Consider the following 57,671-nt stretch of genomic DNA (forward strand, 5'->3'; position numbering starts at 1 on the left):
AGTCGAACAAGCGCAACATGGGCGTCGTCGCCGGCAGCACGGCCAACGCGCCGGCCACGGCGCTCGCCGCCTCCGCCATCGCACAGCTGAAGGCCGTCGGCGAGAGCAACGGCAGCGTGACGGTCGTCGTCCCCTCCGGGACCCCTCAGGTGATGGGTACCACGGTGCTCGGATCGACGGCTCAGGATGCGGTGGTCTGCCAGAGCGACCAGCGCAACAAGCTCACACAGATCACCTCGTACATCAACGGCCTCACGGCGACGTCCCCCCAGGTCGACTTCCTCGGCGCGATCGACAGGGCGGCCGCCAACCTGGGCGCCGACCCCATGGGCGTGCTCGTCATGGGCAGCGGCCTGCAGACCACGGACCCTCTCGACTTCGCGACCAGCGGCGTGCTCTACGCCGATCCCACCCAGGTGGTGAGCGACCTCCGGTCACGCGGCCTGCTGCCGACCGACCTCACGGGCGTCACGGTCTACTGGTCAGGGATGGGGGACGTCGCGGGCTCGCAGCCTGCCCTCACGATCCCCGCTCGGAGCAACCTCGTGGCGATCTGGACAGCGATCGTCAAAGCGGCCGGCGGCACGCTGTCACTGCTGCCGGAGCCGTCGTCGGGTACGGCGACCTCGGGGTTGCCCGCGGTCTCGGTCGTGCCGGTCGAGGCAGTGCAGACCAAGACGGACTGGACGCATCCGATCGTGATCCGCAACAGCGACCTGCTGTTCACGAAGGACACAGCGACGTTCACCGACCCGGCGAAGGCCTCGGCCGTGCTGGCGGAACTGGTTCCCTCGATCGAGCAGAACGGCCAGACCGTGACGATCACGGGGACGGCGTCGAAGGATCAGGCGACGGACAACACGGCCGATACAGCGCTCTCGCTGAAGCGCGCAGCAGCCGTGAAGGAGGCGCTCGTCGGGCTCGGAGTGCAGGGCTCGCTGCTTCAAACGGCTGGAGTCGGCTACGAGTGGTGCGGCTGGAAGAGCGAGACGGATGCGGGCGGCGCGTACTCGGACGCACTCGCCGAGCAGAACCGGTCCGTCATCCTGACTTCGGCCGGAGTCGGGCTGTGCGGGTGACTCGTCGTTCGTCCCCTCAGCTGTAGTCCGCCGTGACCGTGCGCGCTCGGCCGTCGAGCCGGAGGCGTCCGCCGTACGGAATGATCCACTGCGGGCGCGTGTGGCCGAAGGGGACGCCGACGCAGACGACTGCCTCGGCGTTGTAGCGCGCCACCTCGGTGACGACCGCATCGCGTTGAGCGGCGCGGAGGCGTGCGCGCTCGTCCGCGGGCGGCACCTCTTCGAAGCCGCTCACGGGAGGTCGCGCGACCAGCACCCCGCGAACGGCGGCGAGAATCCCGCGCTCGCCGAGGGCCCGGACCCACCGCTGCACCAGCACGGCGGGCGGCAGTTCTTCACTGGACTCGAGGATCAGGATCGTGCCCTCGAGGTCCGCCAGCGACGGCAGCCGGTCCGCAAGGGCCAGCTGGTCGACGACCTCGAAGCATCCGCCCCACGTGCGACCGGCGACCTCGCGTTCCGGTCCGGCCCAGGTCCACGGCTCCGTCGGCTCTCGCTCACCGAACTCGACCAGTGCTCGCGGGGTCAGCCAGTCGTGCCCGAAGTCCTCCGACTCTCCCGGATCCGTGAGCTGCAGCTCGCCACCCGTGAACAGGGCGGCCCGAAGTGAATCGAGCTGAACGTCGTCGATCCGCGGGCCGGGCCCGAGGTGCACCTGAGTCGATCCGCCGTAGTATCCGGCGATCCCGAGCGACCAGAGCCAGGCGAGAAGGTTGGTGTTGTCGCTGTAGCCGAGGAAGATCTTGGGGTCCGCGGTGGCGAGCTCGGCGTTCAGGTGAGGGATGACCGTGATCTGATCGTCCCCGCCGATGGTCGCGAGGATCGCCCGGATCGACCGGTCGCCGAAGGCCGCATTGAGGTCGGCGGCGCGATCCTCAGCGGTCGCGTCGAGTCTGCGCGTCGTCGGGTACTCCACCGGCACGAGTCCGGTCGCCGCGATGAGCCGACGCATCGCTTGTTCGTGGACGGCCGGCGCGAATCCGGGGGCCGCGAACGATGGCGAGAGCACAGCGACGCGGTCGCCCGGCACGAGTTTGGGCGGAGACGACAAAGCACGAGACATCGCACCATTCAACCAGCCACGAGTCCCGGAACGGCCGCCCGATGCACGGTGATTCAGGACTCGTCGAGCTCCCGGGGAACCGTGATCGCGTCGACGAGGGCACCGTTGCGCCAGACGGTGATCTCGATGGGTTTGTCGATCGCATCCTCGACCATGAGCTGCTGCACGGCGGTGGCCGTCACGACCTGCTTGCCGGCGAGTTCGACGACGATGTCGCCGCGCCTGAGTCCGGCCTCCGCGGCCGGGCTGCCTGCCGAGACGCCGGCCACCTGCAGGCCTGTCGGTGAGCCGATGCGGGCGGCGAGTTCCGGCGAGAGCGGCACCTGAGCGCCGGCGATGCCGAGCCAGGCCCGGCGCACGCGGCCCGTGGTCATGAGCGCGCTGATGATCTCCCGGGTCGTCGCGTTGATCGGGACCGCGAGGCCGACTCCGATGCCCGCGACCGCCGTGTTGACGCCGATCATCCGGCCGGAGCTGTCGGACAGCACTCCCCCGCTGTTGCCCGGGTTGAGTGCGGCGTCAGTCTGGATCACCTCGTCGATCACACGGCCGGACGGGGTGGGCAGCGAGCGGCCCAGGGCGGAGACGATTCCGGCGGTGACGCTCCCGGCGAGCCCGAGCGGATTGCCCAGCGCGACGACGACCTGGCCGACGTGCAATTGCGACGCATCCCCGAACTCGACCGGATGCGGTACCGGGCCGCGCGCGTGCAGCACGGCGAGGTCGGAGAGGGTGTCCCGGCCGACCACGTCGGCCGTGGTGGTCGTGCCGTCGGCGAACGCGGCTTCGGCGCTGTTCGCACCGGCGACGACGTGCGCACTGGTCAGGAGGAAGCCGTCGGGCGTGATGACGCTGGCGCTGCCCGCACCCGACCCCCGGATGCTGCGCACCGTGACGCTCGCAACGCTCGGCAGCACGCGGGCTGCGACGGCCATGACCGTTCGCGAGTACGCGTCGAGCAGCCCGTCGTCATCCATCGCCGGCAGTTCGTCCATGGCACCAGAGCGTACGTCCGGCTGCGACCGCCGTGGCCGCCGTTCGCTGGCAGCACACCGGAGCCGGGGCGCCGCCGCTCAGGGCGCCGCCGGCGTTCACGTCGCCGACGGTGCCTCGGCTCGCGCGAAGCGGCGCAGCCGCAGACTGTTCGTCACCACGAACACCGACGAGAACGCCATCGCCGCGGCCGCGAGCAACGGGTTCAGCAGGCCGAGCATGGCGAGCGGGATCGCGGCGACGTTGTATGCGAACGCCCAGAACAGGTTGCCCTTGATGACGGCGAGCGTTCTGCGGGAGAGGCGGATCGCATCCGCGACCACGAGCAGGTCGCCGCTCACGACAGTGATGTCGCTCGCCGCGATCGCGGCGTCGGTTCCCCCGCCCATCGCGATTCCGAGGTCCGCGGCGGCGAGGGCCGCTGCGTCGTTCACGCCGTCGCCCACCATCGCGACGAAGCGGCCCTCCTCATGGAACGACCGGATGAGAGCGAGCTTGCCCCGAGGCGTGACGCCGGCATGGACGTCGTCGATTCCCACCTCGGCTGCTGCAGCGCGCGCGGCGCCCGCGTTGTCGCCCGTCAGGAGCACGGGGCGCAGGCCGAGAGCGCGAAAGCGGCGGATCGCCTCCGCGCTCGACGGCTTCACACGGTCGCCGATGGTCACCAGACCGCGGAGTTCGCCATCCCAGGCCACGGCGATCACGGTGCTGCCGGCCGATTCCGCCGCGACGATCGCGTCGCGTGCCGTGGTCGGCACGGCGATCGACCACGATTCCGCGATCCAGGATGCGCGCCCGACCACCGCGAGACGGCCGCCGACCAGCGCCTGCACACCCTGACCGGCGTGCGCCGTGAATTCGTCCACGAGCTCGACGCCGACGCCGTGAGCGCGTGCGTGCTCGACGACGGCCCGGGCGATCGGATGCTCGGAGCCGTGCTCGACGGCGGCCGCGATCGCAAGCACCTCCGCGTCGGTGGTCGCCGCGAACGCGGAAACCCCGGTGACCGTCATCGCGCCGGTCGTCACGGTGCCGGTCTTGTCGAGCACGATCGTGTCGATGGTCCGCGTCTGTTCGAGCACCTGAGGTCCGCGGATCACGATGCCGAGCTGGGAGCCACGACCGGTCCCGACGAGCAGGGCGGTCGGCGTCGCCAAGCCGAGCGCGCAGGGGCAGGCGATGATCAGAGTGGTGACTGCCGCGGTGAACGCCAGCTCGACGGGAGCGCCTGAGACCAGCCAGAGGGCGAACGCCACGAGGGACAGAGCGATCACGACGGGAACGAAGACAGCGCTGACCCGGTCGGCCAGGCGCTGGACCGCGGCCTTGCCGGTCTGCGCCTCTTCGACGAGACGGCCCATCCGAGCCAGCTCCGTGTCGACGCCGACGCCGCTGATCTCGACGACGAGACGCCCGCCCACGTTGACCGTGGCGCCGACGACCCTCTCACCGGGGGCGACCTCGACCGGCACGGATTCGCCGGTCAGCATGCTGAGGTCGACCGCCGACGACCCGTCCACGACGAGTCCGTCGCTGGCGATCTTCTCTCCGGGCCGAACGACGATCCGGTCGCCGACGGCCAACGCGACCACGGGCACGCGCACCTCGACGCCGTCTCGCAGCACCGACGCATCCTTCGCCCCCAGCTCCAGCAGAGCACGTAGAGCCGCGCCTGACTGCTTCTTGGCGCGCGCCTCCAGGTACCGGCCTCCGAGGATGAAGACGGTGACCGCCGAGGCGACCTCGAGGTAGAGCTCGCTCGCACCCCGCTCGGGTGCGCCGACGAGCGTGAAGGTCATGTGCATCCCCGGTTCGCCGGCCGAGCCGAAGAAGAGGGCGTAGAGCGACCAGCCGAACGCCGCGAGCACGCCGAGACTGATCAGGGTGTCCATCGTGGCCGCACCGTGGCGAGCGTTGATCGCTGCCGCGCGGTGGAAGGGCCAAGCGCCCCAGACCGCGACGGGCGCCGCGAGGGCGAGTGAGAGCCATTGCCAGTCGGTGAACTGCAGAGCCGGGATCATCGACATCAGCACGACCGGGACGGTCAGGACTGCGCTGATCAGCAATCGCTGACGCAGCAGCAGGCTCTCGTCGTGGTCGGGCGCTTCCGAACCGTCGACGGCGTCACGCGGCGGCGGCAGCTCGGCCTTGTAGCCGGCGGCCTCCACTGTTGCGATCAGCTCCGCCGGATCCGTTCCCTCAGGTGCCTGCACACGCGCCTTCTCGGTCGCGTAGTTCACGCTGGCCTCCACGCCGGGCAGCTTGTTCAGCTTGCGTTCGATGCGCGTGGCACAGGATGCGCAGGTCATGCCGCCGATGTCGAGCTCGACGTCGACGAGGCTCACGCGTCGACCAGTGCGTATCCCGCTTCTTCGACGGCGGCGCGAACGACGTCGTCGTCGAGCGGGCCGTCGGATGCGACGGTCACGGACGACGTGCCGCCTGCGTCGAGGTCGACGGCGACCGACTCCACGGAGCCGAGCGCGGTGAGCTCTTCGGTGACACTCATGACGCAGTGCGAGCAGGTCATCCCGCTCACGAGGTAGGTGGTGGCAACGCTCATGGGAGGGTCCTCTCGGTGGATCGGCGCATCGAGGGCAGATACCCCAGGCCGGTATCAAACTATACCCCCACCTGGTACAGGTCAACCATTCGGCGAGAGGTTGACAGGATACCCCATAGGGGTATACCTTGGCCGGCATGAGCGAGGACCAGCAGCACGATCATGAGGGCCACTCCGGGCACGAAGGCCACGCCGACCACGTCGGCCAGTTCCGGCGCCTCTTCTGGATCATGCTGGTCGTGGCCGTTCCGGTGGTCGGATTCAGCCAGATGTTCGCGATGATCCTCGGCTACCAGCTCCCTGATGCGGCCTGGGTCTCCTGGATCTCGCCGGTGCTGGGCACGGTGATGTTCTTCTGGGGCGGGCGCCCGTTCCTGACCGGGGCCGTCTCCGAGCTCCGCGCGCGCAAGCCCGGGATGATGCTCCTCATCGCGCTCGCCATCACCGTCGCATTCATCGCATCGTGGGGAGCGAGTGTCGGCCTCCTCGACGAACAGCTCGACTTCTGGTGGGAGCTCGCCCTGCTCATCGTGATCATGCTGCTCGGTCACTGGATCGAGATGCGCTCGCTCGCGCAGACGTCCTCGGCGCTCGAATCACTGGCCGCACTCCTTCCGGATCAGGCGGAGCGCGTCACTGGCGACGAGGTCGAGCTGGTCTCTCCCGGCGATCTCAGGATCGGAGACGTCGTCGTCGTCCGCCCCGGCGGCCGGGTGCCCGCCGACGGTGACGTCACCGTGGGCACGGCCGACGTGGACGAGTCGATGATCACCGGCGAATCGCTGCCGGTCACCCGGGCACCCGGCGACCATGTGGTGGCGGGTACCGTCGCCACGGACAGCGCGATCCGAGTGACGGTGACCGCGGTCGGCGCCGACACCGCGCTGGCGGGCATCCAGCGACTGGTCGCCGAGGCTCAGAACTCCAGCTCCCCGGCCCAGCGGCTCGCCGACAAAGCGGCCGGCTGGCTGTTCTGGTTCGCGCTCGGCGCCGGCGTCATCACGGCCATCGTGTGGACGCTCGTCGGCAGCCCCGACGATGCGATCGTCCGGACGATCACCGTGCTGGTCATCGCCTGCCCCCACGCCCTCGGTCTCGCGATTCCGCTCGTCGTCTCGATCTCGACCGAGAGGGCTGCGAAGGGCGGGGTGCTCATCAAAGACCGCCTCGCATTGGAGAGCATGCGCAACGTCGACGCGGTGTTCTTCGACAAGACCGGCACGCTGACGAAGGGTGAGCCGATCGTGACGCACGTCACCGCATCCGGACGTCTGACGGAAGACGATGTTCTCGCCCTCGCGGCGGCCGCAGAGGCTGACAGCGAGCATCCGCTGGCCGAGGCGATCGTGCGGGCGGCGCGGGAACACGGGCTCGCGCTGTCCCGCGCATCCGACTTCCGGGCTTCCACAGCGGTCGGCGTGACCGCGACCGTGGACGGCCGCACGGTGGCGGTCGGCGGACCCGCCATGCTGCGGGAACACGATGAGCTGCCGCTCCCCGGCACGGGGGCGTGGGCGGATCAGGGCGCGATCATCCTGCACGTGATCGTCGATGGGCGGGTCGTCGGCACGGTCGGCCTGGCCGATGACGTGCGGGAGGAGTCCCGGCAGGCGGTCGACGCGCTGCACGCCCTCGGCATCCAGGTCGTCATGATCACCGGTGACGCCCAGGCGGTCGCCGACTCGGTCGCCGCTGAGCTCGGGATCGACCGCGTGTTCGCAGGCGTCCGTCCCGAGGACAAGGCCGAGAAGGTCGCCGGACTGCAGCACGAGGGCCGGACCGTCGCAATGGTCGGCGACGGCGTCAACGACGCGCCCGCGCTCGCGCAGGCAGACGTGGGGATCGCGATCGGCGCCGGCACGGATGTGGCGATCGCTTCGGCCGGCGTCATCCTCGCCAGTGACGACCCGCGCTCGGTGATCTCGGTGATCGAGCTCTCGCGCCGAAGCTATCGCAAGATGCAGCAGAACCTGTGGTGGGCCGCCGGGTACAACCTGATCGCGGTGCCGCTCGCCGCCGGCGTGCTCGCCCCGATCGGGTTCGTGCTGCCGATGGAAGTGGGAGCACTGCTGATGTCGGCCTCGACGGTGGTCGTCGCACTGAACGCCCAGCTGCTGCGCAGACTGGATCTGCGCCCGGCGGTCAGTGTCCGCTCCGTGCTCCGCTCGGAGTCTGCAGACGCGCGCGAGCCCGTCAGGGTGTGACCGCGACAGCTGCCAGCAGCCGCTCCCACGAATCCGCGAAGGTGGCGATGCCGGCGGCCTCCAGCGTGCCGGCCACCTCTGCCATCGAGATGCCGACCGCACGCAGACCCTCGATGACCTGCCGAGAGTCGTCCTCGGTGCCCGCGATGGCATCGGCGGGGATGCGCCCGTGGTCCCACACAGCCTCGAGAGTCTTCTCCGGCATGGTGTTCACGGTGTGCGGGGCGACGAGCTCTTCGACGTACCGGGTGTCGCGCATCCGGGGATCCTTGACTCCCGTAGACGCCCACAGGGGCCGCTGGGGATTCGCGCCCGCGTCGGCGAGCACGAGCCAGCGCAGCTCACGGAGCGACTGCTCGAAGATCTCGTAGGCGAGGCGGGCATTCGCAACGGCCGCCTTCCCACTCAGGACTTCCGCAGCGCGACCGCCGACGGCCTCGAGACGCCGATCGACTTCGACATCGACCCGCGAGACGAAGAACGACGCGACCGAGTGGATGCGCGAGAGATCGCGGCCGTCGGCACGCGCCCGTTCGAGTCCGCGTTCGTACGCCTCGATCACCTGCCGGTAGCGGTCCAGCCCGAAGATGAGCGTCACGTTGATGCTGATGCCCGCGGCGATGGCGTCCTCGATCGCGGCCACCCCAGCCAGGGTCGCCGGAATCTTGACGAACACGTTCGGGCGATCCACCAGTTCGTGGAGCCGGATGGCCTCCGCCAGAGTCGCCGCCGAGTCGTGAGCGGCCGCGGGGCTGACCTCGATCGAGACCCGGCCGTCGCGTCCGCTCGTCGACTCGTGGATCGGGAGCAGGATGTCGCAGGCGGACTGCACGTCCTCCGTCATGAGGGCGACAGCGATCTCCGCGGCGCCCGCACCGGACCCGCGCAGCTCGGCGAGCCGGTCCCGATACCCGACGCCTTGCGTGAACGCCGCCGCGAAGATGGTCGGGTTGGTCGTGATGCCGACGACATCGCGTTCGGCGATGAGACGCTCGAGCCCACCCGAGACGATGCGGTCGCGCGAGAGGTCGTCGAGCCAGATGCTCACCCCGGCCGCCCGGAGATCACCGGTGGCGGTCATGAGGCGATCCTCGCCACGATGTCGCTTGCGGTGGTGGTCATGTGGCTCTCCTTCGATCGCCGATTGCCGCAGTCAGTCTCGGCGCGATGCCGCTGCTGCGAAGTGTTCGTTACCGGACGGGGCGAGAGCCCCGGTGAACCGGGAGGTGCGCGTGCGAGCGCCCGCCGCCTGCACGCCGCGGATGGACATGCACAGATGCTCCGCCTCCAGCACGACGCCGACCCCGCGCGGTGCGAGTTCCTCCTCGAGGCGGTCCGCGATCTGAACCGTGAGTCGCTCCTGCAGTTGGAGGTCGCGGGCGAAGTACTCGACGACCCGTGCCAGTTTCGAGAGCCCGAGGAGCTGTGCCGCCGGGAGGTATCCGACGTGCGCGACTCCGCGGAACGGCAGGAGGTGGTGGGCGCAGAGCGAAGTGAACGGGATGTCGCGCACGAGGACGAGGTCGTCGTAGCCGCTCTCGTTGGGAAAAGCGGTCATCGTCAGCGGATCGCGTTCGAGGAGCTCGCGGTAGGAGGCTGCGACCCGGCGTGGGGTGTCGACGAGGTCGGGGTCGGCCAGGTCCCGTCCGAGAGCCGCGAGCAGTTCGCTCACGGCATCCTCCGCACGAAGGCGGTCGAACGTCTGTCCGCGCCGTCTCGTAACGAAATCCCGCCCGAGCTCCTCGCCGTCCACATCCGTCACCAGTGACATCGTCTCGTCCTCTCGGTATGACTTGAGGGTAGGTTCGTCGCATTTCTTTTGTCAAGAAATACTTTTTTAGAGATAGGATGCGGTCATGAGCGATTCAGATCCGGCCGACCCTGCCACCGTCGTCGCAGCTCTCGCCGACCCGTCGCGTCGGGCGCTCTACATACAGCTGCGCAACAGCGACCGTCCGCTGGGCCGTGACGAGCTCGCCGAGCGGACCGGGATCCCCCGAGCCACCGTGGCCTTCCATCTCGACAGGCTCGAGGCCGTCGGGGCCCTCACCACCGAGTTCGCGCGCCGGTCCGGCCGCAGCGGCCCGGGCGCGGGACGGCCCGCGAAGTTCTACTCGCTGGCCGACGACGAGGTGACCGCTTCCATCCCGCCACGGCGCTACGACCTCGTGGGAGACATCCTCGCCACCGCCGCCGAGGAGTCCGATCGCACCGGCTCACCCGTGCGCGAATGCCTGGTCGCCGTCGCGCAGAACCGAGGACACGAGATCGGCGACGCGAACGCTCCCCTGGTGGACACGCTCGCCGGCATCGGCTACGAACCGACCGCCGAGCAGGACGGCGGCTTCCGGCTCACGAACTGCCCGTTCCACCGACTGGCTTCGCGCCACACCGACCTGATCTGCTCAGCGAACACGGCGTTCGTACGCGGTCTCACCGACCGCTCGACCGAGGAGCGGCAGGTGTGGCTCGAGCCATCCGACGGCCACTGCTGCGTGCGGATCGGCCCGCGGGACCAGGCGGTGTGACCACGCACCCGCGCTGCTGAGCCGAGACTGCGGAATCAGTGGTGTTTGTGCTTCTCGCCGACGATCTTCGCCTTGGCGCTGTGTTCGACGAGCACGGCGATGTAATCGCGGAGCTTCGCGTTCTTGAACGACTCGTAGTCGCCCTCCACGATCTGCTCGATGTGCTTGCCCGGCACATCCGGATACTTCTTCTTCAGTCGTTTGACGACGTCTTCGATCGCTTCGCGTTCGCTCTTCTTCTGCGGCACCAGGCCAGCCTGACGGGTGAAGGTTGCGGGATCCTGTGAGGGGCGGCGCGTCGGGATGCGAGACTTGCTGCGTGCAGGCGACGTTTCGGGAGGTAACGGTCAGGCGCGTCGACGCACCGGACCCGCTGTCGCGCGCATCCCGCTCGGCTGCCGGTCACGCCGCCCTGAGCGACCTCGTCGCCGACCTGGCGGGGGTCGAGTCGTCGGAGGTAGTCATCGAGTCGCGCTGTCCCGACTGCGGGGGTCCGCACGGACGCCCGGTCGTGATGGCTCCGGATGCTGCCGTCGGCATCCGCGTCAGCCTCGCGTATGCGGGCGACGTCGTGGTCGCCGCGGCCCGCCGCGGAGGCGCGATCGGAGTGGATGCGGAACTCCGGGATCGCGCACACACCGGGCACGATGAACGCCGCGCGATCCAGGCTCTCGCCCCGGGTGACGGCGATCCGCTCATCCGGTGGACCCGGATCGAGGCCGTGCTCAAGGCGGACGGTCGCGGGCTGAGGGTGGAGCCCGGCCTGGTGCGCTTCGAGCAACAGGCCGGACGGCTCGTCGCCGGCGCGCCCGACGATCCACGACGCTACGCCGTGCGGGACGTCCCGCTGGGTGACGACGTGATCGTCACCGTCGCGCTCGAGGTCCGAGCACGCGACGACTGGGGAGGTCCGGCAGCACTTCGGAGTCCAGCCAGGCCGTGAACAGCGCGCCGAGGTCGGTGCCCGTCTGCTCCGCGACGAAAGCACGGAAGTCGTCCGTCGTCACCACGCCGAATCGGTTCTGGTCGGTCCAGGCCCGGAGCAGGCTGAAGAACGCGTCCTCGCCGACAGTGAGCCGCAGTGCGTGCACCGTGAGCGCCCCGCGCTTGTAGATGCGGTCGTCGAACATGAACGCGGCGCCGGGATCGGAGACGATCAGATCCTGAGGCAGCGCACGCAGTCCCGCATGGTAGCGGCGCGCGAGGGTGTCGGCCGACTCCCGGCCGGCGTGCTCCGACCACAGCCACTCCGCGTAGCAGGCGAAGCCCTCATTAAGCCAGATGTGCCGCCATCCGGCGAGCCCGACGCTGTTGCCGAACCATTGGTGGGCCAGTTCGTGGGCGATGAGTCGTTCCGACCCGCCTTCGCCGTCGACGTGGTTCTCGCCGAAGATCGCGGCGCCCTGTGCCTCGAGCGGAATCTCCAGCTCGTCGTCGGTGACGATCACGCGGTACTGCTCGAACGGGTACGGCCCGAAGACGACCGAGAAGAATCCGACCATCTCGGCCAGCGGCGCGAAGTCGGCGCGCACACGGCTCTCGAGCTCGCGAGGAAAGTCGAATTCCACGGTCGCCTCCGGGAGTTCCAACCGTCGCCGCGTGTAACGCCCGATCTGAACCGTGGCGAGGTAGGTGGCCGTCGGCTCCGGGCATTCGTAGTGCCACGTGCCGCGTCCGGATACGAACGAATGCTCGACGAGGGTTCCGTTCGCGACGACGGTGTACGGCTCTTCGGTCGACACCCGGATGCGGTAGCTCGCCCGGTCCGACGGATGATCGTTGCAGGGGAACCACGTCGGCGAGCCCGACGGCTGTGACGCGACGATGACGCCGTCGGTGAGTTCCTCCCAGCCGACCAGGCCCCACACGCTGCGCCGAGGGGCCGGTGAGCCCGCGTACTCGATCTCCACCGTGAAGGCCTCCCCTTCGGCGATGGGCTTCTCAGGGGTGACGATGAGCTTCGTCTGCGTCTGCGTGAAGCGGGTTCGCCGTGCGCCGTCGACGCGCACCTTTCCGGCCCGCAGCCGCACGAGGTCGAGGCTGAACGAGCTGAGCTCCTGCGTCGAATGGGCTTCGATGACCGCTTTTGCGTCCAGCCGGTTCGTCGCCACCCGGTAGCGCAGGTCGAGGTCGTAGGAGTCGACGCTGTAGCCGCCGTTGCCGGAGCGTGGCAGGTAGGGATCGCCGGCGGTGTGCGCACCTGCACTGGTCGGGGCCCTCACGCGCTGCTCGCGTGGTAGTCGGCGATGGAGACCTCGCGCCAGGGACCGATCGGGTTGCCGCTCCAGCGGCTGCGATCGGGCACGAGCTCCCCGCGCATCACCAGCGAGGCCGGGCCGACGGTCGCGTGCTCGCCGATGCGGGCCGCGGGCAGGATGACGCTGTGCGGACCGAGCGTCCCACCCGTCTCGAGCGTCACCGTGTCCATGCTCATGATTCGATCATGGAAGAGATGGGTTTGCACAACGCAGCCCCGATTCACAGTGGATGCATCGCCCAGCCTCACCAGATCGGCCTCCGGCAGCCAGTAGCTCTCGCACCAGACACCGTGCCCGATCGATGCGCCGAGGCTCCGCAGCCACCAGACGAGCGCCGGCGCTCCGGCGGCCGACTGCGCGAACCACGGTGCCGCCACGATTTCCACGAAGGTGTCGGAGACCTCGCTGCGCCAGACGAACGACGACCAGAGGGGATGCTCGGCCACGCGAATCCGCTGCACCAGCGCCCATTTGGCCGCCGAGCTGACCGCCGCGGCCACCGCCCCGGCCAGGAGCATCACCACCCCACTGAGCAGCACGGCGACGAGGATGCCCCATGCCTGCGCGATCGCGGCCAGCCCGAAGAGCACACCGAGGCCGATCGCGCAGGTGACGAAGACCGGGACGATGCGGCAGAGCTCCCAGAGCGTGCGCGCGACGCGCAGCCCGGGCGACGGGTTGTACGTTCGGTTGTCGTCGCCGCCCGCGGCCGTGCGACGTAGCCGCACCGGTGGCGATCCCAGCCACGAAGAGCCCGGCTTCGACTTGCGCGGCGCCGCCGACAGCACGGCGACGAGGCCGTCGCGCGGCACCCGGTGACCCGCCCCGGCCATCCCGGAGTTGCCGAGGAACGCCCGGGCGCCGATCTCGGCGCGAGCCACCCGCACCCGTCCGCCGCCCAGCTCGTACGATGCGACGAGGGTGTCGTCGGCGAGGAAAGCGCCGTCCTTGATCGTCGTCATCTTGGGGATGAGGAGAACCGTCGAGGCCTCGACGTCGCGGCCGACCTTCGCGCCGAGCAGCCGAAGCCAGACCGGGGTGAAGAGCGACGCGTAGAGCGGGAAGAGCAGCGTGCGGGCGAGGTCGAGCAGGCGCTCGGTGGTCCACACCTGCCAGCCGACGGCGCTGCGCACCGGGTACACGCCCTCTCTGAGGCCGATGCCGAGCAGCCGGACACCCGCGACCACCAGGCCGGAGAGCACCAGACCGGACACCAGCGTTGCGGGGATGAGCGCGGCCAGGGCCTGCAGCGCGGCCTCTCCGAGGGAGTCGGAGCCGGCCATGAACACGGCGACGAGCACTCCTCCCGCGGCGAACGCCACGATCGGCACCAGTGCGACCGCAACCGCCGACGCGCCGTACGCGACGAGCCAGCGCGTGCGGCGTTGCGGACGCTCGGGCTCCCACCATGGGGAGGCCGCACCCACTCGCGTCGCCGGAGAGCCCGCCCAGCGCTCGCCAGCGCGCACCCGCCCGAACACGGACGACCCCGGGGCGATCTCCGCGTTCTTGCCGATGCGCGCACCGGGAAGCAGGGTGCTCCGCGCGCCGATCGTGCTGTTCGCGCCGATGCGCACCGCGCCGACGCGAAGCAGGTCGCCGTCGATCCAGTAGCCGGACAGGTCGACTTCGGGTTCGATGGCGGCGCCCGACCCGACGCGGAGCATCCCAGTCACCGGCGGCAGGGCGTGGAGATCCACGTCCTCACCGATCTGGGCGCCCAGCGCCCGCGCGTAGTACGAGATCCACGGCGCGCCTGCCAGACTCACGGCACCCACCTGATGCGCAACCTGCTCGGCGAGCCACAACCGCAGGTGCACCCCGCCGCCGCGCGGGTAGTCTCCCGCACGGACCCCGGCGAGCAGGATGCGCGCGACCACCACGGAGATCGCCATGCGGCCGAACGGGGTCGCGAAGACGAGCAGGCCGATCACGAGCAGCCACGGCGATGTCTGCGGAAGGAACCCGAAGCCGTCGAAGTTCGCGAGAATGGCCGAGGCGGTGAGCACATAGAGCAACCACCGGATGCCGCTCAGCACGAAGAGCGGAACGCCGAGCACGGTCTGCAGCCACTGCATCCGGCGAGGCGTCGGCGGAACCGTGTGGGTGGACTCGGCTTCGCGCCGGGTTCCGGATGCGCGTGACGCGAGCTCGGCCCCCATCGCGCCCAGCCGGGGATGCGAGTAGATGTCGGCGACCGTGAACTCGGGGTCGCGCTGCCGGATGCGCGTGACCAGCTGCGCCGCCGGGAGCGAGCCGCCGCCGAGGTCGAAGAAGTTGTCGTCGGGATTCGAGACCGGCAGGCCGAGGACCGCCTGCCAGTCCTCGGCGAGCTGCCGGAGGCCCGGGTCGAGGTCGACGTCGCCGGGGTCGAGATCGGGAAGCGGCCAGGGAAGAGCTGCACGGTCCACCTTCCCGGACGTGCGCGTGGGCAGCTCGCCGACCACGGCGAGGAGCGGGACGAGCGCTGCCGGCAGCTCATCGCGCAGCCGGGCGAGCGCTGCGGCGCGATCGAACGCGTCGGGATCGGCGACGGACAGGTAGCCGACCAGAACCTGGTTGCCCGCATCCGTCGTCCGTACCGCTGCCGCTGCCCCCGACACCCCGGCGAGGCCCTGGAGCGCCGACTCGATCTCGCCGAGCTCGATGCGGCGTCCACCGACCTTCACCTGGTCGTCCGCCCGCCCCTGGAAGAGCAGGCCACGGGTGTCGAACCGCACGAGGTCGCCGCTGCGGTAGGCGCGCTCCCAGCCGAGGGTCAGCAGCGAGGCGTACTTCTCCGCATCCTTCGCCGGGTCGAGGTAGCGGGCGAGGCCGACCCCGCCGATGATCAGCTCGCCGACATCGCCTTCGTCGACGGGCAGACCCTCGGGATCGACCACAGCGAGGTCCCAGCCGTCGAGCGGCAGGCCGATGCGGACCGGCTCGCCCGGCTGAAGCAGTGACGCGCACGCGACGACGGTGGCCTCGGTGGGCCCGTAGGTGTTCCAGACTTCGCGACCGTCGACCGCGAGGCGATCGACGAGGTCGGGCGGGCAGGCCTCCCCGCCGAAGATCAGGAGGCGCACATTCTCGAGCGATTCGGCCGGCCACAGCGCGGCCAGCGTCGGCACGGTCGACACGATCGTGACACCCCGCGTCGTGAGCCACGGGCCGAGATCCATGCCGCTGCGCACCAGCGAACGGGGTGCAGGCACCAGACACGCACCGTGGCGCCAGGCCAGCCACATCTCCTCGCAGGAGGCGTCGAAGGCGACGGAGAGTCCCGCGAGAACGCGGTCGCCCGGGCCGATGGGCTCCGACTGGAGGAACAGCCGGGCCTCGGCGTCGACGAAGGCCGCCGCGGAGCGGTGGGTGACCGCCACGCCCTTCGGCGTGCCGGTCGATCCCGACGTGAAGATGATCCACGCGTCGTCCGCGGGCGTCGGCGCGGACACGATGGGCGTGGTCGCCGTGCTGGGGTGCGCGGGCGCGCCCTCGAACAACGGGTCCGACGCATCCTCGGTCTCGGGATCGGTCGGGACGTACTCGCCGGCGCCCGATATGATGCCGCGCACGAGCGCCTCGCTGAAGACGAGTTCGGCCCGCTCATCCGGATCGTCCGCATCCACGGGCACGTAGGCGGCGCCGGCGGCGAGCACGGCGAGGATGGAGATGTACAGCTCCCGGCTTCCCGAGGCCAGGCGCACGCCGACGCGGTCGCCGCGCCTCACCCCGCGAAGCGTGAGCCGTGCGGCCACTGCGACGACGCGGGCCATCAACTCGCGGTAGCTCAGGGCGCCCTTCCCGTCGTCCAGCGCCGAAGCATCCGGATGCGCGGCCGCCGTCTCACGGAGGACGTCGAGCAGCGTGCGGGGCTCGGCCGCCCATTCGCTCCGGGTCAGGACACCTGTGCGAGGTTCGGTCACGTCTCAACTCCGGTCGCGGAAAAGTGCCCGGATGTCACCGGGAACGCGAATCCAGAACCTATCCGGCGCCGGTAGCCGGGAGGTGAACAGACCGTCAGCGACCGCCGTCGGAGAGCGCTGCGACGAGGGCCGCCTTGTTCAGGGTGGAGTATCCGCGGATGCCGCGCGCACGAGCACTGGAGCGCAGATCGGCCACGGTGAGCGACTGGAGCACGAAGTTCGACGCCACGGGGGTGACCTCGGCGATCGGCTTGGACGCAGCGGGCGTCGATGCGGCAGGCTTCGAGGCGGTGACTTTCGCGGGGGCGGGCTTCGATGCAGCAGGCTTGGATGCGGCAGTCTTCGTCGCAGCAGGCCTCGCGGCGGCAGGCTTCGATGCCGGACGGGACGTTCCCTTCGAGCCCGACTTGGACGCCTTCGACGCAGACGGTTTCGACGCTGACGTCTTCGACGCAGACTGCTTCTTCGTGCCGGATCCGCGCTTCGCGGGCGAGGGCAGCACCGTCTTCTGCAACTTCTTGAGGTCGCCCGACAGATCTTTCGCCTTCTTCTTCAGCTTCTGACGAGCGTTCTTGTCGACCTTCTTGGCCGCGCGTCTCGCGTCTGCGAGCGCCTCCTCAGCGGCCTTCAGGGACTTCTTAGCAGTTTTCTCGAGCTTGGACTGGCTTGCCACCGTGCACCTCCGTCGCGGGTACTGCGCTGATCAGCCATTCTTTCACACCGGCTGCTTCAAGCGCTGGCGCGCTCCACACGCACCGAGCAGTGCGTCTCGCGGCTAGAAGCCGCCGAAGTCGCCACCCCCGCCGAAGTCACCGCCACCGAAGTCACCGCCTCCACCGAAGTCGCCGCCTCCACCACCCCAGCCGTCGGCCGACGCACTGGATGCATCACCAGCGACATCCGGACCACCGGAGTCGCCGCCGTCGCCCGAGTTTCCGTTGTCGCCGGAGTTGCCGTTGTCGCCGCCGTCGGACGCCTGCTGGTCGCTCGGGCCGGGCAGGAAGGAGCCGACGATCGCAGAGCCGATCACATATCCGGCGACGCTTCCGAGCAGCGAGCTGGCGAACATCCCGCCGAAGCCCACTCCCCCGCCTCCTCCGCCGCCGAGCGAACGTTCGAGGGTTCCGGGCTGGCGCAGCTCCGAACGGGTTGCCGACTGGGCGAGCGAGCGCGGGTCGTCGCCGCGGGGCTGCTCGCCGGCGGGAGCGTTCTGGCTGAGTTGCTGGAACAGCAGCTGGCACTGCTCGGGCGTCAGCTTCGAGAACGCCTCCTCGTGCACCTGTTCGATCGTCTCGGGAGGAGCCGTACGCAGCAGGTAGCGGTAGCGCTCGACCGCGATCTCGTCGTCGCTCCGCTGTGGGCTCGGGGCACTCTGTTGAGCGCCGGCGTACGGAGCCTGTTGCGGCTCTTCACGGCCTAGAAGTCGGTCGAGGAATCCCATGATGCTCACTCCGATCTACGTCGACGCGCGTGCGCCTACCACGAAACCTATGGCCCTGTCATGAGACGACGTGTGAAGTCGTCTGTGAAACCGCTGTGCTGTCGATGCTCGGGACACGACATCCGGGGGTCGCGGTCAGCCCCCGACCCAGAATCCCCTGCCGCCGAACCAGTCTCCGTACTCGCCCGCGATGTCGTCCATCGGCGACGATCCGCGGGTGCCGAGATACGATCCGACGACGGCAGCGCCGAGGTCGTCGAGCTCGGGGGCGACGACGCGGCCGGACACCCGTCGTGCCATCGACTCGACGAACCGGGCGAGCCCGCGGTCGGTGCCGAGCCGGAAGAACGTGGTCTGGGCACCCAGCCGCATCGAGTTGTCGAGCTCGCGCAGAGTGTGTTCGATCGTTCGCGGATGCGGTGGGTACGAGAAGCTCACCGATCCGTCCGCCTCGAGGTGCGACGTCGGCTCGCCGTCGGTGACGATGAGCAGCACCGGCTGGGCGTTCGGGTGCTTGCGGAAGTGCCTGTTCGCCAGCAGCAGCGCGTGGTGGAGGTTCGTCCCCTTGTCCCACACCGCGTCGAGCGCCGTGAGCTGCTCGATGTCCATGACCTCCGCGTGCCGGCCGAATCCGATCAGCTGCAGGTGGTCGCCGCGGAACCGCGACCGGATGAGCGTGTGCAGAGCCAGCGCCGTTCGTTTCATCGGCACCCAGCGGTCGTCGAGCGCCATGGAGAAGGAGGTGTCGACGAGCAGTGCGACCGCCGCCTGCGTGCGAGCCTCGGTCTCGGCGACCTCGATGTCGTCGACCGTGATGAGACGTCCTCCGCCCTCCCCGGCCCGGCGTCGGACGCTGTTGAGCATCGTGCGCGGGATGTCCCAGGGCTCGGTGTCCCCGAACTCCCACGGCCGGGTCGCCCCCGAGCTCTCCCCCGCAGCGCCGGCCTGGTGGAGTTCGCGCTCACCGCGCCGTCCGGACATGCGGGTCGCGATGTCGCGCAGCAGCGCCTTGCCGAGCTGGCGCATCGCCTTGGGTGTGAGCTTGAGTGCGCCCGTCGAGTCACGGCGGAGGGTGCCGCTGTCGCGCAGCGTCTTCTCCAGTTCGCGCAGGGTGCGGGCGGAGACGGCTGCCTCGTCCCCGAGCTGGCGGCCGAGTCTGTCGAGGTCGATGTCGTCCATCCGGGCGCCGCGGTACGACTGCGAGAGCTGGTCGCTGAGCTCGTCGAGGTCAGCGAGATCCTGGAGCACGCCCGTACCGTCGCCGAGCCCGAGCGCATCCTCGCCGTCGAACCGCTCCGAGCCGCCCCAGTTCTCGCCGGGTCGCAGGGCCTGGAGATTGGAGTCGAGCTGAGACAGCGCATCCATCAGCTGCGGTGTGCCGAACGCCTGAGCGGAGAGCTGCATCAGCTCCTGGCGCTGCTCGGGGGTCATGGAGTTGAGCATCCGTTGGGCCGCCGCCGACCGCTCGGCCAGGGTGTCGATCAGCTCGTCGATGTTCTGCGGATGCTCGGGGAAGAAGTCGCCGTGCTCGTCCATGAAGTCGTCGAAGTCCTGCTGGGTGTCCTCGCCGAGCCGATGCTTCTCCAGAAGCGAGTTGAGGTCCGTCAGCATGTCGTTGATCGCCGCGCGGTCCCCGTCGGTCGCGTTCTCGAGGGCCTGCTTCATGCCGGCGAACCGCTGGTCGAGCATCTCCCGCCCGAGCAGGTCCTTGATCTTCTCGTAGTCCGCCCGTGCCTCGCCCGACTGCCACTGGTAGTCGGCGAGGTCGGTCACCGCGGCGGATGTGGACGACGGCAGATTGTCGAGCCGCATTTCGGCGAAGGCGCGATCGTCGTCATCCAGGCGCACATCCCTGGCCAGCTGTTTGCGCTCTTCGAGCACGGCGCGGTCGAGCAGTTCCTTGACCTGTTTGAGTGTTCCGTCGAGGTTGTGCCGGTGCAGCAGCTCCCGGCGCCGTTCGGACACCCGGCGCGCGAGATCGTCGAGCCCGGTCTGGTTGCGACCTCCCCGCCGGAGGAACTCCCCCATCGCGCGCTCGGGCGACGAGCCCTCCATGACGCGCTCGCCGATCGCGTCGAGCGCTTCGGCGATGTCGACGGGTGGGGCGAGCGGATCGCCGCCGTCGTAGCGGCGGAACCGGGTGCGGCTCCTAGCCATAGACGGTCTCGTTGCCGTCGGTGTCCTTGCCGACCTTGCGGGCGAGGTAGAGCCCCTCCAGCGCGAGCTCGATCGCCGCCGCCTGCTCGCCGTCGCTGTCGGCGTCGAGCGCGTCGCAGATGTCGTCGTACAGTTCGGACTCCCCGAGCAGCGGCAGCTCGTCGAGGAACTGGCGTGCCGTCACCTGCTCGCCCGTCACCACCATCGCACCGCTTTCGATCGCTGCCACGAGCGGCCCGAAATCGAGGCCGCGGAAGTGCTCGCGTACCGTATCCGCGGTCGCCGTCCGAAGCAGGTGCGTCAGGATGTCGGCCTCGCGGCCCTCTTCGCCCGTCTCGAACTCGATCTTGCCGCCGAGCACATCCACCGCGGTCTCGAGGTCGACGACCCGGGCGACGGCCTCGTCCTCACCCTGTGCGGTCGCCCGATGCAGTGCGGCCGCCGCGATCGTCTCGGCGCCCGCGATGGCGAATCGCGCGCTGACGCCGCTTCGCTGATCGACCGACGAGGATTCGCGCAGGTTGCGGGTGAACCGCGCCAGGATCTCGACGAGATGGTCGGGCACCTCGGCGACCAGGTCCGCTTCCTGCCGGATCACGGCGATCTCGGCCTCCAGCCGGGTCGGGTAGTGCGTGCGGATCTCCGCTCCGAACCGGTCCTTGAGCGGTGTGATGATGCGGCCGCGGTTCGTGTAGTCCTCGGGGTTGGCGCTCGCGACCACCAGAACGTCGAGCGGCAGTCGCAGCACATATCCGCGCACCTGGATGTCGCGCTCCTCCATGACGTTCAGCATCGCGACCTGGATGCGCTCGGCCAGGTCCGGCAGCTCGTTGATCGCGACGATCCCGCGATGGCTGCGGGGGATCAGCCCGAAGTGGATGGTCTCCGGATCACCCAGCGAGCGTCCCTCGGCGACCTTCATCGGGTCGACGTCACCGATCAGGTCGGCCACCGAGGTGTCGGGCGTCGCGAGCTTCTCCACGTAGCGCTCATCCCGATGCCGCCACGCGACCGGCAGCCGGTCGCCCAATTCGAGGGCGCGTCGCCGGGAGGCGTACGTGATCGGCTCGTACGGATGCTCGCCGAGCTCCGCCCCGTCGATCACCGGTGTCCACTCGTCCAGCAGGCCACCGAGCGTGCGGAGGATGCGCGTCTTCCCCTGCCCGCGCTCGCCGAGCAGCACGACGTCATGCCCGGCGATCAGCGCCCGTTCGAGTTGGGGGATGACCGTGGACTCGAATCCGTGCAGCCGCGGCCAGGGATCGTCCCCTGCCCGTAGCTTCGCCAGCAGATTGTCGCGGATCTCGACCCGCAGCGGCTTCTGGACATGGCCGGAGGCGCGCAGCTCTCCGACGGTGCTGATGTTTGGAGCCTGGGTCTCAGGGGTGCTCACCCATCCAGGCTAACCCCGCCGCGACCCGATCGAACGGGATCGCCCACAATCGGCCGTTTCCCCTGGACTATTGCGCCGAAGGGCAGAAGAATGCATAAACATGAGAACTGCTCACGTGATTCGCACGCCGGATCAGCAGTTACGGATCTTCGTCAGCTCCACTCTGCAGGAGCTCGCCGCCGAGCGCCGTGCGACCCAGGCGGCCATCCAGCGCCTGCACCTCGCCCCCGTGATGTTCGAGCTGGGTGCACGACCGCACCCGCCGCGCGAGCTCTACCGGGCGTACCTCGACCAGAGCGATGTGTTCGTCGGCGTGTACTGGGAGAAGTACGGATGGATCGCGCCCGACGAAGAGGTGTCGGGACTCGAAGACGAATACAACCTGTGCCCACCCGACCTGCCCCGCCTGCTGTACGTCAAGAGCCCGGCCACGAACCGCGAGCCGAAGCTCACCGAGCTTCTCACTCGCATCCGGGACGACGACCGTGCCGCCTACAAATACTTCGCCACCGCGAAGGAGCTCGGCCGGCTGGTGGAGGCCGACCTCGCCACGCTCCTCGCCGAACGGTTCGACCAGAGCCGGGTGCTGCTGACGGCCGACGTGCTGAGCGATGCCGACCGTGTCGCCGAGCCCGTGCGCCTCCCGGTGTCGCTCACCGACCTCATCGGGCGCGACCGCGACATCTCCGCGATCGGCGGGATGCTCGCATCCGGCACACGGCTCGTCACCCTCATCGGCCCGGGCGGCATCGGCAAGAGCCGCCTGGCGATCGCCGCAGCGCGCGCCGCGGCTTCGCAGTTCGCCGACGGCGCCGTGTTCGTCGATCTCTCTGCTGTGCACGACCCCGAGCGCGTTGCGCACACGATCGCGCAGGCGCTCGGGGTGCGCGACACCGGCGACGCCCCCGTGCTGGAGAACCTGGCGACCGCTCTGGGCGATCGCCGCATCCTGCTGCTGCTCGACAACTTCGAGCAGGTGCTGGATGCGGCGCCGATGCTCACCGCGCTGCTCGCGGAGGCGCCCGGGATGGCCGCGATCGTCACCAGCCGTTCGCTGCTCCGGGTGGGCGCCGAGCAGAGCTACGAAGTGGGTCCGCTCGCCCAGGACTCGTCTCTGAACCTCTTCGTCGAGCGCGCGAAGGCCGCCAAGCCCGACTTCGAGCTCACGTTCGACAACGCGGCCACCATCGCCCGTGTCTGCGCTGCCGTGGACGGTGCTCCGCTCGCCATCGAGCTCGCGGCGGCACGCATCCGGGTGCTCTCACCGGCCGATCTGCTCGATCGGCTCGACCGGCGGCTCTCGGTGCTGGTGGGCGGCTCGCGCGATCTGCCGGAACGTCAGCAGACCATCCGGCGCACCATCGAATGGAGCACCCAGCTGCTCGACGACGGGCAGCGGCAGCTCCTCGCGCGCCTGGGCGTCTTCGAGGGCGGCTTCACCCTGGAGGCGGCCGAGTTCGTCGGCAACGCCGTCGCGGGCGACCAGGACGCGGGCGGTGACGTTCTCACCGACCTCACGGCCCTCGTCGACAACAGCCTCGTGGGACCGCACGACAGCGGCGAGCGCCCCGGGTTCTCGATGCAGGCGATCGTGCGCGAGTACGCACGCGAGCAGCTCGAGGCGTCGGGAGAGCTCGGCCACGTCCGTGACGCGCACGCCCGCTACTTCATCCGTCTGGCCGACCGGGTCGAGTCGGAGCTGAAGGGCGAACGGCAACGCGAGTGGATGCTGCGGCTCGGCGACGAGCGCGACAACCTGCGAGCCGCCGAACGCTTCCTCCTCGGCGGCCGGGACTGGGACCGCGCGGCCCACCTCGCGTTCAAGCTCTACCTCTACTGGTGGGTGGCCGGGCTTCTCGGCGAGGTGCGCACGTGGATGGACGAGGCGCTCGACTCCGGGGACGAGCTCTCCGACCACACGCGGGCCATCGCGCTCTATTTCACCCGCACGATCATGTTCTGGAAGGACCCGGACGGCAGCGTGGCCGCCGACCTCACCGAGAGCGCCGAACTCTTCCGGCGCACCTCCGACCCCGACGGCGAGGGACTCACCCGGATCTCGCTGGCGCTGGCCCTCCTGGCGGGAGGGAAGCCGGACACGGAGCGGGCCCGCGACGTGATGGAGACGAGCCTCAGCCTCTTCCGGGGTTCCGGAAGCCTCTGGGGCGAGTCGATGGCGCTCGTGCTCCTGGGCCGCGTCGCCCTGCTCCAGCAGGCGGTCCCCGAAGCACGCGACCACTTCGAGAAGAGCCTGGCGATCACTCGACGCACCGGTGACGCGGTCGGCCAGCGCATCGCCTCGTACCACCTGGGCTGGGCGCTGCTCCTGCTCGGTGACGTGGATCAGGCCCGCGCCGACTTCGCACTCAGTGCCACCCTCTCGGCGGGCCTCGGCCACGCCGAAGGTGTCGCCTACGGCATCGAGGGGATGGTCGCCGTGGCCGCGCTCGCCGGCGATGTGGAACGCGCCGGTCGGTTGGCGGGGGCGGCACGGGCGCTGCGCGAACGGAGCGGCACGCACAACGGCCCGATGTTCACCTTCCACCAGAAGTACCTCGATCAGCTCGTCGCGGCAGGGCGAGGCGAGGAGCTGGATGCGGCGATCGCCGCCGGCCGCGGCCTCACCGTCGAGCAGGCGGTCGCCGAAGCCCTCGCGGAGGCCGAGCAGGACTAGCGGGCGCTACGCGCCGAGACCCACCAGCACGTGGTACACGACGTAGACCGGCCAGACGATCGCTTGGAGCAGCCCGAGGATGACGCCCCAGAACGAGCCGTCCGACACCGAGATGAAGTAGATCGCTGCACCGATGTAGGCCAGCAGGAAGAAGAAGCCCACCTGCCCGTCCCGCACGTACGTTCGTCCGCGACTGTCCTTGGTCATGGAAGAAGGGTAGCGGTCGGGCGTCGATCCCGACACCCGTGCTCGGTTCGGAGGACTACCGTTGAAGCATGACGGCTGTGGACAATGCGCAGAGCGAGGCAGACACTGCCGGCGACGCGAAGACCTTCTCGGAGCTCGGGCTCGACGGCCCGGTGCTCAAGGCACTGAAGGACGTCGGGTACGAGACCCCGTCTGCCATCCAGGCGGCCACCATCCCGCCGCTGCTGGCGGGACGGGACGTCGTCGGGCTCGCTCAGACCGGCACCGGAAAGACGGCCGCGTTCGCGTTGCCCATCCTCTCTCGGCTCGACCTGTCGCAGAAGAGCCCGCAGGCGCTCATCCTGGCCCCGACCAGGGAACTCGCCCTGCAGGTCTGCGAGGCGTTCGAGAAGTACGCGGCCCACACCCGCGGCGTGCACGTTCTCCCGGTGTACGGCGGCCAGGGCTACGGCGTTCAGCTCTCGGCGCTCCGCCGCGGCGTCCACATCGTGGTCGGAACGCCGGGCCGGATCATGGACCACCTCGAGAAGGGCACCCTCGACCTCTCGCAGCTCAAGTACCTCGTGCTCGACGAGGCCGACGAGATGCTCAAGATGGGGTTCGCCGAGGATGTCGAGACGATCCTCGCCGACACTCCGGACGACAAGCAGGTGGCCCTGTTCTCTGCCACCATGCCCGCCCAGATCCGGCGGATCTCGAAGAAGTACCTGCACGATCCGGAAGAGATCACGGTCAAGAACAAGACCACGACCTCCGCGAACACCACCCAGCGTTACCTGATGGTGTCGTACCCGCAGAAGGTGGACGCGCTCACGCGCATCCTCGAGGTGGAGAACTTCGAGGGGATGATCGTGTTCGTCCGCACGAAGAACGAGACCGAGACACTCGCCGAGAAGCTGCGTGCCCGCGGATTCTCGGCGATGGCCATCAACGGCGACGTGGCGCAGGTTCAGCGTGAACGCACCGTCGATCAGCTCAAGTCGGGCAAACTCGACATCCTGGTCGCGACGGATGTGGCCGCGCGCGGCCTCGACGTCGACCGCATCAGTCACGTGGTGAACTACGACATCCCGATCGACACCGAGTCGTACGTGCACCGCATCGGCCGGACCGGACGCGCCGGCCGCAGCGGCGCCGCGATCAGCTTCGTCACACCGCGCGAGCGCCGCCTGCTCACCGCCATCGAGAAGGCGACCCGTCAGCCGCTCACCCAGATGCAGCTCCCCAGCATCGAGGACGTGAACGTCACCCGGTTGACGCGCTTCGACGACGCGATCACCGAGGCGCTCGGCCAGTCCGACCGCATCGGGATGTTCCGAGACATCGTCGGCCACTACGTCGAGCACCACGACGTGCCCGAGGCGGACGTCGCCGCAGCTCTCGCCGTCGTCGCCCAGGGCGAGACGCCGCTGCTGCTCTCCCCCGACGACGCGATCACTCAGCGATACGACCGCGACGACCGCTCGGGCGACGACCGCGGGAGTCGTTCCGACCGGGGCGGCCGCGACGATCGCGCCGGTCGCGGCGACCGCACGAGGGGCGAGCGCCCCGAGCGACGCGTCCGGCCCTCGAGCGGGCCGATGGCGACTTATCGCATCGAGGTCGGCAAACGGCAGAAGGTCGAGCCGCGCCAGATCGTGGGAGCGCTCGCGAACGAGGGCGGTCTGAGCCGGGAGGACTTCGGCGCGATCCGCATCCAGCCGGACTTCTCGCTCGTCGAGTTGCCCGCCGACCTGCCCGGGGATGTGCTCGGCAAGCTGGCGAACACCCGCATCAGCGGAAAGCTCATCGAGATCAGCCCGGACCGCGGCCCGGGCGCCCGGCGCAGAGACCGGGACGACCGCGACGATCGGCCGCCGCGCAAGCCGCGGCACAGCTAGAGCGCACCGCGGGTCGGGACACCTGGGTCGAGAGCTTCCGTTTGACTCTCACACTGTGTCATGGTCGAGCGTGGGTTCCACCATGTACACCATCGGAGAGTTCGCCGCCTTCGGGCGGGTCAGCGTGCGGATGCTGCGGCACTACGACGCGATCGGGCTGCTGACGCCGGCGCACGTCGACGACCGCACCGGCTACCGGCAGTACTCGGACGATCAACTGCACCGTCTGCTGAGGATCGCCGAGCTGCGCCAGTTGGGCATCGGTCTCGACCGCATCGCCGCCGTGTTCGCCACCGCGGACGAGCCCGCTGCACTCCGCGACGCGCTCGAGACGCGGCTCGGGGAGCTCGAGGCCTCCGTGGCCGACGACACGGCCCGGCTCGCCCGAATCCGGCGACGACTCCGACTCCTGGAAGGAACAGAAACCATGTCCGAAACCGTCATCTACCGACCGATCGAGCCGGTCTCCGTCTACGCCGTCACCGGCGTCGCCCCGGGGATGGGACCCGAGAACGTCAGCCCAGTGATCGGACCGCTCATCGAAGGTCTCGACCGCTCCCTCGAGGCGGCCGGTCGCGCCATCGTCGAGCCGGGGATCTTCTGGTACGAATCCGTCGACGGCAGCGACACCCTCGCAGTGCATGTCTCGTACACGGCGGAGCCCGAGCCCCGCGCGGGCGACGGCTACCAGGTCGTCGACCTGCCGGCGATCCCGACCGCGGCGACGCTCATCCACCGCGGCGACATGACCGGGATCGGCGATTCCTGGGCGGCCCTCGTCGACCAGGTCGTCGCCGACGGGTACCGGATGACCGGGCCGACCCGCGAGGTCTATCTGAAGGCTGAGGGGCACATCCCTCAGCCCGACTGGGTCACCGAGCTCCAGGTTCCCGTCGAACGCGCCTGATCAGCGCGCCGGCCGGGGTCAGCTCCCTTCGGAGACGGCCTCGGCCGGAGCCGGCTGCCCGTGGTCCTGGTACTCCTTCGACAGCAGCCGGTACGACTTCGTGAGGAAGGCGCCGAGCGCGAGCAGCACCATGGTCAGCCCGGCGAACAGGAACACGAGAGCGATACCGCGCGCCTCGCCGTCGCCGAGCAGCCACCCCCAGCTCGCCTTGCCCGCATCCGACCCCAGATGCGGAATGATGATGAACTCCGCGATCGGGGCGATGAGGAAGGCCGTGATCGGGGCGGCGGCCGACTCGAACGCCTGCGCGAACCCGAAGACCCGCCCCTGCCTGCGGAAGGGGACGACCTTCTGGATGACGGTCTGCTCGGACGCTTCGACGGCCGGGATCAGCGTCATGTAGAGCCAGATGCCCGCCGCGTACAGCCACCACCAGTCCCGGATGGTGAACACCATCCCGAGCACCCCCATCGCGACTACGACGAGCAGCATGGTCTTGATCGGGTTCTTCCCGAGACCGAACTTGGCGATGATGAGTCCGCCGACGATGAAGCCCGTCGATGCGACCCCGAACACGACGCCCCACAGTTCGACCGGAAAGAGCTCCAGCCCGTACGGGTCCATGAGCGCGATGTAGACGCCCCCGATCAGGTTGTTGAACGTCGAGAAGATGATGAGCGCGAACAACCCGGGAGCGCTCAGGATCGCCGCGACGCTCCCCCGCAGATCCACGGTCGGCGCCTTCTGCCCGTCGGCGTGGGGAGCCTCCTCGGGGATGCGCAGGAACAGCAGGTGCACCAGGGCGACCGCTGTCAGCACGATCGCGATGACGAGCGTCCACCCCATCCCGACCAGCCCGATCGCCAGCCCGCTGAACACGCTCGTGACGATGAACGCCAGGCCCTGGACCGTGCCGACCATGCCGTTCGCGTTCGCGTGACGCTCGACGGGCACGAGCAGCGTCACCGTCGTCGAGAGTGCGATGTTCCGCATGTTCTCGATGACCGAGCCGAACAGGATGACGCCGGCGAACACCCAGAACATCGGACTGCCGAGGTCGATGAGCACGGACTCGGGGAACAGCAGATAGAGGACGCCGGCGATGCAGAAGGCGACGAGCGTGATGATGCCGGCGAACAGCATCACCTGGTACTTGCGATACCGGTCGACGACCGAGCCGAACGCGATCGAGAAGACGGCGACGAGCAGCATGTACGTGCCGCCGACGATGCCGGTCGCGAGAACGGAACGGGTCTCGAGGTAGACCCAGAACGTCAGAGCGAACCAGAGGAAGCTCGTGGTGACGTTGGCGATCATCGTGTTGATCAGCACCTGGGCGAACGTGCGCATGCCGCCCGCGGGTGGCGTGGTCTGATCGGTGGAGGCGGTCGACGGCTCCGTCATGCATCGAGGCTACGGGATGCCACCGACGGTGTCACGACCCGGACGGAACCCTGCCGACTGAGCTCTCGCGCACGACCACTGACGGCTGGAGCGTCACGGTCCTGTGCTCGTGCTCGCCGGAAGGCAGGGTGATCTCCTCGATCAGCAGGCGAGTGGACTCGAGTCCCATGTCGTACCCGCGCATCGTCATGGTGGTGAGCGGGATCGCACCGCCCCAGGCCGCGGAGTTGTAGTCGCAGCCCATGACGGCCACGTCGCCGGGAACCGAGATGCCCCGCTCGTTGAAGACCTGGATGATCGCCATGCCGATCAGATCGGTGACCGCGATGACCCCATCCGGACGCTCATCGGCCGGGCGGCCGGCCAGCACCATGCCCGCGTCGTTGCCGCCCGGCTGGTTGAGGTCGACGGTGTGGATCTCGTCGAGAGTGACCCTGCCGCCCTCCTCGGCAACGGCACGGCGCACTCCGAGGCGCCGGAAATGCACCGGCTGCAGATTGTCGCGGCCACCGACGAACGCGAGACGGGTGCGGCCGAGCTCGATCATGTGCCGGGCGGCGAGATATCCGACGTTCTCGTTGTCGACGAGCACGTGGCAGGTTTCGGGATCCTGGCTGAGGTAGTTCAGCACGACGACGGGCCGGCCGTGGCGGCGAACCCGGTCGATGCTCGAATACGAGTCCTCCATGGGCGCTAGGAGGATGCCGGCGACGCGCGCCTCGTCGAAGAGCGACAGGTTCGCATCCTGAAGCTCCTGTGCATTGTCGCTGTTGGCCAGCATGAAGCTCATGTCGGCGGCCCGCGCGGCATCCTGCGCTCCGCGGGCGATGTCGACGAACAGCATGTTGCTGATATCGGGAACCGAAAGGCCGATGAACCGCGAGGAGCCGACGGCCAGGGTGCGGGCGTTGTTGTTCCGCACGAAGCCGAGCGTCTCGATCGCATCGAGAACCCTGACGAGAGTGGACTCGGACACCTTCTCCGGGTAGTTGAGCACGTTCGAGACCGTCCCCAGGGAAACTCCCGCGTGAGCAGCGACATCGCTCATGCTGGGGAGGCGGCCATTCACACTCATCACCATTGGAACATAGCCCGAATTCGAGTCGGCCGGCCGTCAGCGGTACTCGGGCGGCAGGCGGTGGTGGAGCCAGGAGAGCTCGTTGTCCTCGACGAAGCGCGACAGCGCCTTGTCGCGCTCGAGCGGCCAGGTACGGAAGCGATACAGCTTGTCGAGCAGGATGGACGCGGTTCCGGTGCCCGGATGCTCCAGCAGCGCGTCGATCGCCTCGGGGAATCCGGCAGGGGCATCCGGGGCCTCGCGGAGCATCGCCGACACGTACTTCGGACCGCGGAAAAGCATCCGGTTGTGCGCGAACACGGCGCGGGCCGCAGCGAGGGCGAGGTGCGTCGCAGCGTGAGCGAGCAGGAAGCGGTCGCGCGTGGACTCGCCGTGCGGCAGGAAGTACTCGCCGTACAGCTGCGCCTGAGCGATGAACGACGCGGCCTTCGCGTCCCAGGACGCCTCCTGTGGCGTGGTGATGCGCTCCACCAGGCTCGGGATGCCGTCCACGGTCGTCGCGGCGACCCGAGCACCGAGCAGTGAAGCCCGAGTGGGGTCGTCCGCGGCGTCCGCGGCCTTTTCGAGGTAGTCCAGGGTGGCCAGCTTGATGTCGATGTACCCGCCGTCGTAGCCGACGTCGTCGGTGACGACATAGCTCAGCCGGTCGGTGACCGAAGCGTCGGCGAAGGTGCCGTCGTCGACCACGAGGTAGACGTCGACGTCCGAATCGGGACGCTCTGTGCCGCGCGCGACCGAACCCGTGAGGATGACGGCGAGCGCACCCTCCTTCAGAGCTGTCGCGGTGAACGTCGCGAGCGCCTGCTCATGGTGTTCCACGGCTGTCCCCCCACCCTCGGCGTCAGCTGCTCACGCCGACCGGCGCCGGCAGCGGCACGGTGACGGACGTGTGTCCCTGCTCCAGCGCACGGTCGTCCTGTCCGGGAAGGCGGAACACGCCCTCTACCCCGGCGGGGACGTCGACATCGACGGTGAATCGATCGCCCGACACGACCCAGCGCACCGCGATGCGGCCGTGCCTGGTCTCGAGTGCGGTCTCCACCTCGGTCAGACCGCCACCGGGCTGCGGGGCGATCAGGACCTTCGAGTATCCGGGGGCGAGCGGCGAGATGCCGCCGACGACGCGGTGCATCCAGTCCGCCACCGCGCCGAGCGCGTAGTGGTTGAAGGACGTCATCTCGCCGGGGTTGATGGTGCCGTCGGGCAGCATCGAGTCCCAGCGCTCCCAGACGGTGGTCGCCCCCATCGAGACCGAGTAGAGCCACGAGGGGCACTCGCGTTCCAGCAGCAGCTTGTAGGCGACGTCGAGGTGACCGGTCTTCGTCAATGCGTCGGTGATGAACGGGGTGCCCGCGAAACCGGTCGAGATCCGGTAGCCGGCCTCTTCGGCGAGTTCAGCCAGGCGGTCACCGGCGACGACCTCGTCCGCGTCGTCGAGCAGGCCGAAGACGATCGCGAGCGCGTAGACCGTCGTGCAGTCGCTGAAGACCCGTCCGTTGTCGACGTAGTGCTCGTTGAACGCGTCACGCAGCTTCGCGGCGAGCTCCGCGAACTCCGCGTGCTCCGCCTCGCGGCCCAGGATCTTCGCGGTCTCGGCCACGATCGCCGCCGAACGGTACGCGCACGCGGTTGCGACGACACCGGTGTCGGCCTTCGCCTTGGCCGGGTCCTCCGGCGGTGCATCCGGGTCGAGCCAGTCACCGAACTGGAAACCGGTGTCCCAGAGGCCGTTCGGCGAGAGCAGCGAGTGGACGCGGCGCACATGGGCGGCCATCGAGCCGAACTGGTGCCCGAGAACCTCTTCGTCTCCGTAGGCCTGGTAAAGCGTCCACGGAACCCAGACGCCGGCGTCGCTCCAGATCGCGGTCGACTCCGTCTCGGGAAAACTGCCGGGCTTGTCGAGGTACTTCAGCACATCGGGGATGACGTAGCCGATGATCCCGTCGTGGTGCTCCTGCTCCAGGTACAGGTCGCGCAGCCAGTCGCTCAGGAAGGCGTCGACGTCGTAGAGGAACGCGGCGGTCGGTGCGAACGCGGCGATATCGCCGGTCCAGCCGAGACGCTCGTCCCGCTGGGGGCAGTCGGTGGGGACGTCGACGAAGTTGCCGCGCATCCCCCAGATCACGTTGTCGTGGAACCGGTTCAGCATCGGGTCGGACGTGCGGAACGTGCCCGTCCGTTCGAGCTCGGAGCCGATCGCGACCGCGGTGAGATCCTCGGGGCGCAGTTCACCGGGCCAGCCCGTGATCTCTGCGTAGCGGAAGCCGTGGAAGGTGAAGGTCGGCTCGAAGACGTCCTCGCCGCCGCTCAGGATGTAGCGGTCCGTGGCGAGAGCGCTGCGTAGCGGACGTGTGCCCAGCTCGCCGCCCTCCAGCACCTCCGCGTGCTTGATGGAGACTTCCGCCCCCTCCGGACCCTGTACGCGCACGCGCACCCATCCCACGAGGTTCTGGCCGAAGTCCACCAGCGTCTTTCCTGAGGGCGAGGTCGTGATCTCGGTGACGGGGAGCTCGTTCCACCGGATGACCCGCGGACCGATGTACGGCGTGAGGATCGCGGTGTCGAAGTCCAGAGCGTGCACGCCGACCCAGTTCTCGCCGGCGAAGCCCGCCTGCAGCCAGGATGCGTCACGACGGCGGGCGTCGATGGTCTCGCCGTCGTACAGGTCGTTCGCGAGCACCGCGCTCGGTCCGGCCGACCAGTTCTCGTCGGTCGTGACGATCTGCGTGGCGCCGTCTTCGAAAGCGATCTCCAGCTGCGCGAAGGCGCCGAGCTCCTCGCCGTAGAAGGCCGAGCGTCCCGACCAGCCGAGCCGTCCACGGAACCAGCCGTTGCCGAGGGCGAAGCCGAGGACGCTCGTGCTGTCGACGAGGTCCGTCACGTCGTACTCGGCGTAACGGAGCCGCCATTCGTAGCTGCTCCAGCCCGGGGTCAGCAGGTCATCGGAGACCGGACGGCCGTTCAGCCACGCCTCCACAACACCCAGCGCGCTGAGCGTGAGGGTGGCGCGGCTGACGGCGCCGTGGCCCTCGTCGAGCGTGAATTCCCGGCGGAGCAGTGGTGCTCCGTCGAAGTCGTTGTCGGCGGCGATCATGCGAGCTTGCCAGTTCATTGTGATGTGTCTCCAGTGTCTTTCTGTCGGTCAACCCTTGACGGCGCCGCTGGTGATGCCGCCGACGATCTGCCGGTTGAAGAAGATGTAAGCGATGAGCGGTGGGATGGTGATGATGAAGATGGCCATGAAGAGCAGGTTGTAGAAGCTCAGGTTCTGGCCCGAGAACGTGTAGAGCGCGAGCTGCACAGTGACCTGGTCGCCGGGCAGGAAGTACAGCGGGCCGGCGAAGTCGTTGAACACGAAGACCGCCTGCACGACGACGACCGTCACGATCACCGGCCGCAGCAGGGGCAGGACGACCCGGAGGAACAGGCGCACCGGGCCGGCTCCGTCGAGCACCGCCGCCTCGTCGAGCTCCCGCGGGATGTTCCCCACGAACGCGCGGAACAGCAGGATGCAGAAGGAGAGCCCGAACGTGGCCTCGATGAGGATCATGCCGGGCATGGTCCCGAACAGCTTGAGTCCCTGGAGCACCCAGATGGTCGGCACCACCGCGGGCGGAACGATGAGACCCGCCAGCACGAAGAAGTTGACGACCGGACCCCACTTGCTGCGCTTGCGGGCGAGCACATAGCCCGCCATCGCTCCGATGGCCACCATCAGCAGGACCGAGCCGATGGTGAGCACCGTGCTGTTGATGATCGCTCGCCAGATCACTCCGTCGTTGGAGTTGAGGGTGTCCCAGAAGTTCTGGAAGAACTGCCACTGGGTCGGCCAGGAGAATGCGAGGTTCGAAGCCTCGGCCGGCGTCTTCGCCGCCTGGAGGAGCACGAATGCGAAGGGAACGAGGAAGACGATGGCGGAGACGAGGATCGCAATAGAGCCGACGATCCAGGCACGGCGGCGTTCGCGGGTCACAGTTCCACCTGCTTTCTGTTGAGGAAGTACGAGAGCGGGACCATGATCACCGTGACCAGGAGGAACAGGACGACGTTGCCTGCGGTCGACAAGCCGAAGAACCCGGCCTGGTATTGCTTGTAGATCACCGAGGCGAGCACGTCGCTGGTGAAACCGGGGCCACCACCGGTGGTGACCCAGATGATGTCGAACGACCGGAGGCCGCCGATCAGGGAGAGGATGATGACGGTCGCCGTCGCGCCCCGCGTCAGCGGGATCGTGATCTGCCGCAGGATCTTGAATCCGCCCGCCCCGTCGATCTTCGCCGCTTCGAAGTACTCGTGCGGGATGGCGACGATGCCGGCCATGAAGATCAGCGTGGCAATGCCGACGCCCTTCCAGATATCGATTCCGGCGATGCTGTACAGCGCCAGGTTCGGGTCGGTCAGCCAGCCCGGCTGAGGCAGCCCGAAGAAGCCGAGGACCGCGTTCACCATGCCGTGGAACGGATCCAGAAGCGACTTCCACATGATCCCGACGCCGATCGTCGACAGCAGCACCGGGAAGAACACCACAGCACGCAGATACCCGCGGCCGATGATCGGAGCAGTCAGCAGCAGCGCCAGGGCGAACCCGACGATCACTTTCACGCCCGAGGTGATCACGGCGTAGATCAGGGTGTGGATGAAGCTCGTGTAGAGCTGCGGGTCGCTGAAGAACTGAACGTAATTGTCGATTCCGATGAACGTCGAATCGAACAGCGACCACCGCGTCAAGGAGAAGTAGAACGACGAGAACGTGGGGAGCGCGAAGAAGACGACGTAGAGCACTAGCGCCGGGATGAAGAACCACGTCGGATAGAAAGACTTGATCGGACGCCGGATCTTCTTCTTCGGGACGCCTGCCTCGGTGATGATGTCGCCCGCTTGTATCGCGGTCGCGGGTGTAGCAGTCGACATTGTCTACTCCTCGTCGAGTTCATTGCTGTCGAGCGAAATGCGGGGCCGGCGACCGAAGGCCGTCGGCCCCGCATCGGTGACGTTACGCGCTGGCGCGGAGCGTCGTGGTGTGACTCACCAGCCCTTGAGTCCGAGCTGCTGCGCCTGCGCCTTCACGTCGTTGTCGTAGAGCGCGGCGCCCGCGGGGGCTTTGGTGATTCCCGAGCCGACCTGGATCAGGATCTTCTCCAGGTTCGGACCCTTGATCGGCGAGATGAACTCGAGCGCCAGGCCGGTCTTGTTCTCTTCCTGGTACTTCAGCTCGTCAGCGACCAGGGCAGGAGCGTCGTCCGGCACCTTGCAGCTGCTGATCGCGAACGGACCGGCGGGAACGCCGACCGCGTTCTGGGCGTCACAGCCGGAGGGCGAGTTGATGTAGGCGATGAGCTTCTTCGCCGCCGTCAGCTTGTCACCGGTCGTGGTCTTCGGGATGTACGCTCCGTTCGACTCCCAGATCGTCGCGTGCGGGTCGCCGCTCTCGGTCGGCACCGCGAAGTAGCCGATGTCGTTGACCTGGTCGGGGTTCGACTGCACCACGTTGCCGATCACCGTGGTGATCATCGGGTACTGTGCAGCGGCGCCGGTGGCAAGTTCCTTCAGCGCGTTGACGTTGGTCAGCGACGCGTAGTCCTTGTTCATCAGGCCCTTGTCGAAGATCTCCTGCGTGTGGGTGAAGCCGGCGAGCGCAGGCTCGTCTGCGTACTTGCGCTTGTTCGCCGTGTACTGATCTGCCCAGTCCGAGTCCTGAGCGCTCACGTTGGCGAAGTCGGCGAGGACGAACAGCTGGCTGGTCCAGGTGTCACCGTAGGAGACGAGCACCGGGGTGATACCCGCTGCCTTGATCTTCTCGCTGTTGCTGATGAACTCGTCCCAGGTCTTGGGAACGGTCAGTCCGAGCTGCTCGTAGACCTTCTTGTTGTACATGATGCCGCCGTCGAAGGTCGTGCCCCACGGTGCACCATAGGTGCCCTTGTCGGTGCTGACCGCAGCCTTGAAGTCCGGCGTGATGTCCTTGACCCAGGCCTCGTCTGTGAGGGGCTGGAGCTGGCTGTCCGGGTGGAGCGCCTGGAAGAGCGAACCAGAGTTGTACAGGAACACGTCGTCCATCGTGCCGGTCGACAGCTTGGTCTTGATCAGGTTGTCGCCGTCGGTGCCGCCGGGGCGGGTGTCGACCTTGACAGTGATCGACGGATTCTCCTTGTGGAACCCCTCGGCGATGGTGTTGGCGAACTTCGTGGCCACCGGGTCGTTGCCGCCCGCCATGAGCCTGATCGTGGTTGCACCCGAGCTGCCACCGCTGGTGCTGCAGCCGACGAGGGTGACGCCCAGAAGGGCGGCGCCCGCAATAGTGGCGGCAACGCGCTGTGCCGTCCTACGAGAGAACATGAATACCTCCTTGTATTAATGCAGGAGCGCTCGGGGAGACTACTGGGTTTTGAAGCGCTTCATCTGAAGATAGGTGGGGAGGGAGCAAGGCGTCAACAGCAGAAATGTAACGATTCAATCTCAAACCTAAAACGATTCAATTTTGAATGGCGAGCTCGGCCGTCGTGGACGATCCGCCCGCGCCGGGCTCAGCTTCCGTCTTCGATGTGGATGCTCGCCGACGGGCACAGAGCCGCCGCCAGCCGGGTGGCGTCCCACTCCGACACCGGTGGATTCGCATCCAGCAACTCGACGAAACCGTCGTTCTCGTCCGGGTTGCTGAACACGTTCGGCGCCGTTGCGCCGCAGTTCTCCGAGGCGATGCACGTGACCTGGTTGACGGTGACCTTCATGGATGCCTCCTTGCGTGCCCGCTCGGTCGCGGGATGACCCGAACCTACCCGATCGAGTGCCGGAACTCCCCGCCGAGTTGCGCCGTCGCCGGGTCGAGGACATCATCGGTTCGGGGTGGCATCGAGAGAGGATCGCAATGCAATTCAGGTATTTGGGCAACTCCGGGTTCAAGATCTCCGAGATCACCTACGGGAACTGGCTCACCCACGGGTCGCAGATCGAGAACGACACCGCCGCTGCGTGCGTGCGTGCCGCCCTCGACGCCGGCATCTCGACCTTCGACACCGCCGATGTCTACGCGAACACGGTCGCCGAGACGGTTCTCGGTGAGACCCTGAAGGGCGAGCGCCGGCAGTCGCTGGAGATCTTCACGAAAGTGTTCGGGCCGACCGGGCCCAAGGGCCACAACGATGTCGGACTGTCGCGCAAGCACATCCTCGAATCGATCGACGGATCCCTGTCGCGGTTGCAGACCGACTACGTCGACCTCTACCAGGCGCACCGCTTCGACTTCGAGACACCGCTCGAAGAGACGATGCAGGCGTTCGCCGACGTCGTGCGCCAGGGCAAGGCCCTCTACATCGGCGTAAGCGAGTGGACGGCCGATCAGCTGCGCGCGGGCGCGGCCCTCGCGAAGGAGCTGAAGATCCAGCTCATCTCGAACCAGCCGGAGTACTCCGCTCTGTGGCGCGTCATCGAGGAGGAGATCGTGCCGACCTCGAAGGAGCTCGGGATCTCCCAGGTCGTGTGGTCCCCGGTCGCGCAGGGAGTGCTGACGGGAAAGTACGTGCCGGGTGCACCGTTGCCCGAGGGCAGCCGCGCGACCGACGAACGAGGTGGCGCGGGCACCGTGAAGCGCTTCCTCCGGGATGAGGTGCTCACCCGCGTGCAGGAGCTCGCGCCGATCGCGCGAGAGCTCGACCTCACTCCCGCCCAGCTCGCCGTCGCCTGGGTGCTGCAGAACGACAACGTCGCCACCGCGATCATCGGCGCCTCCCGGCCGGAACAGGTCGCTGAGAACGTGAAGGCGTCCGGCGTCACCATCCCGGCCGAGCTCCTGTCCAGGATCGACGAAGTTCTCGGCGGCGTCGTCGAGCGGGATGCGTCCCGCACGGCTGAGCGCTCCCCCGCCACTCGAGAGGCCTGACGGGTCACACCGGTGCGTGCAGGATCTGCGCGAGCAGATCCTGCACGCGCCGCCTGATCTCGTCGCGGATCGGGCGCACCTCCTCGACCGGGCGGCCCGCGGGATCGGTCAGCTCCCAGTCTTCATAGCGCTTGCCCGGGAAGATCGGGCAGGTGTCTCCGCAGCCCATGGTGATGACGACATCGGACTCGCGCACCGCATCCGTGGTCAGGATCTTCGGCACCTCGTCCGCGATGTCGATCCCGTCCTCGGCCATGACCTGGATCGCGATCGGGTTGATCTGGTCCTTCGGTTCCGAGCCGGCCGAGAGCACGTCGACCGCTCCCCCGGATAACTCCTTCATGAAGCCGGCGGCCATCTGGGAGCGGCCGGCGTTGTGCACGCAGACGAACAGGACGGTGGGTTTCTCGGGCATGGCGCTTCTCGCTTTCGTCGGTCTCCCAAAAGCATAGACGCCTATCTATGATTAATGGAACCCCGTTCGGCGACCTTCCGTCGCGATCGCATCACAGGGTGTCGAGCAGAACCCGCACGCGCGCCTCGATGTCGTCACGAATCTCCCGGACGCGGGCGAGCGGAAGGCCAGCGGGGTCGTCGAGATCCCAGTCGAGATAACGGCGACCGGGATAGATCGGGCAGGCGTCGCCGCAGCCCATCGTGACAACCACCTCCGCTGCCCGAACGACCTCGTCGGTGAGCGGTTTCGGGAACTCGCCGCCGAGCGGGACTCCGATCTCGTCGAGCGCGGTGACGACAGTCGAGCGGATCTCGCTTGCTGGGCTCGACCCGGCAGTTCGCACGCGAACGCTGTCGCCGGCCAGGTGTTTGAGGATCGCTGCGGCAATCTGAGACCGCCCAGCGTTCTGAACGCACACGAACAGAACCTCGGGCGTCGCGGTCGTCCCACCCATCTCTCGAGCAAGGGCGTCAAGTCGTTCTGCAGCGAACCGCGAGGTCAGCGAGGACAGATGCCTCGAAATGTGAGCCTCACCTGCGAGGAGGGCGTAGCTCTCCCGCACGTATCGCTCGACCGCCTCCGGCGCGAACGTGCCCGTGAACCGAACGCCGAGGTCGCGGCTGATCCGGTCGACGATGTCATCGGCCGGCACCGGTACTGTGCCTCCGATGAGTTCGGAGACGCGGTCGATCTGATCTGGTGGGAGTGAATACCAGACCTGCCGGCCATCGGGTTGACGTATCACCAGATCTTCGTCGAGCAGCACTTTCAAGTGGTGCGAGACGGTCGGCTGCCGCAAACCGAGAGTCTCCGCAAGCCGGGTGACGGAGGCGCGGCCATCGGAGCTGTCGAGGAGGAGGGCAAGGATGCGTGCTCGCGTAGGATCGCTGATCCGCTTCAGGCTGCGAAGCGGATCGCTGCCCTGTGGCACTCCACCCATAGATGCAAGTCTATGGCAGAGGGCCGGCACACAGTCAGGAGCAGCACGACCCGCCTGATGCGGACGCGCCGGTAGAGCAGACGCCGGTGGCAGGGAGAACCAACTGGACGTTCGTCGCGGCCGCGATATCGCCGTCGATCCAAGCCACGATCGAGCGCACCTGCTCGTAACCGGTCGCGAGCAGGAACGTCGGGGCTCGGCCGTAGGATTTCATTCCGGCCAAGAAGAAGGCCGGCTCCGGCTGCTGCAACTCAGCGAATCCGTGCGGCGCCACGGTTCCGCAGCTGTGCACGTTCGGATCGATCATGGGCGCGAGGCGCTTCGGCGCTTCGGCGCTTCCACGATCTCATCGAGCTCGAGACGGATCTCGCGCAGCATGTCGAGATTCGGGCGGAACCCGGTGGCGTTGACCACCAGGTCGGTGTCGTGCTCGACGAGCTCCCCGCCGCGGTGGCCGATCAGACGAACACCGCCCTCGATGGGCGCGAGCCGTGCGATTTCGAACCGATCGAGCTGTTCGATGCGGCCCGCCGTGACCAGCCGCTCGACCCGCGAGCCGAGAGCGGCGCGGGCGATGAGGTCGTCATCCGCGGATGAGGACACGCGTGGGGCGCCGGCGGTGCGGATCAGCCAGGTGATCCGGGTTCCGGGCTCCTCGAGCGCAAGGGCGGCGAGATTCAGCAGGGTGTTCGCGGCGGAGTGACCGGCCCCGACGACGGTGGCATGCTTGCCCGCGAACTGCGCGCGCTCACGGCCGAGCACATCCGGGAGGGCATGGGTGACACGGTCCGCGACGTCGGCGAGTCCCAGGGGTTCGAGCCCCGAGGAGGCGAGACTGTTCGGGCTCAGGTAGGTTCCGGATGCATCGATCACCGCGCGGGCGGCGACCTCCTCGACCGACCCTGATGCGTCTGCAACGCGGAGCACGAACGGAGTTTCGCCGCGATTCGGCGTGCGGGTGCGGTCCATTCCTTCACGGCTCACCGCCACGACCGTGGCGCCGGTGCGGGTACGCGGGGCGATCGACGGCAACAGCGACAGAGGCCGCAAGTACTTCTCGATGAGCTCACCACCGGTGGGCAGCGCCTTCTCGTCCGGAGCCGTCCAACCGCTGGCTTCCAACAGCCGCCGCGAGGCTGGGTCGATGGCGTGCCGCCACGGGGAGAAGAACCGGATGTGCGCCCACTGGTCGACGCTGCCCGCGATGCCCTCGCCTGTCTCGAAGATGACGAAGTCGATACCGCGTTCCACCAGATTCGCAGCGGCAGCAAGGCCGATCGGGCCAGCGCCGATGATCGCGACGGGCAGCCCGTCGAGGCGACGGCTGCGCAGTGCGGGGACGGTCAGGTCGATGAGTGTCATGCTTCCTCCGGTACATCGAAGTTTGTCAATATGGAGAGACTGCGACATCTATCGAAGTTTGTCAATATTCGACTAGGCTGCCTGCATGACTAACGCCGACCTGCTTCCTGTGACCGTTGCAGGCTCGTGCTGCACCCCGCTGACCCGTGAGACGCTGACGGTGGAGGATGCCGAGTCGATGGCTCTCGCATTCAAAGCACTCTCCGATCCCACTCGACTCCGGCTCATCTCGATCGTCGCAGCCTCCGACGGCGCGGAGGCGTGCGTGTGCGATCTCACCGAGCCCATCGGGCTCAGCCAACCGACCGTCTCCCACCACCTGAAGATCCTGATGGACGCCGGCTATCTCACGCGATCGAAGCGGGGGACGTGGGCGTACTACAAGCTGATTCCCGGAGCGCTCGAGCGCGTCTCGCAGCTGCTGAAAACGACGTGAGCGCGCTGTGCTCCGATCGGGAGTTCGGACGCGAGGGCTGATGTCCCGGTCTCCTAGATCGTCGGCGAATCGGACAGGGCTTCGGCCCGCTCATCCGTGTGACCGTCATCATCCGGGAGAGCGCCGGCGGGCATCGCCCCCGTGTTCCGGAGGAAGACGATCAGCCAGCTGAAGATCTGGAGGAAGGCGACCAGTTCGACGGCGGTGAGGTTGTAGTACCCGTTGATGAAGAACGCCGCCAGCACGACGATCACGCCGACGAAGGTGTAGCCGAGCAGGATGAACACGCGCGGCATCGATGGGACGAGACGCCGGAGCCCGAGCACCAGGGCCACGAAGACGATGGCCATGCCGGTCGCGGACACGTTGTGCGCCGTGAGGAATCGGTCGACGGGGAAGATTCCCACGCAGGCGAGAAGTACGCCCATGACGACGAGGGCGGTACGCACGAGGGTCCGTCCTCGTCTCTCCTTGTCGTTCGTGACCGGAAGCATCGCCGTCGCGTAGTGCGCGATCGTCGTGACGATCACGCCCGCGATGATCAGGGTGAGGTTGAAGGCGAGTGCGGACACATCATCCGAGATGCCGAGCGTGCTCAAGTTCTTCTGCCACCAGTGCGGATCGGTGGAGCTCAGCATGCTCGCGAAAGAGCCGACGATGAGGAACGCCGCGAGGATGAGGGACAGCAGCATCGGGGTGAGGCTGACCGCCGACAGGAACACGACATAGGACGTCAGCGCGATCGCCACCCCGCCGAGCACGGCGGCGGAGAACGAGAAGACGACCGCGTCGGTGAAACTCTTCGACAGGAGGTCGGCGATTCCGAGCCAGCCGAGGAGAGCGATGACGGCGTGAGCGAGGGCGAGCGCCGCGATGTCGAACCAATGCAGGCGCGCCCCGGCGATGTCGAGGCCGCGACCGGTGGCGGATCGCGTGGTCCTGCCCGCGGAGACCAGCAGGCGCGCGGCGACGAAGACGATGACCGCGGCGACCGCCGACCCCAATGCCACGAACTGCCCGACCGAGCCGGGACCCGAGATCGGCGAATCATGGCCCCAGAAGACGAACGTGGCCACGATCGCCGAGATCACGAACGCGATGGCGCCCACGACCAGCGCTGACGACTCGAGCGACTCGGAATCCGAGACGGGATGACGCAGCAGCCGTGCGATCGGTGCGGACTGGCTCATTCGATATCTCCTGTCACTCGGTCTTTCGTTCGTTTTCTTCCCGCGATCTCTGTCGGGATGCCCCTCGAGAACGCCAGGGAGACGATGGAGATCAGGATCAGCCCGAAGAACGCGACGCGGAGCGAGGACAGCTGAGAGTCGCTGTAGATCTCGGCGAGAGTCCTCGATTCGTCCGCTGACAACCCCGCTTCCTGCCCGATCTCCTCCACGCTGGCGGCGGGAACGACCGTCACTCCGCCCTGCGTCTCCTCGGCGACCGTCGCTTTCGCCTCCGCGGGCAGCTCGCTGCTCGAAACACCCGCGGCGAACGACGTGCTCAGGGCGCCGATCAGGATGGACCCGATCAGGGCCGTTCCCAGTGACGAGCCCAGGTTCTGGAACACCCCCTGCAGACCGCCGACCTCGCTCGTCTCCTTCTCGGAGACACTCGACATGTTCACATTGCCGAGCTGTGACGCCAGGAGCCCCAGAGCCGCGCCCGCCAGGAACATCCCGGTGGCGAAGAGGCCGCTCCGCAGCTCGGGCGTGACCGATCCGAGTAGGAGGAAGGCGCTCAGGACCAGGATGAGCTGACCGACGCGCACGATGAGCCGTGGCGCCCACAGACGGGACAGCATCGTCCCGACGATCGAGAACAGGATGAGCGAGACCGACAGCGGGAAGATCTTGATGCCGGTCTGCAGCGCATCCAGCCCCAGTGTCATCTGCAAGTAGACCGGCACCATGAAGAACAGCCCCGCTGTCACCGCGTACTGCGCCCCCAGCACGCTCAGGCCGCTCCGCAGCTGGCGGATCGAGAACATCTCGACGTGGACGAGCGGTGACCGTCCCTGGCGGACGAGCGTCTGCTGCCGCCGGATGAAGAGGTAGACGAGCGCTGCGCCGACGACCATGAACCAGGCCGTCAACGAGATGCCGAGCGGCGCGATCGGCACTCCCCCGATCTCCGGCGAGGCCTGCGGGATGACCCAACCCCACGTCTTGCTCTGGAGCATCCCGAAGACCACGAACACCAGCCCGACCGCCGAGAGCAGCACGCTCAGCACGTCGATGCGGACGTGCTGTCGTGCGGTCGAATCCGTGATCACCCGCGCGAAGATCACCACGACGGCCATGATGACGACCTCGGCGACGAAGACGTATCGCCAGCTGAAGTAGGTGGTGACGAAGCCCCCGATCAGTGGCCCCGCGGCCACAGCCGCACCGGAGACCGCCCCGATGATCGCATACGCGCTGATCCGCGCGCGGCCTTCGTAGTTGTCGGCGACGAGCGCAGCGATCGCCGGAATGACCAGCACGGCGCCCAGGCCCTCGATGATCGACCAGCCCAGGAAGAGCAGCTGCACGTTGGGGCTGAACGCCGTGATCAGCGACCCGAGCGCGTAGACGCACGACCCGATGACGAACGCGCGCCTGCGCCCCCACACGTCACCGAGCTTCGCGCCCAGCAGCATCACGGCCGCCATCGTGAGCGTGTAGAACGTGATGGCGGCTTGCATGGCCGACACCGTCGTGGACAGGTCCTCGACGACGGTTGAGATCGAGACGTTCATGACGGTCCCGTCGAGCACCATCACGAACTGGGCCAAGCCGAGAATGATGACGACGGACCACTTCTTCACGATCTGCTCCCCGGGTTCTTCGCTCAGAGCCCGGTCAGCGCAGTGATACGTCCTGTCGACTCGGCCTCGACGAACGCGCGGTAGTCGCGATCGTTCTGGTCCGCGTAGTCGAACGAGAAGTCGGCGATCGCCCGGTCGAAGCTGTCGCTTCGGCCGAGGTAGGCGGCGATCGCTACTCTGTCGCCCGCTCGTGAATGCGCGCGGGCCAGAGCCTGTCCGCACAGCCGGGCGTAGAGCTTCGCACCGCGCGGCCGGACGTCGTCGAGATCGATCGAGCCCTTCCAGTCGAAGAGCTGGCGGATGTAGAAGTCCCGCACGATTCCGTCGCCGCCTTCCGCGGACTGCCAGCCGAGGAAGATGTCGCTCGCCGCCTGCATGAGCCGTTGCCCGGCGACGACCCGCTGGCCATGGCTCGCATATGGGCTCGCACCGAGGAAACGCTCCAGCACCGACTCCTGCGCCTCCTTGGCCTGCAGGATGAGTGGATCGCCCTCATCCCGCCCCCTCAGCAGCAGCACCCAGGCGCGCGTCCCGACGCTTCCGACACCGACCACTTTGCGGGCCATGTGCACGTACTCGAACTCTCGGATCGGGTGGTTCTCGACGAGGAGCGTGCTCCGGTACTCCTCAATGAGCCGGCGCATCCAGTTCTGGACATCGCGCAATTCGTCGGCATCCGGGAACAAGTGCTCGACCGGCTCGATCAGCGGAGGATCGGCCCGGATGCGCAGCTCGCCGTCGACGACGCGCACCAGCTTGGCGAAGGCTGCGGTGCTGTCCTTCGTGCGCGCCTTCGCGATGATCGCGTCCGCTCGCTTCACCTGGAGCTTGTCCGCACGATGCGCGTGCTCCTCGGAGCGCGCCAACTCGAGGAGTTGATCGGCGTCCAGACGTTCGTACCAGGCCGTCATCACCGGCTCCGCCGCCAGCTTGCGCATCTCCTCGCGGTAGAAACGCGCGACCGTCATTGTGGCCTCGCGACACTCGGCGGGCGAGAATCCAGCGTTGCGCCCGGCGATCTCGAAGCTCGCCGCGAGGCGTTTGAGGTCCCACTCCCAGGGGCCGGGAAGGGTCTCGTCGAAGTCGTTCAGGTCGAAAACCATCGTGCGCTCCGGCGTGCCGAACACGCCGAAGTTCGAGAGGTGGGCATCACCGCAGATCTGCGTGACGATCCCCGAAACGGGCGTCGTCGACAGGTCGGACGCCATGAGCAGCGCCGCGCCGCGATAGAACGCGAAGGGCGAGGCCAGCATCCGGCCGTACCGGATGGGGACGAGCTCCGGCACGCGGTTCGTCGCCTGCTCTTCGAGCAACGCGACAGGGTCCGGCCGGTCGTCCGGCGGTGTCCATCCGGCGTGGAGGCGCCGTGGGGTCTGCCTACGGGCCTCCTGCCCACGCGCGCGCCGCTCGTCGAAATCGGACAGGCTCATGTGCTCGTTGCTCCGCTCGGCTCGGCTAGGTGAGGAGCTTGGCTTTGGCGGCGGAGAACTCGTCGTCGGAGAGGATCCCCTGCGAGTGCAGGCTCGCGAGCTGCTGGAGCTGCGCCATCATGTCGTCCCCACCTGCCGGGGCTGCGGGTGCCGGCGGGGCCGCCTGCTGAGCGTACGCGGCCTGCTGAGCAGCAGCCTGCTGGGCAGCGGCATCGATCTGAGCCTGCTGCTGCTGTTGTTCATACGCCTCCGCCTCGGCGGCCTGTTGTGCCTTGGCGTCCTGCCGCCCCCGGATGCCCCCGGACACAGCGGTGGCTGTTCCGGCCACGACCGCAGTGGTAGCGGCCGCACGGAGGAGACCTCCGCGACCCATTCGTCGACCAAGCATGTTGTTCTCCTTCGGTCTCGCGCGTCGTCACTCGGCGGTGGCGGCGACCAGCTCGTTGACGACCGGTGCGGGGATCCGCTCGGTCTGAAGCACCTGGCCGCCGGCGCGGTACAGTGCCGCGGCGAATTCCCGAGCCCAGACGTGCTCGATCACGAGCAGGGCGGCGGAGGTGCCCGGCTGCACGGCGTCGGCGAGATCGTCGACGTCCTCTTCGCCGGCGAGCCCGAGTTCGACGACCTCGATCCCGGTCAGCCCGAACCGGTCGGCGACCTCGTCCAGCTCGAGAACGGTCAGATCGCCGTCGTCGGCACGTGACACGAACAGGAGGTCGAGAAGCCTCACTGTGTCAGCCTGAACGAGTTTGAGGATCTCATCCACGACTTCCGGGCCAGGACGTTCACCGGTGAATCCGATCAGGAACAACTCGACCGGCCCGTATTCGATATCAGCCACGATCATCCTCTCTCTGGTCTTCGCACTGGCACGACGCTAACGCTCGGCTCAGGCGCCCGACATCACCCGGTTCGGATGATGTACGCACGCGGGCGCGTCCTTACCGTTGGCCCATGACTGCAGGGTTCCCACGCGCGACGACGATCCTGGTGGCGCTGGCAGCTGCGACCGTGACCGCGATCGGCATGAGCGGGATCCGCGGGATCCTGGCGCCGACCCTGCTGACCCTCGTGCTGACGATCTGCGCCAACCCGGTGCGCACCGGGCTCCTGAAGAGAGGGGTCCCCGGCGGTCTCGCCACCGGCTCCGTCATCCTCGTCGTCTTCGGCCTGCTCGCCGGGTTCACCTACACCATCCTGATCGCCTTCGCGCAGTTCGTGACCATGCTTCCGAGCTACTCCGCCCAGTTCGCTGAGATCGGCGCGAACATCAGCTCCTGGCTGCAGAGCCTGGGCATCGGGGAGAAGCAGATCCAAGAGGTCGTCAGCAGCATCGACCCGCACAACATCGCGGCACTCGTCACCGGAGCGCTCGGCAGCGTCGCGAGCATCACCGGGGCACTGGTCATCGTGCTCACGATGATGATCCTGATGGCCGCCGACGCCGTCTACGCCCGCACGGTGCTCGGACAGCTCAGCGAACACAAGCCCGAACTCGTCGACGCGATCCGCAACTATGCGTCGAACGTCCGCCGCTACATGGTCGTCACCACCGTGCTCGGCGTCGCACAGGGCGCCCTGAACGCGCTCGCCCTCTACCTCCTCCAGGTACCCGCCGCGCTCCTCTGGGGGCTGCTCGCGTTCCTCTGCAGCTTCATCCCGAACATCGGCTACTTCTTCGCCCTCATCCCACCCCTGTTCTTCGGCTTCCTCGTCGGCGGCTGGCCCACCGCGATCGCCGTCGTCATCATCTACGGCATCATCAACGCCATCGTCCAGTCGATCATCCAGCCCCGCGTCGTCGGACACGCCGTCTCCCTGAGCCAGACCATCACCTTCTTCTCCGTCCTGTTCTGGGCGGTGATCATCGGCCCCATCGGCGCCATCCTCGCCATCCCCCTCACCCTGCTCGGCAAGGCGTTCCTCATCGACGCCAACCCGGACGCCCACTGGTGGCGACCCGCCCTCGGACCGACCGACGAGACCAGAGACCTCGCAAAAGCGCAGGTCGCAGCAGCCAAGGCCGACCGGCGCGAGCACCACGCCTCGCACAAGCCTCCGCCTACTTCTCAGCCTCCCGCGGAGTGACCGGGTTCACCGAGATCAACTCGATGTTGAGGCCGCCGAGCACCTCGAGGAGGCCGTGCAGCCGAGCCTGATCCTGTATCGGTCCGACCAGGTGGGTCCGTCCCCGGTCCACGCGCGTGACCTCGAAACCGGCGAACGCCGCAGCGACCGGAGGGCTCAACGTTCCCTTGATCACGATCTCGAACGACTCGCTGGTCATCCGTAAACGATCCCACCAGGACTCGGCTGCCGGATCATCCGCACCGGGTGATAAGGCGCGATTTTCTGGAGAACGGCAATTCCTGGCGCTGGCGCGTCGGGGCTGCCACACTGGGCTCGGAAGAGCCCCGACATGATCAGCGGACACGGAGTACCCACTCAGGTCGTCGACCGGCCGGCGCTTCGAGAGCAACTGGACGGTCTGCTCACGCAACCGGTGGCGATTCTCGTAGCGCCGGCCGGCGCCGGCAAGACGGTGCTGCTCGCGCAGTGGGCGGAACACCATCCCGAATTGGCGTTCGTGTGGATAGACATCGTCGGGTACGACGACTATCCGGCCAACCTCGCCGGCAGGCTGGTCGCCGGCCTCGCCGAGCTGAGGCCGGAACTGGCAGACCTCACTCGGCTGGTCAGTGCGGAGCAGGGTGGCTTCGGGCCGCTCTTCCTCGACGCTCTGATCGGATGGATGCGAGAGCTGCCCCCCACCGTCATCGTCCTCGACGATCTCCACCGGCTCAAGAACCGCACCATCCTCGGCGACCTCGTCTGGCTGGTGGATCGGCTGCCCGACCACATTCATCTCGCGATCGCTTCGCGCGTCGACCTTCCCCTGCGCTGGGCACGCCATCGGCTGCGCGACGACGTCACCGAGATCCGCGGAAACGATCTCGCCTTCGACATCGAGGAGTCGACCCGTCTGCTCGAGAACATCTCACTTCGCTCTCTCACCGAAGAGAGTGTCCGCATCCTCGTCGACCGCACAGAGGGGTGGGCGACAGGCCTTCAACTGGCGGCGCTGACGCTGAAGGGCCGAGACGACGCAGACTCCTTCGTCGAGCAGTTCGGTGGGACAGACCGGCTGGTGGCCGACTATCTCGGGGAAGAGGTGCTGAACGGGCGAGCTCCAGCCCTACGGATGCGGATGCTGCTCGCCTCTGCTGCGGACGAGATGAGCAGCGAACTGCTGGCCGCGATGGTGGGCGAGAACCACATGGCGGACTTCCTGGAGACGCTGGAGCGGGAGTCGCTCTTCCTCGTGCCCCTCGACTCACGTCGTGAGTGGTTCCGCTTCCATCAGCTGTTCCGCGACCTCCTGCGGTACCACCTCCGCGCGGAGGCGCCGGAGGCCGAGCGTCTACTGCTCACTCACGCAGCGAAGTGGTACCACGAGCGCGGCGACGTCAACAAAGCTGTCGAGTACCTCCTGCGGGCGAAGGACTGGGATGCCGCCCTCGACCTCATCCGCAGCCGCGGCGCCGAGGTCTACGAGCGCAGCGAGATGCACACCGTCATCGGCTGGGTCACGGAGCTCCCGCAATCGGCGCTGCCCGATCGCCTCGACGTCACCCTCCTGCTCGGTGTCCTCCACGCCCTCGAAGGACAGCTGGTCGTCGCCGAGGACGTGCTGAGGCGCGTGCTCATCCATCCGGATGCCTCGGACGGCCAGCGGATGGTCGCCCAGACGATTCTCGCCGCCCGCGCCCAGTGGAGCCCGCATCCTGAGAGCTCCGCTGAGATCGCCGCGCGGGCGATCTCGCTCCTCGAAGCTCACCCCGACGCTTCTCCGCCGGACGTCCTGGGAATCACCGATCGCTCATCGCTCACGACCCTGGCGCTTCTGTCGGGGGGACGCTCGCTTTTTCTCAGCGGCGACCTCGCCGAATCGCGCCGCTGGCTCGAGAGGGCGCTCCGCTCCGACGGCGCGAGTTTCTCGCCGTGGCGGGTCGGAGCGCTCGGATCCCTGGCACTGCTCGAAGCCTGGTGCGGCAGAACACGCGTGGCGGAGGAACTCGGCAGCGAGGCGCTCGACCTGTCGGAACAGGCCGAGCTGACCACGCATTCCGTCGTCGCCGACGCTCATCTCGCACTGGCGCTGGTCGCCGAAGAGCGCGCCGAGCCCGAGCGCGCATCTTGGTCGCTGCGCGAGGGAGTGGCCCGAGCCGCGGGGAACGGACGCACCCAGCTGCTGTGGGTCGGGCACCTCATTCAGGTACAGGTGCGCGAGACCGACGGTGACGGCGGGATACTTCCCACTCCCCCACCCGGTGGTCCGCCTCCTGCTGTCGTGCGAGACCGTCTCAACGCGGTCGCCAATCGCGCGCGACGTCTGGAGGGACACTCGCCGGCGACGGCGACCGTCGAGACCGATACGCAGGACGACGCTCCCTCGATGCTGTTCGAGCTGGTCGCGACCGCGCTCACCCACGGTCGACTGGACCGTGCTCATGCGCTTCTGGAGTCCGCGCCGGTCGCGTCTGCCGAGGACACGCCACTGGTCCTCGTAGAGCGACTCATCCTGCAGGCCTGGCTCGCAGACGCGGAAGGCCATGTCGGCATCGCCGAGAGCCACCTCCTCGCCGCGGTGACCCACGCTGAGCAGCACGACCTCGTCAGCGTGTTCCTGCGCGCCGGGCCAGCCGTGATCGCTCGGCTTCAGGAGCTGCCCGGACCCAGATCGGGCTTCCTCGAGCGCATCCTCGACCGTGCCCGGGCCGCGCTGGGTGCGCTGCCCACCGCTGCCCTGCCCGAGCCCCTCACCCAGCGCGAGCTCGAGATCCTCTCCCACCTGCCCAGCCGGGCGACCAACGTCGAGCTCGCCGAGCGCTTCTATGTCTCGGTCAATACGGTCAAGACGCACATCGTCCACATCTACCGAAAGCTCGACGCACCGAACCGGAGCGAGGCGATCCGACGCGCTCGGGAACTCGGACTGCTCCCGTAGCGGCGAGCGCACATCATCCCAACAGGATGATGCCGGCCATTGCGCGCGAGCGCTAGCTTCGGGCTGACGCACCTGCGAGCCTCGACGGTCACGAAAGGTCAAGCCAAAATGAGCAGAGTTGAAGTGACGGGGTGGGTCGGCTGGGCCCGATTCGCCGCCGTGATGCTTATCGTCAACGGGATCTTCGGCATCTTCCAGGGATTCGTCGCGCTTCTGGCGCCCGACCCGTATTTCGTGGTCGCCAGAGGCAGCCTGTTCTTGTTCGATGTGAGCGGCTGGGGGTGGTGGACGCTCATCATCGGTGCACTGCTGATCCTCATCGGAATCGCGTTGCTCCTGGGCGCGACCTGGGCGCGAGTGGTCGCGATCATCCTGGTCATCATCGGCGCGGTCGGGCAGTTGCTGCTCCTTCCGGCACAGCCGTGGTGGTCGTCGATCACGATCGGCGTCGACATCCTGATCATCTACGCGCTCACCGTCCACGGACGCGAGCTGCGCGCCGACGTCTGAGGCCGGCCGGCCGCCGCTATTCGTCCCTGACGGGAACACGCACGTCGGCGCCGCCCTCACGGGTGAGCCGCGTGCCTATCCTGACCATGGTCGGCGCGGGCACGAACCCGCCCGCGAACAGGGCCTCGCCCTGACGGAAGCCGGGCGAGCGCGCGAGCATGGCAGCCGGCACGAACCCGAAGATCGTCGCCAACTCGTCGAGGTCGAGCGGCGAGGTCATCTTCATCAGTGCGATGTTGTCGCACTGCGAGATGATGCTCGAATGGATGCGCGACGGCCGCTGCGTCGAGAGCAGCAGCCACAGCCCGAACTTGCGCCCCTCCGCCGCGATCTGCACGATCCTCTCGCGCACCGCCACGTGCAGCGGGCTGTTCTGCTCGGGCGCGCACAGGTTGTGCGCTTCGTCGATCACGATCAGGATGGGCCGCCGCTGCTCCCGCTTGGCCCACAGATCGTCGAGCACGGCCATCGCGACGACGAGGGACTCATCCGGGTCGGCGAATCCTCCGAGGTCGAGAACGGTGGCATCCGGTCGCGTGTCGACGATGTCGGTGACCGCGCGAAGCTCTCCGGCCCACACCCGCCAATCGGTGACCCTCAGGTTCTCGATGCGAGCAGCCAGCGCTTGTGCGGCCGGTGTCCCGCGCTCGAGGAGCCGCGGCACGATCGCCTCCGGCCCGAGCGTGCCCAACGTCTCCTCCAGATGGACGAGCTCGTTGAACTCGGCTCGATCATCGAGCGCGTCGAGATGCAGCACCGCCCCTTTGGCGGCCATGGGCAGATCGACGAACCGAACCCGCAGCGAGTCGGGGTCGGGCGACGACGGTCGCAGGATGCGGATGTCGCGGTTCGCGATCGCGCCGGCCGCATCCGACTCGCCGGCGCCCGCAGCGATCTCCCGCAGCCGTACGAAGTCGGCGTTCGGGTCGAAGATCACCATCGGCAGTGCGGTATGGATGAGCAACTGCTCGAGCACGACGCCGAGTGCATACGTCTTGCCCGACCCGCTTTGCCCGACCCAGAACGTGTGCCTGTTGAAGCGGTGCGGAAGCAGCCGTGCGGGGATCTCGGCGGAGGCGAGGTACGAGCCGATCTCGAGAGTCGCACCGGAGCTCTCGTGGATGGCCTCCACTGTCGCCCCGTCCGCATCCGTCATCGCCGCGACCGCGAACGCGTATGAGTGGCGGCTGTCGAATCCCGCCTCGTCGGAGACGACACCGAGGATCCGCCCTGACCCGCGCAATGCGCCTTCGAACGAGAAGTCGACCTCATCCACCTGTCCGACCTGCACGACACCGCCCGGTCCGTGGAGCAGGACGATCTCGCCGGGCTCCGTCGATTCCGCCAACCCGGCGAACTGGAAAAGCCGTCCGTCGAGTGATGCCGCGGTGAGACCCTCGCTCGAAATGCCGTCGATGTCCGTCAAGGTCCGCCCCTCTCGCCGCAGCACGTGGCCGACAGCCGCAGATGGCCATCAGCGCCAGAGTAACGCCGTGCACCTCGGTGAGGGATCACCCTTTCCGAATGATGCGTCGCATCCGGTTTCCGACTGCAATTAGCGTCATGACCGACCGGACCACCCGCACGTGAGCGCGGACCTCACCACTCTCATCGGCGCCATCCTCCTGCTCGCCGACCTCGCGATCCGGATCACCGCCCTCATCATCGTGCCCCGGGAGCGAAAGCCGACAGCCGCGATGGCCTGGCTCCTGGCGATCTTCCTGATCCCCTTCGTCGGCATCATCCTCTTCCTGCTGATCGGCAACTCCACCCTCCCGAAAGCCCGCCGCGAGAAGCAGCGCGTCATCGACCGGATGATCGCCGAGCGCACCCGGGAGCTCCCGCCTCTTCCCGAGGCGGCCGCGTGGCCGGACTGGTTCTCCGCGCTCGTCAGGCAGAACCAAACACTCGGAGCGCTTCCGGCCTTGGGCGGCAACTCCGCGACGCTCATCGGCGACTACCAGGCGTCGATCGACGCGATGACCGCGGCGATCGACACGGCCAGGCGATTCGTGCACGTCGAGTTCTACATCGTGTCGTTCGACGCCACCACGAGCGGCTTCTTCGCCTCGCTCGAACGCGCGGTCCAGCGCGGAGTGCGCGTGCGGCTCCTCGCGGATTTCGTGGCATCGCGGCGGGTCGCCGACCACGACGCGACCTTCGCGGAACTCGACCGCATCGGGGTCACGTGGAGTTACATGCTGCCGGTGCATCCGCTCAAGGGCCAGTATCAGCGACCCGACCTGCGCAATCACCGCAAGCTCGTCGTCGTGGACGGCCTGGTCGGCTTCATGGGCTCGCAGAACCTCATCGACCGGAGCTACAACTCGCCCAAGAACCTGAAGCGGGGGCTGCAGTGGCAGGAGCTCATGGCCCGCACCACCGGGCCGGTCGTGACGGCGATCAACACGGTCTTCCTGTCCGACTGGTACATCGAGACCGACGAGATGCTCGAGAACGAGGAGAATCTGCGCGCCGGCGCTGTGCCCGCCGATGCGTCACCGGATGCCCTGGTCTGCCAGGTCGTGCCGAGCGGTCCGGGCTACGACGGCGAGAACAACCTGCGCCTCTTCCTCACCCTGGTCACCTCGGCGCAGCGGAAGGTGATCATCACGAGCCCCTACTTCGTGCCGGATGAGGCGATGATGTACGCGATCACCTCGGCGTGCCAGCGCGGACTCGACGTGCAGCTGTTCGTCTCCGAGATCGGAGACCAGGGGTCGGTCTGGCACGCCCAGCGGTCGTACTACGGCGACCTGCTGCGTGCCGGCGTGGAGATCTGGCTCTACCCGGCCCCGTACATCCTGCACTCGAAGCACCTGTCGATCGACGAGGATGTCGCCGTCATCGGATCGAGCAACATGGACATCCGGTCCTTCGCGCTGAACGCCGAGGGATCGCTGCTCGTGCGAGGTGCCTCGTTCGTCGCGCAGATGCGCGCGGTGGAACAGGGCTATCGCGACGCGGGGCGTCAGCTCACCCTCGCCGAGTGGGACAAGGAGCCGGCCTCCGCCACGTTCCTCGACGGTGTGGCGCGGCTCACCTCAGCCCTGCAATAGCTCCGCCACTCACCCGAACGTGAAGCAATAGGCCTCGACACCGGCGTCGAGAAACTCGATCTCGAACAATCGGTCGGCGATCGGCTCCGACTGGCGGAGCAGCTGATAGGTGTTCTGGTCCGTGACGATTCCTCGGCCGTCGGACTCGACATCGCTCCCGTGGGCATCGCCGACCGGCTGGCCATCGAGGGAGACCCGAAACGGAATGGAGACCGCCGCGTCGGCGCCGCCCATGACGAGGTTGACGTCGCGGGCGTGGAACCGGAAAGCGATCCGCCCGCCGGGCTCGTTCAGCACTGCGGCGTGCCGGGCGACTGTCCAGGTACCCGAGAGATCCCACGCGTTGAGAGGCAACCGGGGTTCTGCGGCATAGACGTGCGGTCGGTCGAACTCCGCGGTTCCTTCCGACGCGAATCCGCTGCTCTGCTCGTACCCGAGATACGTCTCCGGGGACCGCAAAGTCTGCCAGTCGGCGGCGACTTCGAGTCCGTGCGGCTCGACCGTCACCAGCTCCAGATCGAGGTCGCGCTCCCCGGCGTCGACGAGAAGCTGCTGGATCACCATCTCGGTCTGGGCGTACTCTCCCTCGCCGAAGTGGTGGTGCCTGATCCGCCCCTCGGCGTCTGCGATGTAGATCGCCGGCCAGTAGTGGTTCGCGAAGTCGTCCCACACCCCGTAATCGTTGTCGACAGCAACCGGGTACTCGACGCCGAGCTTCAGCGACTCTGCGATCACGTTGTCGAGGGTGTGCTCGAAGCCGAACTCCGGTGTGTGCACGCCGACCACGGTGAGGCCGGCCGATTCGTACTTCTCCGACCAGGCCCGCACATACGGGAGTGTCCGCAGCCAGTTGACGCAGGTGTAGGTCCAGAAGTCGACGAGGACGACACGACCCCGAAGCGCCTCGCGCGTCAGCGGCTCGGAGTTGAGCCACCCGGTCGCCCGGTCGAACGAGGCGAGGCGCCCCTCGTCCGGGAGCACGCGGTCGTCGCCCGCCAGCCGGTGGGCGATCGAACGGAAGAGGCCCGTGGGGGCGCTCGCATCGGAGGCCGTCATCGCAGGGTCCTGAAGGCGGCGCGCAACTCGGAGACGAACAGGCCCGGCTCCTGCCAGGCCGCGAAGTGGTTGCCCTCGCCGACTTCGTTGAAGTAGATGAGGTTGGGGTAGGCCTTCTCGGTCCAGCTCCGCGGCGCCTGATAGAGCTCGTTCGGGAAGACCGTCACGGCGGCGGGGACGGTGACGCCCTTGGTGTCGAAGAATCCGAGGGTGTTCTCCCAGTACAGGCGACCCGACGAGACGCCGGTGTTCGTCACCCAGGTCATGGTGATGTTGTCGAGGACCTCGTCGCGGGTGAGGTTGCCGACGGGCCGTCCGGCAAAGGCCTCTGCGATATCCGCGTAGCTGCGGGCATCGTGGTCGAGCATCCAGGAGGCGAGGGCGATGGGCGAATCGGCGAGCCCGTACAGCGTCTGCGGGCGCAAGCCCATCTCGAGCGCGTAGCCGATGCCTTTCGTGAAGAGGAAGGCGAGCTGGTCGTACGCGCGTTGCTCCTCGGCCGAGAGACCGGTCGGCGCCGGGTAGCCGGTCCCGAACACATTGGATGTGAGTGTCTTCGAGACGTCCGGGGCGACCGTGCCCGGCATGTTCGAGTGGATGCCGAGCAATTCCGGCGGCGCCTTGGAGCCGATGACATCGGTGATCTGGGCACCCCAGTCGCCGCCCTGGGCGACGTAGCGGGAGTAACCCAGACGCTTCATGAGGGCGATCCAGGCGTCCGCGATGTGGATGGGGTCCCAGCCGGTCTCCGACGGTTTTCCCGAATATGCGTATCCGGGCATGGACGGAATCACTACGTCGAACGCGTCCGCCGCGTCGCCTCCGTGCGCCGTCGGGTCGGTGAGCGGGCCGATGACGTTCAGCATCTCGATGACCGACCCCGGCCACCCGTGCGTGATGATCATCGGCAGCGCGTTCTCGTGCGGCGATCTGACGTGGATGAAGTGGATGTCGAGCCCGTCGAGCTCGGTGAGGAACTGCGGGACCGCATTCAGCTTGGTCTCGAACCTCCGGAAGTCGTATTCGGCGCCCCAATACCGCGCCAACTCCACCATCGTGCCCAGCTGAACCCCCTGTGATTGGTCATCGACGGTCTCCCTCTCAGGCCATCGCGTCGCCTGGATTCGTCGGCGGAGTTCGTCGATCTCTCCCTGCGGCACGTCGACCCGGAACGGACGGATGCTCGAATCCGACATCACAACCTCCTGTTTGTTCGTGAGTGGTCCTGCTCGCCGGTCAGAAGCCGTCGACGTCGACGATCGCCTGGACGAACGCTTCCGGAGCTTCCTGCGGAAGGTTGTGTCCGACTCCGCCTTCGACGGTGCGGTGCTCGTAGGCGCCGGAGAATTTCTTGGCGTAGGCGGTGGGTTCCGGATGCGGTGCGCCATTGGCATCGCCCTCGAGCGTGATCGTCGGCACGCCGATGACCGGACCCTCGGCGAGCCGTCTCTCCAGATCGTCGTATTCGGGTTCGCCCTCGGCCAGCCCGAGCCGCCAGCGATAGTTGTGGATCACGACGGCGACGTGATCCGGGTTGTCCAGAGCAGCGGCGGTGCGCTCGAAGGTGGCATCGTCGAACGTCCACGTCGGCGATGCGATCTGCCAGATGAGCTTCGCGAAATCGTGTCGGTACTGCTCGTAGCCGGCGCGACCGCGCTCGGTCGCGAAGTAGTACTGGTACCACCATTGGAGCTCGGCGGCGGGTGGCAGCGGGTGACGGCCGGCCTCCTGGCTGCCGATCAGGTAGCCGCTCACCGAGACGAGCCCGCGGCAGCGCTCCGGCCAGAGCGCTGCGACGATGTCGGCCGTGCGCGCCCCCCAGTCGAAGCCGGCGACGACCGCCTGATCGAGGTGGAGGGCATCCATCAGCGAGACGGCGTCGACGGCGACCACCGACTGCTGTCCGTTCCGAACCGTGTCGTCAGCGAGGAAGCGCGTCGTCCCGAAGCCGCGCAGGTACGGGACGATCGTCCGGTAGCCCCGCTCCGCGAGCATCCGGGAGACGTCGGCGTAGCTGTGGATGTCGTACGGCCAGCCGTGAAGGAGTAGCACAGCCGGTCCGGCGGCCGGTCCCGATTCGGCGTAGCCGACATCCAGGAGGCCAGCGCGGACCTGTTTCAGCGTGCCGAACGGCGAACTGGGGTGAGTCGTTGCGGCCATCGGTGGCGTTCCCTGTTGCGAAGGGTGTCGGCTGAAGGGAGGGGTGCTGTGTGCCGGAGAGAGGCGAAGCCCGTGACCGGTCGGCGTTCGTGCGAAACTTTACGCCCGCGTCGCGGAAGGAGACAAGTCCTCGGGCGCGATGGTGACCCACGGCCTCGGGGGCGGCGTCGGGAACCGAGTCAGGTGGCTCTAGCTGGATGCTGCTGCTGCGTGGTGTGATCGACCCAGCGCGAACGCGCCCAACCACGACGAAGGAGACGGCGATGACTTCCAGCAACGAAACCGGCGGTGCCGGCGACACCACTCCGCACCACGAGACGCCGACGTTCGGCAATCCCGACCTCCCCCCGGAGGGCTTGGTGAATGCGGCCGGCGATGCAGCGAGCACCACGATGACCGGTCCGCAGAACCCAGCACTGGAGGCTCTGTTCCCGAATCAGATGAACGCACCGGCGACCGACATCAGCACGCAGCCGTTCTTCTGGTCGTCGTTCAACATCTCGCCGCGTCGGGTGCAGCGTGGAGGCTGGGCGCGCGAGCTGACGCAGTCCGACTTCGCGATCTCCGACGAGATCGCGGGCGTCAACATGTACCTCGAGGCCGGAGGCATCCGGGAGCTCCACTGGCACCAGACCGCGGAGTGGTCGCTGATGACACGGGGCGGGTGCCGGGTGACCACGCTGAGCCGTGAGGGGCTGCCGAGCGTCGAGGACGTTTTCGAGGGCGACCTGTGGTTCTTTCCCGCAGGTCTGCCGCACTCGCTGCAGGGACTCGGCCCGGATGGCGCCGAGTTCGTGCTCGCGTTCGACGACGGCGGTCAGTCGGAGA

The 57,671-nt window shown here is 67.9% G+C and carries 50 protein-coding genes (2 of these 50 running past the window's edge); 14 read left to right on the forward strand and 36 right to left on the reverse strand.

The annotated features are described in order from the left end of the window. Positions 1–1,079, forward strand: partial view of an OmpA family protein gene (locus tag ACFVV0_RS08075; protein WP_387060810.1) — the 3' portion only. 109 nt of this gene lie to the left of the window's left edge; only the last 1,079 of its 1,188 coding nucleotides appear in the window; its start codon lies beyond the left edge, outside the window; it ends in the stop codon at positions 1,077–1,079. A 16-nt stretch (positions 1,080–1,095) separates the two neighbouring features. Here ACFVV0_RS08075 and ACFVV0_RS08080 read toward each other — a convergent pair whose 3' ends face one another. From ACFVV0_RS08080 to ACFVV0_RS08095, 4 genes are all read right to left on the reverse strand, one after another. Further along, on the reverse strand, positions 1,096–2,142 hold the full coding sequence (locus ACFVV0_RS08080; RefSeq protein ID WP_387060811.1) for a S66 peptidase family protein: 1,047 nt from the start codon (positions 2,140–2,142) through the stop codon (positions 1,096–1,098). A 53-nt stretch (positions 2,143–2,195) separates the two neighbouring features. Beyond that, positions 2,196–3,137 carry a S1C family serine protease gene (locus tag ACFVV0_RS08085; protein WP_387060814.1) on the reverse strand — a complete coding sequence of 314 codons (942 nt, stop codon included), beginning with the start codon at positions 3,135–3,137 and terminating at the stop codon, positions 2,196–2,198. Between the two features lie 96 nt (positions 3,138–3,233). Further along, positions 3,234–5,480, reverse strand: a complete 2,247-nt coding sequence (locus ACFVV0_RS08090; protein ID WP_387060817.1) for a heavy metal translocating P-type ATPase — start codon at positions 5,478–5,480, stop codon at positions 3,234–3,236. Then, positions 5,477–5,698, reverse strand: a complete 222-nt coding sequence (locus tag ACFVV0_RS08095) for a heavy-metal-associated domain-containing protein (RefSeq protein WP_387060820.1) — start codon at positions 5,696–5,698, stop codon at positions 5,477–5,479. Before ACFVV0_RS08095 ends, ACFVV0_RS08090 begins: the two co-directional genes overlap by 4 nt. Positions 5,699–5,835: 137 nt before the next feature. Here ACFVV0_RS08095 and ACFVV0_RS08100 point away from each other — a divergent pair, with 137 nt between their 5' ends. Then, a complete protein-coding gene (locus tag ACFVV0_RS08100) occupies positions 5,836–7,902 on the forward strand; it encodes a heavy metal translocating P-type ATPase (protein WP_387060823.1) in 2,067 nt (688 codons plus the stop codon). Here ACFVV0_RS08100 and tal read toward each other — a convergent pair. Both tal and folE read right to left on the reverse strand, forming a co-directional pair. After that, positions 7,892–8,983 carry a transaldolase gene (tal, locus tag ACFVV0_RS08105; RefSeq protein WP_387060825.1) on the reverse strand — a complete coding sequence of 364 codons (1,092 nt, stop codon included), beginning with the start codon at positions 8,981–8,983 and terminating at the stop codon, positions 7,892–7,894. The two genes, ACFVV0_RS08100 and tal, sit on opposite strands and share 11 nt — an antisense overlap. Positions 8,984–9,055: 72 nt before the next feature. Continuing rightward, entirely contained in the window at positions 9,056–9,673 is a 618-nt protein-coding gene (gene folE, locus ACFVV0_RS08110) for a GTP cyclohydrolase I (protein WP_387060828.1), read from the reverse strand. Positions 9,674–9,758: 85 nt separating this feature from the next. Here folE and ACFVV0_RS08115 point away from each other — a divergent pair, with 85 nt between their 5' ends. Next, positions 9,759–10,430 (forward strand): helix-turn-helix transcriptional regulator, encoded by a 672-nt coding sequence (locus ACFVV0_RS08115; RefSeq protein ID WP_387060831.1) that lies wholly within the window; start codon positions 9,759–9,761, stop codon positions 10,428–10,430. Between the two features lie 35 nt (positions 10,431–10,465). Here ACFVV0_RS08115 and ACFVV0_RS08120 read toward each other — a convergent pair whose 3' ends face one another. Next, a complete protein-coding gene (locus ACFVV0_RS08120) occupies positions 10,466–10,678 on the reverse strand; it encodes a three-helix bundle dimerization domain-containing protein (RefSeq protein WP_387060834.1) in 213 nt (70 codons plus the stop codon). A gap of 71 nt (positions 10,679–10,749) precedes the next feature. Between ACFVV0_RS08120 and ACFVV0_RS08125 the strand changes: the two genes are divergently transcribed. After that, complete coding sequence (locus ACFVV0_RS08125) at positions 10,750–11,373, forward strand: 4'-phosphopantetheinyl transferase family protein (protein WP_387060837.1); 624 nt, start codon at positions 10,750–10,752, stop codon at positions 11,371–11,373. Here ACFVV0_RS08125 and ACFVV0_RS08130 read toward each other — a convergent pair. The 6 genes from ACFVV0_RS08130 to ACFVV0_RS08155 all read right to left on the reverse strand — a co-directional run bounded on the left by ACFVV0_RS08130 (position 11,297) and on the right by ACFVV0_RS08155 (position 21,587). Beyond that, the gene (locus ACFVV0_RS08130) at positions 11,297–12,652 is read right to left on the reverse strand and encodes a M1 family metallopeptidase (RefSeq protein WP_387060840.1); all 1,356 of its coding nucleotides are present in this window, start codon (positions 12,650–12,652) and stop codon (positions 11,297–11,299) included. The genes ACFVV0_RS08125 and ACFVV0_RS08130 overlap by 77 nt on opposite strands. Beyond that, positions 12,649–16,596: a Pls/PosA family non-ribosomal peptide synthetase gene (locus ACFVV0_RS08135; RefSeq protein ID WP_387060843.1), complete on the reverse strand. Its 3,948-nt coding sequence runs from the start codon at positions 16,594–16,596 to the stop codon at positions 12,649–12,651. The genes ACFVV0_RS08130 and ACFVV0_RS08135 overlap by 4 nt, the downstream gene beginning before the upstream one ends. Before the next feature lie 94 nt (positions 16,597–16,690). Next, positions 16,691–17,269: a hypothetical protein gene (locus ACFVV0_RS08140; RefSeq protein WP_387060845.1), complete on the reverse strand. Its 579-nt coding sequence runs from the start codon at positions 17,267–17,269 to the stop codon at positions 16,691–16,693. Between the two features lie 102 nt (positions 17,270–17,371). Next, positions 17,372–18,037, reverse strand: coding sequence for a hypothetical protein (locus tag ACFVV0_RS08145; RefSeq protein ID WP_387061777.1), 666 nt, complete (start codon positions 18,035–18,037; stop codon positions 17,372–17,374). A 135-nt stretch (positions 18,038–18,172) separates the two neighbouring features. Then, on the reverse strand, positions 18,173–20,194 hold the full coding sequence (locus ACFVV0_RS08150) for a VWA domain-containing protein (protein WP_387060848.1): 2,022 nt from the start codon (positions 20,192–20,194) through the stop codon (positions 18,173–18,175). Next, complete coding sequence (locus ACFVV0_RS08155; RefSeq protein WP_387060850.1) at positions 20,187–21,587, reverse strand: sigma 54-interacting transcriptional regulator; 1,401 nt, start codon at positions 21,585–21,587, stop codon at positions 20,187–20,189. Before ACFVV0_RS08155 ends, ACFVV0_RS08150 begins: the two co-directional genes overlap by 8 nt. A gap of 100 nt (positions 21,588–21,687) precedes the next feature. Between ACFVV0_RS08155 and ACFVV0_RS08160 the strand changes: the two genes are divergently transcribed. Continuing rightward, the gene (locus ACFVV0_RS08160; RefSeq protein WP_387060852.1) at positions 21,688–24,261 is read left to right on the forward strand and encodes a DUF4062 domain-containing protein; all 2,574 of its coding nucleotides are present in this window, start codon (positions 21,688–21,690) and stop codon (positions 24,259–24,261) included. A 6-nt stretch (positions 24,262–24,267) separates the two neighbouring features. On the opposite strand, the gene ACFVV0_RS08165 is transcribed toward ACFVV0_RS08160, so the two are convergent. Further along, positions 24,268–24,468 carry a hypothetical protein gene (locus tag ACFVV0_RS08165; protein ID WP_387060854.1) on the reverse strand — a complete coding sequence of 67 codons (201 nt, stop codon included), beginning with the start codon at positions 24,466–24,468 and terminating at the stop codon, positions 24,268–24,270. A gap of 68 nt (positions 24,469–24,536) precedes the next feature. On the opposite strand from ACFVV0_RS08165, the gene ACFVV0_RS08170 reads away from it, so the two are divergent. Together ACFVV0_RS08170 and ACFVV0_RS08175 are read left to right on the forward strand one after the other, a co-directional pair. After that, positions 24,537–26,348: a DEAD/DEAH box helicase gene (locus ACFVV0_RS08170; protein WP_387060856.1), complete on the forward strand. Its 1,812-nt coding sequence runs from the start codon at positions 24,537–24,539 to the stop codon at positions 26,346–26,348. Between the two features lie 82 nt (positions 26,349–26,430). Beyond that, complete coding sequence (locus tag ACFVV0_RS08175; protein ID WP_387060859.1) at positions 26,431–27,255, forward strand: MerR family transcriptional regulator; 825 nt, start codon at positions 26,431–26,433, stop codon at positions 27,253–27,255. An 18-nt stretch (positions 27,256–27,273) separates the two neighbouring features. Here the strand turns inward: ACFVV0_RS08175 and ACFVV0_RS08180 are convergent, their stop codons facing one another. The 8 genes from ACFVV0_RS08180 to ACFVV0_RS08215 all read right to left on the reverse strand — a co-directional run bounded on the left by ACFVV0_RS08180 (position 27,274) and on the right by ACFVV0_RS08215 (position 36,465). Next, positions 27,274–28,659, reverse strand: coding sequence for an MFS transporter (locus ACFVV0_RS08180; RefSeq protein WP_387060861.1), 1,386 nt, complete (start codon positions 28,657–28,659; stop codon positions 27,274–27,276). 31 nt (positions 28,660–28,690) lie between these two features. Continuing rightward, entirely contained in the window at positions 28,691–29,707 is a 1,017-nt protein-coding gene (locus ACFVV0_RS08185; RefSeq protein ID WP_387060863.1) for a LacI family DNA-binding transcriptional regulator, read from the reverse strand. 66 nt (positions 29,708–29,773) lie between these two features. After that, on the reverse strand, positions 29,774–30,556 hold the full coding sequence (locus tag ACFVV0_RS08190; RefSeq protein ID WP_387060866.1) for a nucleotidyltransferase domain-containing protein: 783 nt from the start codon (positions 30,554–30,556) through the stop codon (positions 29,774–29,776). Positions 30,557–30,578: 22 nt separating this feature from the next. Then, a complete protein-coding gene (locus tag ACFVV0_RS08195; RefSeq protein ID WP_387060869.1) occupies positions 30,579–32,849 on the reverse strand; it encodes a family 78 glycoside hydrolase catalytic domain in 2,271 nt (756 codons plus the stop codon). Positions 32,850–32,879: 30 nt separating this feature from the next. Next, entirely contained in the window at positions 32,880–33,710 is an 831-nt protein-coding gene (locus ACFVV0_RS08200; protein WP_387060872.1) for a carbohydrate ABC transporter permease, read from the reverse strand. Further along, positions 33,707–34,648: a carbohydrate ABC transporter permease gene (locus tag ACFVV0_RS08205; protein WP_387060875.1), complete on the reverse strand. Its 942-nt coding sequence runs from the start codon at positions 34,646–34,648 to the stop codon at positions 33,707–33,709. Before ACFVV0_RS08205 ends, ACFVV0_RS08200 begins: the two co-directional genes overlap by 4 nt. Positions 34,649–34,762: 114 nt before the next feature. Continuing rightward, on the reverse strand, positions 34,763–36,073 hold the full coding sequence (locus tag ACFVV0_RS08210; protein ID WP_387060877.1) for an ABC transporter substrate-binding protein: 1,311 nt from the start codon (positions 36,071–36,073) through the stop codon (positions 34,763–34,765). A gap of 188 nt (positions 36,074–36,261) precedes the next feature. Further along, entirely contained in the window at positions 36,262–36,465 is a 204-nt protein-coding gene (locus ACFVV0_RS08215) for a ferredoxin (RefSeq protein ID WP_387060880.1), read from the reverse strand. Positions 36,466–36,602: 137 nt separating this feature from the next. Between ACFVV0_RS08215 and ACFVV0_RS08220 the strand changes: the two genes are divergently transcribed. Continuing rightward, positions 36,603–37,613 carry an aldo/keto reductase family protein gene (locus tag ACFVV0_RS08220; protein ID WP_387060883.1) on the forward strand — a complete coding sequence of 337 codons (1,011 nt, stop codon included), beginning with the start codon at positions 36,603–36,605 and terminating at the stop codon, positions 37,611–37,613. A gap of 4 nt (positions 37,614–37,617) precedes the next feature. Here the strand turns inward: ACFVV0_RS08220 and ACFVV0_RS08225 are convergent, their stop codons facing one another. The 4 genes from ACFVV0_RS08225 to ACFVV0_RS08240 form a co-directional block, all read right to left on the reverse strand. Beyond that, positions 37,618–38,028, reverse strand: a complete 411-nt coding sequence (locus ACFVV0_RS08225; RefSeq protein ID WP_387060885.1) for an arsenate reductase ArsC — start codon at positions 38,026–38,028, stop codon at positions 37,618–37,620. Positions 38,029–38,119: 91 nt separating this feature from the next. Then, a complete protein-coding gene (locus tag ACFVV0_RS08230) occupies positions 38,120–39,010 on the reverse strand; it encodes a metalloregulator ArsR/SmtB family transcription factor (RefSeq protein ID WP_387060888.1) in 891 nt (296 codons plus the stop codon). Positions 39,011–39,044: 34 nt separating this feature from the next. Beyond that, complete coding sequence (locus ACFVV0_RS08235; RefSeq protein ID WP_387060890.1) at positions 39,045–39,317, reverse strand: hypothetical protein; 273 nt, start codon at positions 39,315–39,317, stop codon at positions 39,045–39,047. Further along, complete coding sequence (locus ACFVV0_RS08240; RefSeq protein WP_387060892.1) at positions 39,314–40,372, reverse strand: NAD(P)-binding domain-containing protein; 1,059 nt, start codon at positions 40,370–40,372, stop codon at positions 39,314–39,316. Before ACFVV0_RS08240 ends, ACFVV0_RS08235 begins: the two co-directional genes overlap by 4 nt. An 85-nt stretch (positions 40,373–40,457) precedes the next feature. Between ACFVV0_RS08240 and ACFVV0_RS08245 the strand changes: the two genes are divergently transcribed. Next, the gene (locus tag ACFVV0_RS08245; protein WP_387060894.1) at positions 40,458–40,808 is read left to right on the forward strand and encodes an ArsR/SmtB family transcription factor; all 351 of its coding nucleotides are present in this window, start codon (positions 40,458–40,460) and stop codon (positions 40,806–40,808) included. Between the two features lie 53 nt (positions 40,809–40,861). Here ACFVV0_RS08245 and ACFVV0_RS08250 read toward each other — a convergent pair whose 3' ends face one another. From ACFVV0_RS08250 to ACFVV0_RS08270, 5 genes are read right to left on the reverse strand one after another with little or no spacing between them, the layout of a single operon-like run. Then, a complete protein-coding gene (locus ACFVV0_RS08250; protein ID WP_387060896.1) occupies positions 40,862–41,998 on the reverse strand; it encodes a DUF998 domain-containing protein in 1,137 nt (378 codons plus the stop codon). After that, a complete protein-coding gene (locus tag ACFVV0_RS08255) occupies positions 41,995–43,620 on the reverse strand; it encodes an MFS transporter (RefSeq protein ID WP_387060899.1) in 1,626 nt (541 codons plus the stop codon). Before ACFVV0_RS08255 ends, ACFVV0_RS08250 begins: the two co-directional genes overlap by 4 nt. A gap of 23 nt (positions 43,621–43,643) precedes the next feature. Beyond that, complete coding sequence (locus ACFVV0_RS08260; RefSeq protein ID WP_387060902.1) at positions 43,644–45,050, reverse strand: DUF2252 domain-containing protein; 1,407 nt, start codon at positions 45,048–45,050, stop codon at positions 43,644–43,646. 25 nt (positions 45,051–45,075) lie between these two features. Further along, positions 45,076–45,423: an SHOCT domain-containing protein gene (locus tag ACFVV0_RS08265; RefSeq protein WP_387061780.1), complete on the reverse strand. Its 348-nt coding sequence runs from the start codon at positions 45,421–45,423 to the stop codon at positions 45,076–45,078. Between the two features lie 42 nt (positions 45,424–45,465). Continuing rightward, positions 45,466–45,891, reverse strand: coding sequence for a DUF6325 family protein (locus ACFVV0_RS08270; RefSeq protein WP_387060905.1), 426 nt, complete (start codon positions 45,889–45,891; stop codon positions 45,466–45,468). Between the two features lie 113 nt (positions 45,892–46,004). On the opposite strand from ACFVV0_RS08270, the gene ACFVV0_RS08275 reads away from it, so the two are divergent. After that, on the forward strand, positions 46,005–47,138 hold the full coding sequence (locus tag ACFVV0_RS08275; RefSeq protein ID WP_387060908.1) for an AI-2E family transporter: 1,134 nt from the start codon (positions 46,005–46,007) through the stop codon (positions 47,136–47,138). Here ACFVV0_RS08275 and ACFVV0_RS08280 read toward each other — a convergent pair. Further along, on the reverse strand, positions 47,113–47,337 hold the full coding sequence (locus tag ACFVV0_RS08280) for a hypothetical protein (RefSeq protein WP_387060911.1): 225 nt from the start codon (positions 47,335–47,337) through the stop codon (positions 47,113–47,115). The genes ACFVV0_RS08275 and ACFVV0_RS08280 overlap by 26 nt on opposite strands. A 132-nt stretch (positions 47,338–47,469) precedes the next feature. Between ACFVV0_RS08280 and ACFVV0_RS08285 the strand changes: the two genes are divergently transcribed. Then, positions 47,470–50,058: a LuxR C-terminal-related transcriptional regulator gene (locus tag ACFVV0_RS08285; protein ID WP_387060913.1), complete on the forward strand. Its 2,589-nt coding sequence runs from the start codon at positions 47,470–47,472 to the stop codon at positions 50,056–50,058. 108 nt (positions 50,059–50,166) lie between these two features. Then, on the forward strand, positions 50,167–50,568 hold the full coding sequence (locus tag ACFVV0_RS08290; RefSeq protein ID WP_387060916.1) for a hypothetical protein: 402 nt from the start codon (positions 50,167–50,169) through the stop codon (positions 50,566–50,568). A gap of 16 nt (positions 50,569–50,584) precedes the next feature. Here ACFVV0_RS08290 and ACFVV0_RS08295 read toward each other — a convergent pair whose 3' ends face one another. Beyond that, positions 50,585–51,994, reverse strand: a complete 1,410-nt coding sequence (locus ACFVV0_RS08295) for an ATP-binding protein (protein ID WP_387060918.1) — start codon at positions 51,992–51,994, stop codon at positions 50,585–50,587. Between the two features lie 160 nt (positions 51,995–52,154). On the opposite strand from ACFVV0_RS08295, the gene cls reads away from it, so the two are divergent. After that, positions 52,155–53,627: a cardiolipin synthase gene (gene cls / locus ACFVV0_RS08300; RefSeq protein ID WP_387060921.1), complete on the forward strand. Its 1,473-nt coding sequence runs from the start codon at positions 52,155–52,157 to the stop codon at positions 53,625–53,627. Positions 53,628–53,636: 9 nt separating this feature from the next. Here the strand turns inward: cls and ACFVV0_RS08305 are convergent, their stop codons facing one another. From ACFVV0_RS08305 to ACFVV0_RS08315, 3 genes are read right to left on the reverse strand one after another with little or no spacing between them, the layout of a single operon-like run. Further along, a complete protein-coding gene (locus tag ACFVV0_RS08305; RefSeq protein ID WP_387060923.1) occupies positions 53,637–54,683 on the reverse strand; it encodes a thioredoxin in 1,047 nt (348 codons plus the stop codon). Beyond that, positions 54,680–55,879: an epoxide hydrolase family protein gene (locus ACFVV0_RS08310; protein WP_387060926.1), complete on the reverse strand. Its 1,200-nt coding sequence runs from the start codon at positions 55,877–55,879 to the stop codon at positions 54,680–54,682. Before ACFVV0_RS08310 ends, ACFVV0_RS08305 begins: the two co-directional genes overlap by 4 nt. Before the next feature lie 40 nt (positions 55,880–55,919). Then, positions 55,920–56,843, reverse strand: coding sequence for an alpha/beta fold hydrolase (locus tag ACFVV0_RS08315; RefSeq protein WP_387060928.1), 924 nt, complete (start codon positions 56,841–56,843; stop codon positions 55,920–55,922). A gap of 263 nt (positions 56,844–57,106) precedes the next feature. Here ACFVV0_RS08315 and ACFVV0_RS08320 point away from each other — a divergent pair, with 263 nt between their 5' ends. Continuing rightward, positions 57,107–57,671, forward strand: partial view of a cupin domain-containing protein gene (locus tag ACFVV0_RS08320; protein WP_387060931.1) — the beginning only. The gene runs 668 nt beyond the window's last position; 565 of the gene's 1,233 nt are visible here — the first part of the coding sequence; its start codon is at positions 57,107–57,109; its stop codon lies off the right edge, out of view.

It is taken from the genome of Leifsonia sp. NPDC058230 (assembly GCF_042882245.1).
GTDB lineage: Bacteria > Actinomycetota > Actinomycetes > Actinomycetales > Microbacteriaceae > Leifsonia.

Coding starts and splice junctions, on each gene's coding strand:
- ACFVV0_RS08215 (WP_387060880.1), bottom strand. CDS start 36,465: ATGAAGGTCACCGTCAACCAGGTCACGTGCATCGCCTCGGAGAACTGC.
- ACFVV0_RS08250 (WP_387060896.1), bottom strand. CDS start 41,998: ATGAGCCAGTCCGCACCGATCGCACGGCTGCTGCGTCATCCCGTCTCG.
- ACFVV0_RS08290 (WP_387060916.1), top strand. CDS start 50,167: ATGAGCAGAGTTGAAGTGACGGGGTGGGTCGGCTGGGCCCGATTCGCC.
- ACFVV0_RS08195 (WP_387060869.1), bottom strand. CDS start 32,849: ATGAACTGGCAAGCTCGCATGATCGCCGCCGACAACGACTTCGACGGA.
- ACFVV0_RS08175 (WP_387060859.1), top strand. CDS start 26,431: ATGTACACCATCGGAGAGTTCGCCGCCTTCGGGCGGGTCAGCGTGCGG.
- ACFVV0_RS08210 (WP_387060877.1), bottom strand. CDS start 36,073: ATGTTCTCTCGTAGGACGGCACAGCGCGTTGCCGCCACTATTGCGGGC.
- ACFVV0_RS08310 (WP_387060926.1), bottom strand. CDS start 55,879: ATGTCGGATTCGAGCATCCGTCCGTTCCGGGTCGACGTGCCGCAGGGA.
- ACFVV0_RS08170 (WP_387060856.1), top strand. CDS start 24,537: ATGACGGCTGTGGACAATGCGCAGAGCGAGGCAGACACTGCCGGCGAC.
- ACFVV0_RS08160 (WP_387060852.1), top strand. CDS start 21,688: ATGAGAACTGCTCACGTGATTCGCACGCCGGATCAGCAGTTACGGATC.
- ACFVV0_RS08185 (WP_387060863.1), bottom strand. CDS start 29,707: ATGAGCGATGTCGCTGCTCACGCGGGAGTTTCCCTGGGGACGGTCTCG.
- ACFVV0_RS08150 (WP_387060848.1), bottom strand. CDS start 20,194: ATGGCTAGGAGCCGCACCCGGTTCCGCCGCTACGACGGCGGCGATCCG.
- ACFVV0_RS08260 (WP_387060902.1), bottom strand. CDS start 45,050: ATGAGCCTGTCCGATTTCGACGAGCGGCGCGCGCGTGGGCAGGAGGCC.
- ACFVV0_RS08100 (WP_387060823.1), top strand. CDS start 5,836: ATGAGCGAGGACCAGCAGCACGATCATGAGGGCCACTCCGGGCACGAA.
- ACFVV0_RS08145 (WP_387061777.1), bottom strand. CDS start 18,037: ATGGGATTCCTCGACCGACTTCTAGGCCGTGAAGAGCCGCAACAGGCT.
- ACFVV0_RS08230 (WP_387060888.1), bottom strand. CDS start 39,010: ATGGGTGGAGTGCCACAGGGCAGCGATCCGCTTCGCAGCCTGAAGCGG.
- folE (WP_387060828.1), bottom strand. CDS start 9,673: ATGTCACTGGTGACGGATGTGGACGGCGAGGAGCTCGGGCGGGATTTC.
- ACFVV0_RS08115 (WP_387060831.1), top strand. CDS start 9,759: ATGAGCGATTCAGATCCGGCCGACCCTGCCACCGTCGTCGCAGCTCTC.
- ACFVV0_RS08165 (WP_387060854.1), bottom strand. CDS start 24,468: ATGACCAAGGACAGTCGCGGACGAACGTACGTGCGGGACGGGCAGGTG.
- ACFVV0_RS08265 (WP_387061780.1), bottom strand. CDS start 45,423: ATGGGTCGCGGAGGTCTCCTCCGTGCGGCCGCTACCACTGCGGTCGTG.
- ACFVV0_RS08235 (WP_387060890.1), bottom strand. CDS start 39,317: ATGATCGATCCGAACGTGCACAGCTGCGGAACCGTGGCGCCGCACGGA.
- ACFVV0_RS08205 (WP_387060875.1), bottom strand. CDS start 34,648: ATGTCGACTGCTACACCCGCGACCGCGATACAAGCGGGCGACATCATC.
- ACFVV0_RS08085 (WP_387060814.1), bottom strand. CDS start 3,137: ATGGACGAACTGCCGGCGATGGATGACGACGGGCTGCTCGACGCGTAC.
- ACFVV0_RS08305 (WP_387060923.1), bottom strand. CDS start 54,683: ATGACGGCCTCCGATGCGAGCGCCCCCACGGGCCTCTTCCGTTCGATC.
- ACFVV0_RS08280 (WP_387060911.1), bottom strand. CDS start 47,337: ATGACCAGCGAGTCGTTCGAGATCGTGATCAAGGGAACGTTGAGCCCT.
- tal (WP_387060825.1), bottom strand. CDS start 8,983: ATGACCGCCACCGGTGATCTCCGGGCGGCCGGGGTGAGCATCTGGCTC.
- ACFVV0_RS08220 (WP_387060883.1), top strand. CDS start 36,603: ATGCAATTCAGGTATTTGGGCAACTCCGGGTTCAAGATCTCCGAGATC.
- ACFVV0_RS08245 (WP_387060894.1), top strand. CDS start 40,458: ATGACTAACGCCGACCTGCTTCCTGTGACCGTTGCAGGCTCGTGCTGC.
- ACFVV0_RS08315 (WP_387060928.1), bottom strand. CDS start 56,843: ATGGCCGCAACGACTCACCCCAGTTCGCCGTTCGGCACGCTGAAACAG.
- ACFVV0_RS08225 (WP_387060885.1), bottom strand. CDS start 38,028: ATGCCCGAGAAACCCACCGTCCTGTTCGTCTGCGTGCACAACGCCGGC.
- ACFVV0_RS08240 (WP_387060892.1), bottom strand. CDS start 40,372: ATGACACTCATCGACCTGACCGTCCCCGCACTGCGCAGCCGTCGCCTC.
- ACFVV0_RS08180 (WP_387060861.1), bottom strand. CDS start 28,659: ATGACGGAGCCGTCGACCGCCTCCACCGATCAGACCACGCCACCCGCG.
- ACFVV0_RS08095 (WP_387060820.1), bottom strand. CDS start 5,698: ATGAGCGTTGCCACCACCTACCTCGTGAGCGGGATGACCTGCTCGCAC.
- ACFVV0_RS08285 (WP_387060913.1), top strand. CDS start 47,470: ATGATCAGCGGACACGGAGTACCCACTCAGGTCGTCGACCGGCCGGCG.
- ACFVV0_RS08080 (WP_387060811.1), bottom strand. CDS start 2,142: ATGTCTCGTGCTTTGTCGTCTCCGCCCAAACTCGTGCCGGGCGACCGC.
- ACFVV0_RS08275 (WP_387060908.1), top strand. CDS start 46,005: ATGACTGCAGGGTTCCCACGCGCGACGACGATCCTGGTGGCGCTGGCA.